54 protein-coding genes (2 of these 54 cut by a window edge) are annotated in these 57262 nt (G+C 55.4%); 33 read left to right on the forward strand and 21 right to left on the reverse strand.

Going from position 1 to position 57262, the window contains the following annotated elements; translation table 11 throughout:
- The 4 genes from LA5095_RS20270 to LA5095_RS20285 form a co-directional block, all read left to right on the forward strand.
- Nucleotides 1-1331, forward strand: partial view of an autotransporter assembly complex protein TamA gene (locus LA5095_RS20270; protein WP_082442843.1) — the 3' portion only. The gene continues 598 nt to the left of window position 1, outside the view; 1331 of the gene's 1929 nt are visible here — the last part of the coding sequence; its start codon lies off the left edge, out of view; the stop codon is at nt 1329-1331.
- Between the two features lie 151 nt (nt 1332-1482).
- Nucleotides 1483-5832, forward strand: coding sequence for a translocation/assembly module TamB domain-containing protein (locus LA5095_RS20275; RefSeq protein ID WP_055118259.1), 4350 nt, complete (start codon nt 1483-1485; stop codon nt 5830-5832).
- A gap of 218 nt (nt 5833-6050) precedes the next feature.
- Nucleotides 6051-6401: a helix-turn-helix domain-containing protein gene (locus tag LA5095_RS20280; RefSeq protein ID WP_029065052.1), complete on the forward strand. Its 351-nt coding sequence runs from the start codon at nt 6051-6053 to the stop codon at nt 6399-6401.
- A gap of 259 nt (nt 6402-6660) precedes the next feature.
- On the forward strand, nt 6661-8118 hold the full coding sequence (locus tag LA5095_RS20285; protein ID WP_055118261.1) for an NAD-dependent succinate-semialdehyde dehydrogenase: 1458 nt from the start codon (nt 6661-6663) through the stop codon (nt 8116-8118).
- 51 nt (nt 8119-8169) lie between these two features.
- Here LA5095_RS20285 and LA5095_RS20290 read toward each other — a convergent pair whose 3' ends face one another.
- Both LA5095_RS20290 and LA5095_RS20295 read right to left on the reverse strand, forming a co-directional pair.
- A complete protein-coding gene (locus LA5095_RS20290; RefSeq protein WP_208992787.1) occupies nt 8170-10941 on the reverse strand; it encodes an EAL domain-containing protein in 2772 nt (923 codons plus the stop codon).
- Nucleotides 10942-11002: 61 nt separating this feature from the next.
- Complete coding sequence (locus LA5095_RS20295; RefSeq protein ID WP_208992789.1) at nt 11003-11755, reverse strand: FecR domain-containing protein; 753 nt, start codon at nt 11753-11755, stop codon at nt 11003-11005.
- A gap of 700 nt (nt 11756-12455) precedes the next feature.
- Here LA5095_RS20295 and LA5095_RS20300 point away from each other — a divergent pair.
- The 6 genes from LA5095_RS20300 to LA5095_RS20325 all read left to right on the forward strand — a co-directional run bounded on the left by LA5095_RS20300 (nt 12456) and on the right by LA5095_RS20325 (nt 18790).
- On the forward strand, nt 12456-13040 hold the full coding sequence (locus LA5095_RS20300; protein WP_055118265.1) for a YceI family protein: 585 nt from the start codon (nt 12456-12458) through the stop codon (nt 13038-13040).
- A gap of 52 nt (nt 13041-13092) precedes the next feature.
- Nucleotides 13093-13677, forward strand: a complete 585-nt coding sequence (locus tag LA5095_RS20305; RefSeq protein WP_055118267.1) for a cytochrome b — start codon at nt 13093-13095, stop codon at nt 13675-13677.
- Nucleotides 13678-13701: 24 nt separating this feature from the next.
- Complete coding sequence (locus tag LA5095_RS20310) at nt 13702-14259, forward strand: YceI family protein (protein ID WP_055118269.1); 558 nt, start codon at nt 13702-13704, stop codon at nt 14257-14259.
- Between the two features lie 142 nt (nt 14260-14401).
- Nucleotides 14402-16039: a fumarate hydratase gene (locus LA5095_RS20315; protein WP_055118952.1), complete on the forward strand. Its 1638-nt coding sequence runs from the start codon at nt 14402-14404 to the stop codon at nt 16037-16039.
- Nucleotides 16040-16182: 143 nt separating this feature from the next.
- Nucleotides 16183-17844, forward strand: coding sequence for a DUF1963 domain-containing protein (locus LA5095_RS20320; protein WP_055118271.1), 1662 nt, complete (start codon nt 16183-16185; stop codon nt 17842-17844).
- Between the two features lie 352 nt (nt 17845-18196).
- Nucleotides 18197-18790, forward strand: a complete 594-nt coding sequence (locus tag LA5095_RS20325; RefSeq protein ID WP_055118273.1) for a L,D-transpeptidase — start codon at nt 18197-18199, stop codon at nt 18788-18790.
- Nucleotides 18791-18895: 105 nt separating this feature from the next.
- On the opposite strand, the gene LA5095_RS20330 is transcribed toward LA5095_RS20325, so the two are convergent.
- Nucleotides 18896-19462 carry a TetR/AcrR family transcriptional regulator gene (locus LA5095_RS20330; RefSeq protein ID WP_055118275.1) on the reverse strand — a complete coding sequence of 189 codons (567 nt, stop codon included), beginning with the start codon at nt 19460-19462 and terminating at the stop codon, nt 18896-18898.
- 210 nt (nt 19463-19672) lie between these two features.
- On the opposite strand from LA5095_RS20330, the gene LA5095_RS32800 reads away from it, so the two are divergent.
- The 3 genes from LA5095_RS32800 to LA5095_RS20340 are packed head-to-tail and all read left to right on the forward strand — an operon-like array spanning nt 19673 to nt 20983.
- Entirely contained in the window at nt 19673-19846 is a 174-nt protein-coding gene (locus LA5095_RS32800) for a hypothetical protein (RefSeq protein WP_158510419.1), read from the forward strand.
- Complete coding sequence (locus LA5095_RS20335; RefSeq protein WP_055118277.1) at nt 19843-20313, forward strand: nuclear transport factor 2 family protein; 471 nt, start codon at nt 19843-19845, stop codon at nt 20311-20313. Before LA5095_RS32800 ends, LA5095_RS20335 begins: the two co-directional genes overlap by 4 nt.
- 40 nt (nt 20314-20353) lie before the next feature.
- Nucleotides 20354-20983, forward strand: coding sequence for a pyridoxamine 5'-phosphate oxidase family protein (locus LA5095_RS20340; RefSeq protein ID WP_055118279.1), 630 nt, complete (start codon nt 20354-20356; stop codon nt 20981-20983).
- A gap of 82 nt (nt 20984-21065) precedes the next feature.
- Here LA5095_RS20340 and LA5095_RS20345 read toward each other — a convergent pair whose 3' ends face one another.
- The 6 genes from LA5095_RS20345 to LA5095_RS20370 form a co-directional block, all read right to left on the reverse strand.
- Complete coding sequence (locus tag LA5095_RS20345) at nt 21066-21773, reverse strand: DNA helicase (protein ID WP_055118281.1); 708 nt, start codon at nt 21771-21773, stop codon at nt 21066-21068.
- Nucleotides 21774-21955: 182 nt separating this feature from the next.
- On the reverse strand, nt 21956-22324 hold the full coding sequence (locus tag LA5095_RS20350) for a gamma-butyrobetaine hydroxylase family protein (protein WP_055118282.1): 369 nt from the start codon (nt 22322-22324) through the stop codon (nt 21956-21958).
- 66 nt (nt 22325-22390) lie between these two features.
- Nucleotides 22391-23827: a cryptochrome/photolyase family protein gene (locus LA5095_RS20355; protein ID WP_055118284.1), complete on the reverse strand. Its 1437-nt coding sequence runs from the start codon at nt 23825-23827 to the stop codon at nt 22391-22393.
- Nucleotides 23828-23932: 105 nt separating this feature from the next.
- On the reverse strand, nt 23933-24367 hold the full coding sequence (locus LA5095_RS20360; protein WP_055118286.1) for an SRPBCC family protein: 435 nt from the start codon (nt 24365-24367) through the stop codon (nt 23933-23935).
- Nucleotides 24364-24705 carry an ArsR/SmtB family transcription factor gene (locus LA5095_RS20365; protein WP_055118288.1) on the reverse strand — a complete coding sequence of 114 codons (342 nt, stop codon included), beginning with the start codon at nt 24703-24705 and terminating at the stop codon, nt 24364-24366. Before LA5095_RS20365 ends, LA5095_RS20360 begins: the two co-directional genes overlap by 4 nt.
- Nucleotides 24702-25148, reverse strand: coding sequence for a cupin domain-containing protein (locus tag LA5095_RS20370; protein ID WP_055118290.1), 447 nt, complete (start codon nt 25146-25148; stop codon nt 24702-24704). The genes LA5095_RS20365 and LA5095_RS20370 overlap by 4 nt, the downstream gene beginning before the upstream one ends.
- Nucleotides 25149-25299: 151 nt before the next feature.
- Here LA5095_RS20370 and LA5095_RS20375 point away from each other — a divergent pair, with 151 nt between their 5' ends.
- From LA5095_RS20375 to moaA, 3 genes are all read left to right on the forward strand, one after another.
- Nucleotides 25300-26406, forward strand: coding sequence for an Acg family FMN-binding oxidoreductase (locus LA5095_RS20375; RefSeq protein WP_055118954.1), 1107 nt, complete (start codon nt 25300-25302; stop codon nt 26404-26406).
- Nucleotides 26399-26845 carry a MarR family winged helix-turn-helix transcriptional regulator gene (locus tag LA5095_RS20380; RefSeq protein ID WP_055118292.1) on the forward strand — a complete coding sequence of 149 codons (447 nt, stop codon included), beginning with the start codon at nt 26399-26401 and terminating at the stop codon, nt 26843-26845. Before LA5095_RS20375 ends, LA5095_RS20380 begins: the two co-directional genes overlap by 8 nt.
- A 212-nt stretch (nt 26846-27057) precedes the next feature.
- Complete coding sequence (gene moaA / locus LA5095_RS20385; protein ID WP_055118956.1) at nt 27058-28047, forward strand: GTP 3',8-cyclase MoaA; 990 nt, start codon at nt 27058-27060, stop codon at nt 28045-28047.
- Nucleotides 28048-28087: 40 nt separating this feature from the next.
- Here the strand turns inward: moaA and LA5095_RS20390 are convergent, their stop codons facing one another.
- Nucleotides 28088-29326: a multidrug effflux MFS transporter gene (locus LA5095_RS20390; protein WP_055118293.1), complete on the reverse strand. Its 1239-nt coding sequence runs from the start codon at nt 29324-29326 to the stop codon at nt 28088-28090.
- A 265-nt stretch (nt 29327-29591) separates the two neighbouring features.
- A complete protein-coding gene (locus LA5095_RS20395) occupies nt 29592-30734 on the reverse strand; it encodes an Mrp/NBP35 family ATP-binding protein (protein ID WP_055118295.1) in 1143 nt (380 codons plus the stop codon).
- Between the two features lie 252 nt (nt 30735-30986).
- On the opposite strand from LA5095_RS20395, the gene LA5095_RS20400 reads away from it, so the two are divergent.
- The 7 genes from LA5095_RS20400 to LA5095_RS20430 all read left to right on the forward strand — a co-directional run bounded on the left by LA5095_RS20400 (nt 30987) and on the right by LA5095_RS20430 (nt 36538).
- Nucleotides 30987-31673, forward strand: a complete 687-nt coding sequence (locus tag LA5095_RS20400; protein WP_055118958.1) for an SDR family oxidoreductase — start codon at nt 30987-30989, stop codon at nt 31671-31673.
- A gap of 32 nt (nt 31674-31705) precedes the next feature.
- Nucleotides 31706-32296, forward strand: a complete 591-nt coding sequence (locus LA5095_RS20405) for a GNAT family N-acetyltransferase (protein ID WP_055118960.1) — start codon at nt 31706-31708, stop codon at nt 32294-32296.
- Between the two features lie 206 nt (nt 32297-32502).
- Nucleotides 32503-32961 carry a BLUF domain-containing protein gene (locus LA5095_RS20410; RefSeq protein WP_055118962.1) on the forward strand — a complete coding sequence of 153 codons (459 nt, stop codon included), beginning with the start codon at nt 32503-32505 and terminating at the stop codon, nt 32959-32961.
- A gap of 256 nt (nt 32962-33217) precedes the next feature.
- Complete coding sequence (fdhD, locus tag LA5095_RS20415) at nt 33218-34096, forward strand: formate dehydrogenase accessory sulfurtransferase FdhD (RefSeq protein WP_082442839.1); 879 nt, start codon at nt 33218-33220, stop codon at nt 34094-34096.
- Nucleotides 34093-34746, forward strand: a complete 654-nt coding sequence (gene mobA, locus LA5095_RS20420; protein WP_196879283.1) for a molybdenum cofactor guanylyltransferase MobA — start codon at nt 34093-34095, stop codon at nt 34744-34746. The genes fdhD and mobA overlap by 4 nt, the downstream gene beginning before the upstream one ends.
- Nucleotides 34743-35264 carry a molybdopterin-guanine dinucleotide biosynthesis protein B gene (gene mobB / locus LA5095_RS20425; RefSeq protein WP_055118298.1) on the forward strand — a complete coding sequence of 174 codons (522 nt, stop codon included), beginning with the start codon at nt 34743-34745 and terminating at the stop codon, nt 35262-35264. The genes mobA and mobB overlap by 4 nt, the downstream gene beginning before the upstream one ends.
- Complete coding sequence (locus tag LA5095_RS20430; RefSeq protein WP_055118300.1) at nt 35261-36538, forward strand: molybdopterin molybdotransferase MoeA; 1278 nt, start codon at nt 35261-35263, stop codon at nt 36536-36538. Before mobB ends, LA5095_RS20430 begins: the two co-directional genes overlap by 4 nt.
- Before the next feature lie 39 nt (nt 36539-36577).
- Here LA5095_RS20430 and LA5095_RS20435 read toward each other — a convergent pair whose 3' ends face one another.
- Complete coding sequence (locus LA5095_RS20435; RefSeq protein WP_055118302.1) at nt 36578-37573, reverse strand: MBL fold metallo-hydrolase; 996 nt, start codon at nt 37571-37573, stop codon at nt 36578-36580.
- Between the two features lie 181 nt (nt 37574-37754).
- Between LA5095_RS20435 and LA5095_RS20440 the strand changes: the two genes are divergently transcribed.
- Complete coding sequence (locus tag LA5095_RS20440) at nt 37755-38681, forward strand: LysR family transcriptional regulator (RefSeq protein ID WP_055118966.1); 927 nt, start codon at nt 37755-37757, stop codon at nt 38679-38681.
- Nucleotides 38682-38726: 45 nt separating this feature from the next.
- Here LA5095_RS20440 and LA5095_RS20445 read toward each other — a convergent pair whose 3' ends face one another.
- Nucleotides 38727-39374 carry a glutathione S-transferase family protein gene (locus LA5095_RS20445; RefSeq protein WP_055118304.1) on the reverse strand — a complete coding sequence of 216 codons (648 nt, stop codon included), beginning with the start codon at nt 39372-39374 and terminating at the stop codon, nt 38727-38729.
- 408 nt (nt 39375-39782) lie between these two features.
- Here LA5095_RS20445 and LA5095_RS20455 point away from each other — a divergent pair, with 408 nt between their 5' ends.
- From LA5095_RS20455 to LA5095_RS20470, 4 genes are all read left to right on the forward strand, one after another.
- Nucleotides 39783-40559: an ABC transporter substrate-binding protein gene (locus LA5095_RS20455; protein ID WP_055118308.1), complete on the forward strand. Its 777-nt coding sequence runs from the start codon at nt 39783-39785 to the stop codon at nt 40557-40559.
- A 134-nt stretch (nt 40560-40693) separates the two neighbouring features.
- On the forward strand, nt 40694-41407 hold the full coding sequence (locus LA5095_RS20460) for an ABC transporter permease (protein ID WP_055118968.1): 714 nt from the start codon (nt 40694-40696) through the stop codon (nt 41405-41407).
- On the forward strand, nt 41404-42231 hold the full coding sequence (locus LA5095_RS20465; protein WP_055118310.1) for an ABC transporter permease: 828 nt from the start codon (nt 41404-41406) through the stop codon (nt 42229-42231). Before LA5095_RS20460 ends, LA5095_RS20465 begins: the two co-directional genes overlap by 4 nt.
- Nucleotides 42232-42362: 131 nt before the next feature.
- On the forward strand, nt 42363-43529 hold the full coding sequence (locus LA5095_RS20470) for a trans-sulfuration enzyme family protein (RefSeq protein WP_055118312.1): 1167 nt from the start codon (nt 42363-42365) through the stop codon (nt 43527-43529).
- A gap of 1 nt (nt 43530) precedes the next feature.
- Here the strand turns inward: LA5095_RS20470 and LA5095_RS20475 are convergent, their stop codons facing one another.
- On the reverse strand, nt 43531-44427 hold the full coding sequence (locus LA5095_RS20475) for a LysR family transcriptional regulator (RefSeq protein WP_055118313.1): 897 nt from the start codon (nt 44425-44427) through the stop codon (nt 43531-43533).
- Nucleotides 44428-44525: 98 nt separating this feature from the next.
- Between LA5095_RS20475 and LA5095_RS32805 the strand changes: the two genes are divergently transcribed.
- The 3 genes from LA5095_RS32805 (at nt 44526) to LA5095_RS20485 (ending at nt 46439) form a co-directional block, all read left to right on the forward strand.
- Nucleotides 44526-44678: a hypothetical protein gene (locus tag LA5095_RS32805; protein WP_158510420.1), complete on the forward strand. Its 153-nt coding sequence runs from the start codon at nt 44526-44528 to the stop codon at nt 44676-44678.
- A gap of 166 nt (nt 44679-44844) precedes the next feature.
- A complete protein-coding gene (locus LA5095_RS20480; RefSeq protein WP_055118315.1) occupies nt 44845-45726 on the forward strand; it encodes an NAD(P)-dependent oxidoreductase in 882 nt (293 codons plus the stop codon).
- Nucleotides 45727-45737: 11 nt separating this feature from the next.
- Entirely contained in the window at nt 45738-46439 is a 702-nt protein-coding gene (locus tag LA5095_RS20485) for a DNA alkylation repair protein (RefSeq protein ID WP_055118317.1), read from the forward strand.
- 7 nt (nt 46440-46446) lie between these two features.
- Here LA5095_RS20485 and LA5095_RS20490 read toward each other — a convergent pair whose 3' ends face one another.
- The 3 genes from LA5095_RS20490 to LA5095_RS20500 form a co-directional block, all read right to left on the reverse strand.
- A complete protein-coding gene (locus LA5095_RS20490; protein WP_055118319.1) occupies nt 46447-47520 on the reverse strand; it encodes an FAD-binding oxidoreductase in 1074 nt (357 codons plus the stop codon).
- Between the two features lie 4 nt (nt 47521-47524).
- The gene (locus tag LA5095_RS20495) at nt 47525-48760 is read right to left on the reverse strand and encodes an aromatic ring-hydroxylating oxygenase subunit alpha (protein WP_055118321.1); all 1236 of its coding nucleotides are present in this window, start codon (nt 48758-48760) and stop codon (nt 47525-47527) included.
- A gap of 143 nt (nt 48761-48903) precedes the next feature.
- Nucleotides 48904-50940, reverse strand: a complete 2037-nt coding sequence (locus LA5095_RS20500) for an NADH:flavin oxidoreductase (protein WP_055118323.1) — start codon at nt 50938-50940, stop codon at nt 48904-48906.
- A 167-nt stretch (nt 50941-51107) separates the two neighbouring features.
- Between LA5095_RS20500 and LA5095_RS20505 the strand changes: the two genes are divergently transcribed.
- Nucleotides 51108-51752 carry a TetR/AcrR family transcriptional regulator gene (locus tag LA5095_RS20505; RefSeq protein ID WP_055118325.1) on the forward strand — a complete coding sequence of 215 codons (645 nt, stop codon included), beginning with the start codon at nt 51108-51110 and terminating at the stop codon, nt 51750-51752.
- A gap of 12 nt (nt 51753-51764) precedes the next feature.
- Here the strand turns inward: LA5095_RS20505 and LA5095_RS20510 are convergent, their stop codons facing one another.
- The 3 genes from LA5095_RS20510 to LA5095_RS20520 all read right to left on the reverse strand — a co-directional run bounded on the left by LA5095_RS20510 (nt 51765) and on the right by LA5095_RS20520 (nt 54560).
- Complete coding sequence (locus LA5095_RS20510) at nt 51765-53096, reverse strand: glycosyltransferase family 87 protein (protein WP_055118327.1); 1332 nt, start codon at nt 53094-53096, stop codon at nt 51765-51767.
- A 165-nt stretch (nt 53097-53261) separates the two neighbouring features.
- On the reverse strand, nt 53262-53747 hold the full coding sequence (locus tag LA5095_RS20515; protein WP_173937391.1) for an Lrp/AsnC family transcriptional regulator: 486 nt from the start codon (nt 53745-53747) through the stop codon (nt 53262-53264).
- Nucleotides 53748-53921: 174 nt separating this feature from the next.
- On the reverse strand, nt 53922-54560 hold the full coding sequence (locus LA5095_RS20520) for a uracil-DNA glycosylase family protein (protein ID WP_082442838.1): 639 nt from the start codon (nt 54558-54560) through the stop codon (nt 53922-53924).
- Nucleotides 54561-54692: 132 nt separating this feature from the next.
- Here LA5095_RS20520 and LA5095_RS20525 point away from each other — a divergent pair, with 132 nt between their 5' ends.
- Entirely contained in the window at nt 54693-56243 is a 1551-nt protein-coding gene (locus LA5095_RS20525; RefSeq protein WP_055118329.1) for a sensor histidine kinase, read from the forward strand.
- Between the two features lie 2 nt (nt 56244-56245).
- Here the strand turns inward: LA5095_RS20525 and cobT are convergent, their stop codons facing one another.
- Nucleotides 56246-57262 carry the 3' portion of a nicotinate-nucleotide--dimethylbenzimidazole phosphoribosyltransferase gene (cobT, locus tag LA5095_RS20530; RefSeq protein ID WP_055118974.1) on the reverse strand. It continues 6 nt past the right edge of the window, so the window shows 1017 of its 1023 coding nt (coding positions 7-1023); its start codon lies beyond the right edge, outside the window — the gene reads right to left on this strand; it ends in the stop codon at nt 56246-56248.

The raw sequence follows: 57262 nt of genomic DNA on the forward strand, positions 1-57262 counted from the left end.
AAGGCAGAATAGTTTCGATACTGCGTGGTCGCGGATACCCGAAGGCGAAAATCACGGAGCGGCGAATTACTGCAGACCACAGCACCAACAAACTCGATGTCGCCCTCGTGGCCGACGCCGGGCCGCAGGCCAGGTTCGGCGCGGTCTCTGTCAGCGGTACGGAAGTCACTGATCCGGGTTTCGTGAAGCAGCAAGCGATGTTGCCGCAAGGTGGCATCTATTCTCCCGAAGACATCGCACGCGCCCGCAAACGCCTGAATGATCTCGGTATCTTTTCATCCATCCGGTTCGTTGAAGGTGACATTGCCGGACCCGACGGAACGCTTCCTATCGCAATCGAGGTCAGTGAACGCAAACGCCACGTAATCGGCGCCGGTGCTTCCTGGTCGAGCACCGAGGGGTTTGGTGTGGAGGCATACTGGCGCCGGAGGAACCTCTTTGGCCGCGGCGAATTGCTTTCCGTTGAAGGATCCGTCGGCCGGATCGGCACCGAGAGTTTTGCAAATCAGGAATACTCGGCCCGAATAGCGTTCGAAAAACCTGGCGTTTTCGGTCCCCTCACCAGCTTCTCCACCAGCCTGGAGGCACGGCAGGAAAATCCTGACGCTTACAAAAGCAGAACAGTCACGTACAACGCCTTTCTCAATCGCGAGTTTTCTGAAAAGCTGAAGGGCCGTGCCGGAGCCGAAGTGTTCTTTGCGGACGAGGAAGACGCTTTCGGGGAAGATGAATATCTCCTGGTCGGATTGCCGGCAGACCTGACTTTCGACAACAGGGACGACAAGCTCAACCCTTCCAAGGGGGTGTTCGCGGCACTGTTCGCAGAACCTGCCTATGACACGCTCAACTCCAACGCCATGGGCTTCATGAAAGGAACGGTGTCCAGCTACTATGCGCTGGACGAGGCGAAGCGTTTCATCCTGGCGGGCAAGGTGACGGTCGGATCGATCCTGGCGCCATCGGTTGAATCTGTTCCGGCCAGCCGCCGTTTCATAGCCGGCGGTGGCGGCTCCATAAGGGGTTACGCCTATCGCAATGTAGGTCCGCGGGTCGGTGATGAGGTCGTGGGAGGACGCTCCCTGGTCGAATTGTCCGGAGAGATCCGGATGCGAGTGACGGAGACGATCGGTATCGTCGGGTTTGTCGATGCCGGAAATGCGTACGAAGACAGCGTCCCCGATTTTTCCGAGGAATTGAAGGTGGGTGTTGGCGCCGGTCTCAGATATTTCACGCCAATCGGTCCGTTGCGCGTAGATGCGGCGATACCACTTGATCCAGGCAAGGATGACCCAGATTTTGCTCTTTATGTCGGATTGAGCCAGGCGTTTTGAGTACAACCTCGGCCAATGTCAGACCGAATTGCCCTCCTTTCAGCCGTGAAACGGATAAACAGTGTCTAACTGACGCCAAAAAGGCCTGATAAAATCTGGCGAATCCTGTTTTTCCTTTGCATTGACCCCAAATTTGCAGATTCTGTTCTAGATGCGTTTTTTAAGCCTTGCCCTGCGAATCTTCGGATTCCTGATCGTTGTGGCGATCGCAATACCGGTGCTCGTGATCGCAGCGCTGCAGGTTCCTTCCGGCCGCACCCTGGTGTCCGGCGTCGTGAGCTCGCTCGCGTCGAACGACACTCAGACAATATCGGTTGAAGGCATCTACCTGAGCTTCGGACTGAATGCGACCGTCGAGGACATCAGTCTTGCCGACAAGGACGGTGTCTGGCTTAACGCTGAAAGGCTCAGCCTGAATTGGAACCCATTGCAGCTCCTGACCGGCGATCTCGACATATCCTCCATTTCAGCCGGCAGGATTGACTTGAATCGGCTTCCAGCGAGCGAACCGGTTGCTCAAGTCGAGGCAGGGGACGTTGAAAATGAACCTTCAGGCGGAGTTTCGCTGCCGTTTAACGTCTCGCTCGAGAGCCTCGTATTTGACGAGATCAATCTCGGAAATTCCCTGATTGGAGAACCCGTCTCGCTCAAGGTCAGCGGTTCGGGTGCATTCGCACTTGATCCTGCTGTCGTTACTGCGGCCCTCGATGTTCACCGCGTTGACGGAATTGACGCCGGTCTGACCGCAAATGCCGAATTCGAACCAGCCGCCGAAACGCTCGCGTTCGATCTTGTTCTTTCAGAGCCGCGCGGTGGACTGGCCGCGCGTCTGTTGGATGTTCCAGACTTGCCAGCCGTAAAGCTTGCCCTGAATGGCAGCGGTCCCCTGACAGACTGGGCCGCCAATCTGGATGTGGCGCTTGACGGAAGGTCAACTGTCAAAGGCTCCGCGAAACTTTCAGAGCAACCGCAAGGAAGGCAACTGACTTTTGATCTTGATGGTGACCTGGAACCGCTTGCCCCTCCGACGGCGAAGGCCTTCCTCACAGGTACGACACATGCCACCGGCAATGCGCGCTTTTCATCCGATTTTGCACCGCTTTCCGCGGACATTGAACTGACCACGCAGACTGTCAATTTGAATGCCAATGCAAATCTTGACAACGCGGCGGTCAACGCGACCGGATCCGTAACGATCAACGCGGGAGACAATGCTCTCATCGCTGTCGACATGTCGGACAGACGTATTGCGTTCGGTGCGCTCGATGCCAGGTTTTCCGTGACCGGCAGCGAGGCGGCGGCCGACTGGTCGCTCACGCTCGACCTGGCCTCCTTCCAGACCAACGAGGTCAAGAGCGGCAAGATCTTGCTGGAAACGGCAGGGAACGGCGCTGACCTGCAGCCTGACGCATTGTCTTCGCCATTTTCTCTTTCGATTTCAGTTGCGAAACTTGAGGGACTGACACCTCAGGCCGAGCCGCTTTCGGGAGCTGTGTCTCTCAAGTCGGAAGGCGTTCTCAACGGCGCTGACAAGTCCGTCACGTTCTCGAAACTGGCTTTCACTTCCACTGCGGCGGCGCTGACACTGTCGGACACACTGGTATCGCTAAACAAGGTCTCCGGTCAGGGCCGCCTTTCTGTTGCTGACCTTGCCGTCTTCTCGGCGCTGGCACAAAGGGAACTCGGTGGCAGTGTTTCTACATCCTTTTCCGCCGACCTCGATCCGTCGACCGTCAACGGATCGGCAACCGCTGCCATCTCCACGCGCGATCTGGCCACGGGTGTTGCTCAGGCTGATACGTTGCTGGCAGGCGACACGCAGATCGATGCGGCCCTTGCCTTCGCTGGCTCTGAAGACGTGACGGTGAAAAGCCTGTCGCTCAAGAACGCAGCGATCAACATTGATGGCAATGCCCATTATCAGGAGGCTTCACTTGCGTCCGAATTTTCCATCGCTCTCGAGGACCTGAGTAAGGTTGACTCTCAACTGGCGGGTTCCCTGGACGTAACCGCAAAGACAACCGGGCCGATCGATGCGCTGAACGTTGAGGCGGACGCGGCATCAAAGCAGATCATGCTCGCAGGCACCCCTCTTGACAATCTTTCCTTTTCAGCAACAGCCATCGCGGACACCGCGGCTCCGAGCGCGACAATCAAATCCTCCGCCAGCCTGAACGGTCAACCGATTGCGATTGACGTCGAACTCAAAAGCGAAGACGGCGGTGCGGATATCAATCCGCTGTCGGTCAAACTCGCAGGCAACACCGTGACCGGTGCACTCGCCGTTGCCGACCTGAACAATCCTGTTGAAACACTCAAGGGAAATCTCAAGATCGACGCCCCTGATCTTGCGTCACTCTCGCCTCTGCTGCTCACCGAAATCGGTGGACGTTTGCAAGGTACGGTTCTGGCAGATCCGGACAGCAAGAAACTGGCGCTCGATGTTGTCGGCTCGGATATCGACGTTCCTTCTCTCAGCATCGGCAGTGTCAAGCTGAAAGCGGACATTGCCGCGCCCTACACGCCCCAATCAGCTTCCGCGGATATCGAGCTGTCAGACCTTGTTACGGACGCGACACCTGTTCACGCCGTCAAACTGCTGGCTGAGCCGGACAATGGAGGCACATCCGTGACGGCGGATGTGAAGGTCGACCAGGGAAGCGACGATGGCCTTTCACTGGCAGCGCAGATATCGCAACCGGAGACAAATGCCTACGATATCGCCCTGTCAGAACTTACGATGCGCTATCAGGGTCTTTCAAGCCAGTTGCAGCAGCCGACAACAATCTCCTATGCAAACGGCAACACGAGCATACAACCCCTCGAACTGAAACTCGGCAACGGCTCCCTTGCACTTTCAGGAACGGCAGGGCAGTCACTGGATCTCGCCGCCGAGCTGAATTCCATCCCGCTAAATCTCGCGAATGCCTTTGTCCCTTCTCTCGGACTTGGAGGAACCTTGTCGGGATCGGTCAAGGCGCAGGGAAGTTCGACCGCGCCTGAGGCCAGTTGGACGATATCCGGCCAAGGACTGACGGCAAATGAACTGAAGAACAACGGACTTGCCGCCCTCGGATTGCAGACTTCGGGGACACTCAAGGACAACCGGATTTCGCAGAATACGACAGTGAGCGATCCCAACGGCCTAAAGCTCAACGCGTCTGGTGAAATTGGCCTTGACCTACCCAATACGCTCGCCGTTACGCTCGACGGATCGGTCCCTGTCACCGCCTTGAAACGCCCTTTGCTCGAAGCGGGGATCCGAGGTGAAGGCACGATCGCACTGAAAGGCAATGTCGGCGGATCGGCCGCTTCGCCGACCTACCAGATCACCGCAACACCAACAGGTCTGAAGATCACAAGTCTTTCAACGGGGCTGACCGTCCAAAATATTGGCGGCAATGCAGCGGTCACACAGGATCAAGCATCGCTGAACGGCATCACCGGCGAGCTGGCAACCGGCGGCTCGCTGTCGGCCTCCGGCACTGTCGGGATGAAAGACGGTTTTCCCGCAAATCTTGCCTTGAAACTGAACCAGGGCCGTTATGTCGACCCGGGTCTGGTCACTGCTGAAGTCGATGCCGACATCAAGATTACAGGTCCGCTTGCATCACCATCCAGTTCCGCCCTGATCGGCGGATCGATTACGATCAACAAGGCTGACATCTCGATACCGGAGTATCTGCCTGGCGCAATTCCTCCCGTTGAAGTCAGGCACATAAACGCATCGAAAGCGATCCGGCAACAGATTGCGGACCTTGGCGGTGAGCCGAAACAGAGCAGCGCGGAGCAAAAGTCGGTCCCCCCTCGTCTCGACATCGTCCTCAACGCGCCTGGTCGAATATTCATTCGCGGCCGGGGTCTCGACGCCGAACTTCAGGGCAACCTGAAGGTCGTCGGCACAACTGCGGACCCGCAAGCGATCGGGGCTTTTTCGCTCAAGCGCGGCCAACTGGATATCTTGACCAGGCGGCTGACATTTTCCCGCGGAAGCGCGACGTTCGACGGGTCTCTCACTCCCTTGATCGATTTTGCTGCAACGACAACCGTCAACGATACCACGATCACGGTCACCGTCAGCGGACAGGCCGATGATCCGGAGATCGCCTTCAGCTCGTCGCCTGATCTGCCACAGGACGAGGTCCTCGCACTGCTGCTGTTCGGCAAAAGTGTCGGGAACCTGTCAGCGACGCAGATAGCGAGTCTTGCAGCCGCCATTGCGACACTTACCGGAGGCAGCGACAGCGGACCGCTGGCAACCCTCCGCAAGTCGCTCGGGCTTGATGCGATTGACATAAACACGGATGGTGAAGACGGACCATCGGTGGCGGTCGGCAAGTACATCAATGACAATATCTATCTCGGCGTTGAACAGGGAACAGGATCCGGTTCGAGCCGTGTCAAGGTCGATATCGATCTTGACCGAGGTCTGAAAGTACGTGGAGAAGTTGGTGCCGACGGGTCCTCGAAGGCTGGAATTTTCTTCGAACGAGAGTACTGATCTAAACAGTGCCGCCGTCATTATTACCGAGCAATTTGCTCATTCCCGCCGTGGCACACTCTCAATGCGACAAATTGCCTGGCAGCTGTTGCACTGCACAGGCGGTTCATGCAAGTGTGCGCGCCATGACCCATCCATATAGAAAAAATTCCCCGTTCCTGCCTGACGAAACCGTTCATTTGGTAACGGGAAGAACCGGTCATGACGGGAGTTCTGTAATGACGACACGCAGCAGCGAGTACACCCTGGGTGAACGTATCTGCAAGGCACGAGACGCCTCAAGCCTGTCGACTGCGCAGCTGGCCCGCCGCCTGGGGATCAAGACGTCAACACTTCAAAGCTGGGAAAGTGACCGGTCCGAACCACGCTCCAACAAGCTGGTTCTGCTTGCAGGTGTCCTCAATGTGAGCCCGACCTGGCTGCTTGTCGGACGGGGTACGCCACCTTTCGCCGAAGAACCGGCCTCTGCAGATCTGGACAGCATGAAAGTTGCGCTTGACCGCATTCAAAAGCAGGCACAAGCACTTGCAGACGAAATCGCCGGTTTGCAGGAACGGCTGGACGGCTGAACCTCTCCAGGTCCTGCACTGATGCGGCGACCCTTCTCCCAAAACCATATATTGCCTGACCAAATCGCGACCTCCGAACAGGTATGCGCAGAAGTCAGGCATGTCACCTGACTGGACGAACGGACTGTTCAGGTCACGCACGTACTGGATTGAACGCAAAAGCGCTTGCCAGACCGTTCAGACGCACTCTATCTGTTGATCAAACGGGGCCGGACAATCCTCCGGCCGATCCTATTTCCCAGACATCAGGGAGTGCTCCATGTCTTTGAACTCGGCACTAGTCAAACAACAGGTCTATATCAACGGTGCGTGGGCCGATGCAGATAGCGGCCAGACAATCGCTGTCTCCAATCCCGCGACCGGCGAGAGTATCGGGACCATTCCTTACTGCGGCCGTTCCGAAACGGCTCGGGCAATCGCGGCTGCAGAAGCTGCATTCCCGGCCTGGAAAGCCCTGACCGCCGAGGCACGCGCCGACTTTATGCACAAGTTGTGCGATGCCGTCATGGATCAGCTGGAGGACCTCGCGGTGTTGCTGACCACAGAAATGGGCAAGCCGCTCGCGGAGGCCAAGGGCGAAATCACGCTTGGGGTGAAATATATCCGTTTCTTCGCTGAAGAAGGCAAACGCATATATGGCGACACGATCCCCTCGCCCTGGGCAGACCGGCGGATCCTCGTCACCAAGGAACCAGTCGGCGTTGTTGCTTCCATCACGCCGTGGAACTTCCCGAACTCCATGATTGCACGCAAACTGGGTGCAGCCCTGGCGTCCGGTTGCACAATGGTCATGAAACCGGCCGAGTTCACGCCCTATTCAGCGCTGATCTACGGTCTCGTGGCGGACAAGATCGGTCTTCCTGCCGGTGTCCTCAACATCGTTACCGGAGACGCGCCGGCGATCGGCGAGGAAATGTGCGAAAATCCGGCGGTCCGCAAGATCACATTCACCGGCTCGACCCGGGTGGGGAAACTGCTGGCCGCAAATGCCGGCAAGAACATGAAGAAGATTTCGATGGAACTTGGTGGAAATGCGCCGTTCATCGTCTTCGACGACGCCGATCTCGACAGGGCGGCAAACGGCGCCATTGCCAGCAAGTTCCGCAATTCCGGCCAGACCTGCGTCTGCGCCAACAGGTTCTATGTACAGGCCGGCGTGTACGACGCGTTTGCAGAAAAGCTCAAATCCGCTATGGCGGAACAACTGACCGTGGGCAACGGTCTGGAAGACGGTGTTACACAGGGTCCCCTGATCAACGAAGCTGCGGTTGAAAAAGTCGCCGCACACGTTCAGGACGCGCTGGACAAGGGCGGTACGCTGGTGACCGGTGGCCACCGGCCCGACCGAACCGGCACCTATTTTGAGCCGACGCTTGTTACCGGAGCCAGCCAGGACATGAAGGTGGCGCATGACGAAACCTTCGGCCCGCTTGCCGCCCTGTTCAAATTCGACACGGAAGACGAAGCCATCAAGCTGGCCAACGACACCGAATACGGCCTTGCCTGCTATTTCTATGCACAGGATCTTGGCCGCTGTTTCCGGGTGATGGAGGCGCTCCAATATGGTCTTGTCGGTGTCAATGAAGGTGTCATAACGACCGAAGTCGCACCATTCGGAGGGTTCAAGGAGAGCGGCATCGGCAACGAGGGTTCCAAGTACGGGCTCGATGACTATCTCAACATCAAGTACAGCTGCCTTGGTGGCCTGGGAATGTAGGATATTTCAGCGGCGCGCCCTGCCCGCCGCGCTTCCCGAAATGAGCATGGCTCACGCAGCCTTGGCAAGAAGTGCGGCTATACCAGAGGTACTTGTCGGACGGCTGAAATAGTATCCTTGCCCGTATTTGCATCCCAGAGACTGCAATCTCTGCGACTGCTCGAACGTCTCAATGCCCTCGACGATCACCGACATGCCATACCCCTCGGCGAGGAGAAGCACTGCTTCAATGACAGCCATGTCCTCTTCCCTGTCGAGGGTGTCCCTGACAAAGGACTTGTCGAGTTTGATTTTGGAAAACGGATACTTGGTTATGTATCCCAGCGAAGAGTAGCCCGTACCAAAATCGTCCATTGAGAATTTGCATCCGAGCTCTCTCAACTCTTCCATGCGAAACTTCAGGTCCGTGCTTTCATCGATAAAGAGGGATTCGGTAACTTCGAGATCCAGGCGTTCCGCCGGGAAACTGGCGCGATCCAAAGCTTCCGAAACAGTCTGGACGAGGTTGCCCCTGAAGAACTGTGCAGGAGACACGTTGACGGACAGCCTCAACGACGCATCCCACGTCAGCGCCTCCTTCATCGCCCGGTTCAACACCCAGGATCCGATTTCCTGAATGTAACCGTTTTCCTCGGCGATCGGAATGAACTCCATGGGGGAGACAGCACCGAATTCACGGCTGTCCCAACGAAGCAATGCCTCGACACCAAAAACGCTATTGTCCCTGAGATTGACCAGTGGCTGATAATCCAGCCGCAGTTCGTCCCGTACAATCGCCTTGAACAATTCGGTTTCCAGCTTACGGCGCCTTTGCAAGGCCGTGTCCATCTCCGACTGGAAGCGAACGGTCAGGTTCTTGTTGTCACGCCTGGCCTTGGACAACGCGTTTCCGGCTCTCATCAGGAGTGTGTCTGGTGTCTGCTCGCTACCTGAAACCACGTAACCGAAATTCAGCTGCATCGAAATACGCGCACCGTCGATCGAGTAGTCTTCACCGATAACGCGCTGAATTTCGTCCACGATTTCAAGTTCCCGGTCGTCACCAGACCTGGAAACGTACACTCCGGCAAAAACATCTGCGGTAATCGCCGACCATGTGATCCCCTGGGAAAGGTGACTTTTCAATCTGGATGCAATCGATTGACGCACTCGATCGCCATAGGAAAACCCGAGGGTGGCAACAATCTGATCCAGGTTGGTGACCGCGAACTGGATTACGCACACAGTCTCGTTCTTGTTGCAGGCACCATCTGCCTGACGTGAGATTTCACGCTCGAAACCGCTTCGGTTCAGGAGGTCGGTGATCGGATCAAATCTTGCCAGATATTCCAGCCGTGAAGCCGACTCGCGCTCGTCGGTCACATCACGACAGGTCATGCAGGCAAGTGTCCTGATTTCCGTCTTGTCATGCCCCTTCCTTGCCGCGAGTGTCTTTTCGGCTTTCGTCACGACATATTCTATGAACCGACGCCTGGTACCATCCTGGGCCAACACGAGAATTTGCGGAACCGGGATACGGCTGTCGGGAGCCTGAAGCACGGCGATGACTTCTTCAACAAGTGCATTTGGCAGAACGGAGCGAGCTGGGCTGCCAGCCAGTGCCTCGCTTGAAAACAAGGTACGTGCGGTCTGGTTGGCAGCTGTGATGACACAATCGCTGTCGAGAACAAGGATTGCATCGAAACTGTCATCAAAGACCTGGCCGAGCATACGTTCGCTGTTACGCTGCTTGATGTCTGCCACACGCGCGAGCAGCTTGTGCAGGCCCAGCTCGCGCAGAACAACAATCACGCCCGCAAACATGAGCAACAGATAGGCACTTGCAGTCGGCACAAGCACAGGCATCGACTTTTGAAAACTGATTGCAACGATCTCAATCGCCAGTGCCGACAGAACAAGAATTCCAAGCTTGACTGCCCAGCCTTCGATCTTGGTCATCAGCAAGAGGATGAGTACCAAAGCTGCGACCAGAAGGACAAGATATTGACCTTGTTGTACAAGCGCCCGTTTCTGAAGAAGCGTTTCTGCGCCAAGAGCCTGGATCACTGCGCCAGGCAGGATTCCATAAACCGGGACTGCAAAGAGATCCCTGAGTTCCTGGGCGCTCGCTCCAACAATCACCTTCTTGCCTGCGAACCGGTCAGGGTCGACGGCGCCGTTCAAAACATCGACAAGTGGAACGCGGGGCACTTCATCAATCGCGATACCGAAGTCCAGGAAAAACGAACCGCTGGTCTCGCCGGTGTGTTCTCCCATGAAAGCGGCTGCAGAAACTTCCGTCGTCCCGTCAATTTCAAATCCATAAAGATTTCGCCAGATCCGGCTGTCGCTTTCCATCGGCACCATGACAACCACCGGCCAGGCATGATCGAGAAACGGATCTATGGGCAAATTGATTATTTCGGCATCAACGGAACCCGCTGATGCTGCCTGCCGAAAAGCAGCCAGACTTACATTTCCAGCACGCTCAATTGAAGCAGCGAACAACGCGTCGTCTTCAGGGTTCGACACCGCACTGAAGTCGATATCATAGACAAGATCAAGGGCTCCGGCTGCCGCCAGCTTATCCGTCAGATCTGCGTATATCCGGCGCGGAAACGGCCACTGCCCTATCTTGTCAATGCTACCGGCATCGATGTCGACGAAAACTATCTTGTCCGAAACCGGGCGTTTGTCGAGGCTGAACCGAACTTCCCAAAGGAACCTGTCTACCGTTGCCGGAAGACCAGTAACCCGCAGAACGAGAATGGCCGCGGTCAGGAGAACCGCGACCAGGACAGCGCTGATAAAACGCCTTCCGAAATTCTCCAACCGAAGTTGCACCCACCTCACCCGTTCAATTTAGTGGCAGCCGGCACTCGACCGAACGTCGACACACCCATGCCTAGTTTCCATTGCTGTTGCCATTCGAATTGCCGTTGCCGTTGCCGTTCGAATTTCCGTTGCCGTTGCCGTTCGAATTTCCGTTGCTATTCCCGTTCGAATTGCCATTGCCGTTGCCGTTACTGCCGAACAAGCCGCCAAACAGTCCCTTCCCGTTGTTGCCGGACGCATTACTGGCCGTTTCAGGATCAACCTCGGCGACATTGTCCAACAACCCGACCATCGGACTCCTTTTGGCGCCCTTGCTAATACTTGGTTTGGTTGGTCCGCCGACGCTGAGGCCCTGAGAACCGGACCGAGAACTCGAGGCATTCTGCCCCGTGGTCAGATCGGCTCGATCTCCTGAAGAAAAGTCCTGAACTCCAACAACACCACGTTCGACGGATACGCGGGTTCGACCTGAATCCACCTGCACATCAAAGCGTGTTCCCTTGACGACTGCGGCCAAAAAGGGCGTTTCGACGAAAAAGTGAGGTCTTGAACGTTTCGCAACGTCCACGGTTACCTTGCCCTTGCGCTGAAGCAAAGTCGTCTTCGAATTGTTGCTCTGATATTTGGAGATTGCGAATGTCGTATTGGGGCCTACCGATATGGTCTCCTCGCCCCTGGCGATCAGCACCCTGCCACCGGCCCTTGTGCCGAGGGTGAAGCCTTTTTCAAAGACCATGCCTTTCTTTGCCCGAAATGCCTCGACACCGGGTGCAACGAAATAGACGATCCCTGAAACACGTTTGACGGTCCAATCCGCCGCCAAAACTCCAAAGCCGGAACCTGCAAGGATAATCGGTATTAAAAAAATGGCAGCAAAAAACCTAATCCATTTTTTATCCAAACAGTATTTCTTGTGAGAATTATTAGCGCGATCCAACAACCTCAAGTTGTTTTTAAATATATTATCAATCATAGCTAAATCACCTCACAGCTAAACTTAGAGTTCTTTCTTATATTTTCTTGCTTAACTCAAGGTGAACCACCCTTTACATTGACAACTTTAACAAACTAGGGTTTCCAAGGTGTAAATTCGGTCAAAGAAAGTCTCATGTCGCCCGGCGGACAACCTCGTCGGAAGCTCGAATTCAAGTTCGACACCCCGAAACAGGGCAAAGATATCGATATTCTTCAGATCGGCATCCCTGCGCGTCGCCTTCACAAAATACGAACGATCATTTCCGGCCAAATCATCCAGGCAACAAAGTGCGCCGCTGCTGCTTCGGTAGTCAGACATGCCTTGAGATTGTCTTCGTGCACATCAAGAAAACGCACATTTCAAGCTGACTTGATTCCACTTCGGTGCCGAAATACCGCACTGTCAATGTCAACCGGACATGCCACCTGAACATTGTTCAGTCACACCGAACGGTCAGTCAAATTGCACAGCGGGATTTCGTACCTATCTTCCAGCCTGCAGCGTTCATGAGCGAACGCTTTTTGACCACACGAAACAAGGCTTTCTCATGATCCGTCTAGCAACTTCCGCACTGGCGCTTTCCCTGCTTGCAGCACCAGCATTGGCCGAGCCTGTCGCATATGAATTCGACAAGTCTCACGCCAACCTGTCCTTCACCTACAATCATCTCGGCTATTCCACCACGGACGGCCGTTTTGGCGACTGGGATGGCAAATTGCTGATCGATCAGGACACACCCGCCAATTCCACCGTTGAATTCACGGTCAATATCGACAGCCTCGACACGTTCTGGGCGGATCGTGACACTCACCTGAAGAGCCCGGACTTCTTCGACGCCGCAAAGTATCCGCAGGCAGCCTTCAAGAGCACCAAAGTTGAGCAGACCGGCGAAAACCAACTTGAAGTGACCGGGGACCTCACGCTGAAAGGCGTAACCAAGCCAGTTACCCTTACAGTCGACGTTACCGCTATGGGCGAGCATCCCATGGCCAAAAAGGCGGCTGCCGGATTTGCAGTGTCGACAGTCCTCAAGCGCTCCGATTTCGGCATGGACATGTTTGTGCCCTATGTGGGAGATGAGGTGACCGTTACGTTCCATGCCGAAACGCTGAAGGCGGACGCGACCAACTGATTCAGTCTTGTGGAGGCCGGTTCGACCGGCCTCTCTTCCAAAGGAGAGGACCGTGCTGCGCAACACCTCGTCAGGCTATGGACGCATAGCAATCGCGTTCCATTGGACAATGGCAGTCCTGATTGTCGGCATGCTTGCCTTCGGTCTCTACATGACAACGCTGCCACCCACGGCCGCGGAAACCTTCCAGTTGTATCAACTGCACAAATCGGTTGGTTTCGTGGTGCTGACCCTTGCGGTGTTTCGCCTGGGCTGGAGACTGGTGAACCCCTCGCCAAAATTGCCGGAAGGCATGCACCCGCTTGAGAAACTTGCCGCCCATCTGGGACATGCCGGGCTCTACGCGCTTATCTTCGCGATGCCCATTACCGGTTGGTTCATGGCCTCTGCGTCACCATGGGGCATTCCGACGGTTCTCTTCAACGTTCAGCCGGTTCCCCATCTTCCTGTGCCGGATGCGCTCGGGACAAAGGAACAGGCAGAGGCTTTCTTCAAAATTCTGCACAAGTATGGCGCGTTCCTGCTCATAGCGCTTGTCGTGGTTCATGTTGCTGCGGCACTCAAACATCATTTCATCGCCCGGGACGATACACTTAAGCGCATGGTATCGACTGCCCCAGCCAAAGGTGACTCTTAATTCTCAACATCAGAGTATCGTTTCATGATCATGAAAAATATCGTCTATTCTCTTTCACTCTCTGCTGCCCTATGCATCGCGGCGCCCGCATTCAGTGAAACCTGGACCGTCGATCCAGCGCAAAGCAAACTCGGCTTCGAAGTCCAGCAGGGCTCCGGGGCACTGACGGGAACCTTTGCATCCTGGGATGCCAGCATCGATTTTGATGTCAACTCGCCGGAATCTGCGAAAATTTCAGCGCAAATCAAACCTGCAAGTGCTGCCACGGGCAATCCTCAGTTCGACACGACAATGCCGGCCGAAGACTGGTTCAACGTCGCCGGGTTTCCGGTCGCCGAATTCCAGGCAGACGGAGCGTCCCTTGTCGAAGGCAACAGCTATCAGGCCAGCGGCACGCTGACCATCAAGGGTGTTTCACATCCCGTGCAACTGGATTTCACGCTGAATATTGACGGCGACACGGCAAATGCGAAGGGAACCGCTAAACTCAACAGGCTTGACTACATGCTCGGAGCCGGTGTTGGAACCGATACGGTCGGAGATACCGTTACGGTGACCCTGGACCTGACAGCCACCCGATAGTCCGGCCAGTTCCGGATGCAACCAAATGAGCAGGCCGCGGGACTTGGCGTCCCCGGCCTTTTTGCCGTATGAGAATGGCAACCAAGTTCCAGCACTTTCGGCAAGCACCCCGCTGAAACAGCCAGATCAGGAAAACCGCCTCATGAACGCTTCCCTCACGCCCCCGGAATACCTGCATAGTGCCCTTTTTCCGCATGGCGAAGACAAGACGCCGTACCGCAAGCTGTCTTCTGATCACGTAAGTACCACGGAGTTTCAGGGGGAAGAGGTCCTGATGGTGGCCGCGGAAGGGCTAAGGCTGCTGGCTGAAGAGGCTTTCAAGGACATCAATCACTATCTGCGACCGGGACATCTGGAGCAGCTCCAGAAGATCCTCGATGATCCGGAAGCAACTGCCAACGACAAGTTCGTGGCCTTTGACCTACTGAAGAATGCCAACATCGCTTCACACGGCGTCTTGCCAATGTGCCAGGATACCGGCACGGCGATCATTATGGGCAAAAAAGGCCGAAGGGTCTGGACCGACGGCTCCGATGAAGCCGCTCTCGGTGAAGGTTCGCGTGACGCCTACTTCAAAAAGAACCTGCGGTATTCGCAGCTTGCGCCTCTTTCCATGTTTGAGGAAACGAACACCAAGAGCAACATGCCGGCACAGATAGAGCTCTACGCCGACGGTGAAGATGCCTACAAGTTCCTTTTCATGGCGAAGGGCGGCGGCTCGGCGAACAAGACATTCCTGTTTCAGGGAACACCGTCGCTGCTCACTCATGACAGGATGATCGAATTCCTGAAAGAGAAAATTCTGACGCTCGGAACTGCTGCCTGTCCGCCGTACCACCTGGCCATCGTTATTGGTGGCACGTCGGCGGAAATGAACCTGAAAACCGCAAAACTTGCATCGGCAAGATATCTGGACGGCCTGCCGACGGAAGGGTCTGAAAGCGGCCATGCCTTCCGGGACCTGGCGATGGAAGAAGAAATCCACAAGCTGACCCAGGCAACGGGTGTCGGTGCCCAGTTCGGCGGCAAGTACTTCTGCCACGATGTTCGCGTCATCCGCCTTCCCCGCCACGGTGCGTCGCTGCCGATCGGCCTTGCGGTTTCGTGTTCTGCCGACCGTCAGGCAGTCGGCAAGATAACAAGAGACGGGATCTTCCTTGAGCAACTGGAGATGCATCCGGAGAAATATCTGCCGGAAATCACCGACGATTCCCTTTCCGACAATGTTGTGAATGTCGATCTGACGCGGCCAATGTCAGAAATCCTGGGTGAATTGACCAAACATCCGATCAAAACACGATTGTCGCTGACAGGTCCTCTGATCGTTGCCCGGGATCTGGCGCATTCCAAGTTGCGCGACCGACTTGAGAGCGGGGAGCCCCTCCCCGACTATTTCAAGAACCACCCGATTTACTACGCGGGGCCGGCAAAAACTCCGGAAGGCATGCCGTCGGGATCCTTCGGGCCGACCACCGCCGGAAGGATGGATGCCTATGTCGACCAGTTTCAGGCGGCAGGCGGTTCCATGGTGATGCTGGCAAAGGGTAATCGCTCTGCGCAAGTCCGCAGAGCCTGTCAGGCTCATGGCGGATTTTATCTCGGCTCCATCGGTGGTCCCGCCGCCCGCCTTGCACAGGACTGTATCAAGAAGGTCGAAGTGGTCGAATTCGAAGAACTCGGCATGGAAGCCATCTGGAAAATCGAAGTCGTTGATTTCCCGGCTTTCATCGTTGTGGATGACAAGGGCAACGACTTCTTCAAGGAGCTGCACCTCAGCTAATCAGCCGGTGCAACGAAAGATAAAGGCGGCTTCGGCTGCCTTTTTTGTGCCCACCAGTTTGTATTTGTCTTAAAAACTTTACCGGATCTTTATTCCATGCAGGCAACAAATGTGAGTGAAATCTCAACATCATAGATGTTTACATGGTAAAATTCGCACTATACCTGCTGGTTCTTGTCATTCTTGCGTATGGTAGTCAGAAGCTCGGCTTTTCTGGTCTGCATTTTCTGTTTCTGGTTGCGATTCTGGGCAGCGTTGCCTGCATGGTACTCTGGCCACTGTTCCGGCAGATCTTTGAAGCGACTGCTTCGGTGCTGCCGACCAAGTCCAACCGGGAGCAGCACGCGGAACCCCATGATATCAACGACGAACGTGTTCAGCAGGTCCTGACGAAAGAGCAATCCAGGGTCAGCACCGTATGCGAGGAACCTGCCTCCGCCGTCAGAAAAGACATCGTTCCGGAGCTGGTGTCTGTTTCAGAAGGCGACCCGGACGCGTCCTTTGACAGCCTGCGGGAGCATTTTGCCCGCAACGCGGTTTATGCCTTTCGTCCTTACCCGCCGCATCGCGAGAAACACGGTCGCAGCAAGGTTGGCGGCTTACCGAGTCTTCCCAAAAATGTCCCTTGGCCAAAAGCGCCCGGAGCCGCTGGTCACGTGAAGGCCGGCCTGCCGCTGCATTTCCTTGCTCAGATAGATCTTGCAGACCTTCCCTGGCGCCCGGAAGGTATTCCAGAAACGGGATTGTTGCTCTTTTTTGGCCGGTTCGATGAGAGCCTCACATGGGCTGAACCGGATGTCGCCCCCCAAAACGACATGCAAGTTCTTTATGATGCAGAGTACTCCGGCACTGCGACAGCCTTCCCGAAAAACCTGCCGCCCATTAAGGACGGCAACTATCATTTCGACCTGCTTTTCGGCCTCCCGGGCGATGAGAAGACCAGGGTATTTCCGGAATGGCCGCTGAATTTTGCGAAAGTCGAAACCATGCCGGAGAGCGCAGCTCTGCCTTTTGCCTCCCCAGAGGGATATGATTCGGCTCACAAACACCATCTTACGGCACAGCTGACAGCGGCCTTCGCCACAATGGAAACAGACAATGCCGACATTTGCGAATTTCATCTGTTTCAGCCCAGAACAGAAGAGGAGCGTGCCGAAGGCAAGCCCCTTGTCCTGAGGCCGCATTCCGAAACGGGCTTTCCCTTTGCACCAAGGGGAATGTCACTCATTTGCCGAATTCTGCGGAATCGGCACGGAGCAAAACTGGAAGAAACCGGATTTGAAACCTGTTTCGAAGACTGGCAGATGCAAGCCGAGACGTTAAAGGAAAGCAAGTTCGAACAGCGAATGGTCAATGCGTTCATTGAAGATCTGAACGACTTTCTGGAACAAGCCGCCGACAAACGCTACAGCGCCTATCTGAAGGCCGACATAGAGCGAGCCCTGCACAGACTGGTCACCGAAACCGGTGGAAGTCCGAACCTGTCAAAGCTCGTTCCCGAAGCGGTGTATGCCGCTGCTTCAGACAGACACCCCGTTTTTCTGAAAGACGAAAATGGCATCAAGTGCCCGGAATTTCCCGGTGCCCGCTCAGGCAACTGTTACCATCAGATGTTCGGACACCTGTCTTCGGTGCAATTCAACCTGCCGCATGACAGCGCCGAACAGTTACTGCTGCAGTTGTTCAACGACTGGGGTGCGGAAATGAGCATCCGCGATGGCGGTGAGTTCGATTTCATGATCGAGGAAAGCGATCTGCATGACCATGAATTCGACAGGGTCAAGGCAGCGTGCGGCGGTCACTGAGCACACATACATTTGCGCTTCAGCGCCTGATTCCCGAGCCAGTAGCGTCTTCTGATTCTTCGATCCGACCTTCGGCTGTTCCAAAATTTCACGAATGCCTAACGGTCTGTTCCAAAAACGACGATATTCCAGCAATCTCTGATTGAAAAATTTTTCCAAACGCCTTTAAGGCGCTATTCGCGTTGCAAATGCGGCACAATTGATCGAAGTCCAATCCGCTCACATCAACGTGAGATTCCCTTCCAATCATTTTTAGGCCATGATTGTTAATAGTGCAGCAAGGAGATTTTCCTAACGTAACCTTCGATGTGTAGCGCGCCTTGAACTGGGCAGGCGCTGAAGGGGGATAGAAATGAAGACCTATTTTTATGCGATGATTGCAATTCTGGCAGGATCGTTCCTGCTACCGGCCGAAGTATCAGCGCGAGCCGGATATTTCGACCACAGCACCAATACCTGGGTGACACCCAAGTATCATCCAGGTGGCAAGTCACCTGTACGGCGCAAGAAAGTCAGCTACAAGGGTCCCTATACGCCGGGCACCATTGTTATCGATACTTCGGAGCGCCGCCTTTATCACGTCCTGCCGAATGGCAAGGCAATGAAATACGGTGTGGGTGTCGGCAAGACTGGTTTCCAGTGGGCCGGAACGCACCGCGTGACTCGCAAGGCCGAATGGCCGAGCTGGACACCGCCGGCGCAGATGCGCGCACGCGAACGCAGGAAGGGCCGCATCTTGCCGAGCTACATGCCTGGTGGCCCGAACAATCCGATGGGCGCACGTGCACTCTATATCGGTTCGACCCTCTACCGCATTCACGGTACGACCGAACCGTGGACGATTGGCTCGGAAGTGTCGTCTGGATGTATTCGGATGGCAAACGAAGACGTCATCCACCTTTACAAGAGTGTCACTGTCGGCGCCAAGATCGTCGTCAAGCGCTGAACAGAACACCTCCTCGCTTCTAGAAAGACCGGGTCAATTGATCCGGTCTTTTTCTTTTTTGTTCCAGGGACCATCCAGCGGCCTGGTTCGCTTTGTTATTCCAAATCACACATCGATCTGATTGGCGATCAGCTGTTCAGCTGTTGCTTTGGCAATCGCCGCGGGTTCTGGATCAAACCCCATGTGCGCTGCAACGATCGCGCCTTCCTTCAGGATCAGCAATTGTCTGGCGAGCAGATCAGGATCATGCGCACCGGCGTCCGCACAAATTGATCTGAATGCCGTTTGCAACAGTCTCTTGTGCTCGGCTGACTGTGCATATGCCGGATGATCAGGATCCTGAAACTCGCTTGACGCCTTGATGAACATGCAACCCTTGAATGCGGGTTCCTCGAACCATTCCTCCAGAATGTCGAATATGGCTGCGAGGCGATCTTTCGGCGGCAAGGCTGTATCGTCAAGCTTGCGGAAAAACCAGTTCCGGAACGTTTCATCGCGGTATCGAAGCACTGCCAGTATCAGCTCATCTTTCGTTCGGAAGTGCTTGAACATTGTCGTTTTGGAAATGCCTGTTTCGGCAACCAGTGCGTCCATGCCCGTGGCATGAAATCCTTCCCGATAAAATATCGGCAGGGCTTTTCTGACCAGTTCGTCGCGTTTGCTCGGGCGCATCACGATCCTTTCTGTACTGATTTGTACATAGTTCAATACGAGTACTCGTTCAAGTCACAAGGTGCGAGATTCATAGGGAAATGCGTAGTTTTCATCGCGTGAACGATCTGGCGATCAATCAAACTTCACTTGACTTAATGAACTGATCGGTACATATGTAAAGTGTACAGATCAGTACATAATGGAACTTTTCACCAGAGGAGAGTTTGCATGTTCACACTTAGACCCGCATTTCCGAGTGGTTTTTATGTCGTGGGTGCCGCAACGACCGCGGCTCTGCTGGTGATAGCTGCCTTGAGCGCCGATCCCGCCGAGACGCAGCATATGAAGGCGTCGACGCCTACGCCTTCACCGCAAATCCTAGCCATGGAATTGAACCAATGACCGAACAAAGACCTCCCTTGCCACCTTTCACACGCGACACGGCAATTCAGAAGGTACGCGCAGCCGAAGATGGCTGGAACGGACAGAATCCCACAAAGGTCGCCCAGGCCTACACATCCGATACCATCTGGAGAAACCGCGCCGAGTTTCCGGTCGGCCGGCTCGAGGTCATCGAATTTCTGACACGCAAATGGCAAAGGGAGCACGAGTACCGCCTGATTAAAGAACTCTGGACGTTTGAGGACACCAGAATCGCGGTTCGTTTTGCATATGAATGGCATGATAGCGACAAGAACTGGTTTCGCTCCTATGGCAACGAAAACTGGGAATTCGCTGCCAACGGTCTGATGCACCGGCGCTATGCAAGCATCAATGACCTGGCAATTTCCGGGAGTGAGCGAAAATTTCACTGGCCAATTGGCCCGCGTCCCGTTGACCATCCCGGGCTCAGTGAGCTTGGGCTTTGAAAGACGAGAGTGGCAACCCGCTTCAAAAGGAACGTGTGCGATGACCCGTGCATTCACTGAAATTGCCTTCACCAAGGGTGTCAGGGAAAGACAAAGCGAACAAGGTTCGCGTGAGAGTTATGCGGCGCTCGATGATGAGACGGCCGATCGCGGTGACCGGTTGACCGCGGCCGAGGCGCAGTTCATCCGGGCTCGGGACGGCTTTTATCAGGCGACAGTTTCTGAAAGCGGATGGCCCTATGTTCAATTCAGAGGCGGACCTGTCGGCTTTTTGAAAGTACTTGACGACAAGACCCTCGCCTATGCGGACTTTCGTGGAAACCGGCAATATATCAGTCACGGCAACTTGGGTTCGGACAGTCGCGTTTCGATTATCCTGATGGATTACCCGAACCGCGCCCGCTTGAAAATCTGGGCGCAAGCTCAGCAGAAAACGATTGCCGGAAACGAAACACTTGCCGCCTCTGTAACTGAAAAGGGGTACAGGGGCCTTCCCGAGCGCGTCATTTTGCTCACAGTTGAAGCCTTTGACTGGAATTGTCCGCAACATATTCCACAGCGCTTCACGCTTGCCGAACTTGCCCCTGACCTGAACGTTATGCGCAACCGCATTCGGGCGCTGGAAGAAGAAAACGCTGAACTCAAGGCGTTTTTGAAATCCTCGACGTGACGCCAATCGTTCCCCACGAACGGCGTTGCACTGACCGGACCATCCGCTTCCGCAGCAGTCGTTTCGCTACCTGTCACCTTGCTCAAAGCGAGCAAAGGGTCATTTCACCGTTGTGCAAGAAGCACCCCTTGTCAAAGACCGAAAGATCGACCGGATTCGGCAACCGAATGTCCGACACGTCCGGCAAGGACTTTTTCGACGGATCATAGGACCGGTGGATCTGCGACAAAAACACCAAACGGACATGGCTGGTGTCCGCAAGTTTTCTCAAGGCAGCAACCTGGTCCGCAAGTTCGGGCGCTACACGACGCTGATCCAGGATCTGCAAGTAATCGACGACCGCAATCGTTTCTTCCGACGTTCCCGACAGGCGTTCAATGATCACTTCTGCGCACAAGTTGTCCGACAGCTCGATGTCAATCGCGGCGCTGCGTTGCCGACCAACACCGGTCTGCACCAGGGTCTCCTGGACATCGTCATGGGAAAACTCTGAAGACAAAAAAACGGAATTGAAGCCTTGCGCGGACGCTTGTGACAGCAACTGAAGTCCCAGAACCGTTTTGCCCTGGCCCGGTCTGGCAGCCAGAAGCAGCATTTCGCCCGGCTTGAGGCTGGAGAAAATCGCAGCCTCCGGGCGCGACCGATGATGGAAACTCGCCAATTGCCCCCAACTTTGGAACCCCTCGGTTGAGGCAATACGATCCAGAGCCCGGCTAAGCGCAATGTTTTCGCGGCGTGCAAGAAGTCTTGCCTTGCGTTTCAGACGGAAAATTGGAGCTGACAGATGCATTTGCGACCTCCTGAGCCACATGCGAAACGCGCAGTCCCTCCTTATGCGAACGCATGATCAGGCAGTTCAAACATCAAGCACCCTGCAGGTCAGCTGCTGCTCCGTTTGGAGGGAGAAGGCGTGGGTCGAGCCTAAGCTGATGCTAACTGATTCTGGCAGATGATTTCCAGAAACACCGTCACTTAGATATCGCGGCTCAAGCCTTTTTGATGCAACTCCTCAAGATAGACACCCCAGTGTTTTTCCGGTTGTTGACCCAAATCCAGAAAGTACCGCCAGGAAAAAATGCCGGAATTGTGCATGTCGTCAAAATGAATGCGGACCGCGTAGTTTCCCACGGGCTCGACCTTCATGATTTCAACATTCCTCTTGCCCGGGATTGTCTTCTTTTGAGAGGGTGCGTGTCCCTTGACCTCGGCAGACGGTGAGCAAACCCTCAGATATTCCGCAGACAGCTCATGCCGCTCGCCATTATCAAAGGCGATCGACAGGGATTTCCTGTCATTGGAGACACGCAATTCGGTTGGCCAGGGAGTGCTCTCTTTGGTCATCAAGGTCCCGTCCGGGTGTCTGTTGATCGTTGCATGACGGCGACGATACGTTTTCTTGTTTGCCCGTCAAGCGGCGTTTTGACCCGCCGCTTTCACGCTTGCATAACCGTCGAGCGCGGCCTGCCTTGCAGCAGCATGATCAACGATCGGCAACGGATAGGTCTTCCCAAGAACGACCCCTGCCCGCTCCAGTGCAGCTTGCGGCGCGTTAAAGGGTTCAAACAGATGGGGGGCTTCAAGATTCTTCAGTGCCGGTACCCATCGTCTGACATAGTGCCCTTCGGGATCGAATTTCCGCGCTTGCGTGATCGGATTGAAAATACGGAAATAAGGTGCCGCATCTGCTCCGGACCCGGTCACCCATTGCCAGCTTGCAGAGTTGTTGGCGAGGTCGGCATCCAAAAGGGTGTCTCGAAACCAGGCCTCGCCATGATGCCAATGGATACGCAAGTGCTTTACCAGAAAGCTCGCAACGATCATGCGCACCCTGTTGTGCATGTATCCGGTCTGCCAAAGCTCCCGCATGCCGGCATCAACAATCGGATAACCCGTTTCACCCCGTTGCCAGCGTTTCAGGTCATCTGCCTCCTCGCGCCATGGATAGGCATCAAATGTCGATCGCCAGTTGGAACTTGGCAAGTCGGGGAAATGATAGAGCAGATGATGCGCAAACTCTCTCCAGGCGATTTCGGACAGGAATTTATGGCCATCGTTGCCGGTTTCGGCATTGGAAAGCATACGCTTTCGCGTTTCGTGCCAGACCTGGCGCGGCGACACTTCGCCGAAATGAATATGAGGTGACAAACGCGATACGTTCTGCAGGTCGGGGCGATTTCTCAGTTCGCCATATCCGGGCAAACCTGTTGTCAAAAATGAGTTCAGACGCTTCAAAGCCCCGTCTTCACCCGGTTTCCAGATGTCCTCCCAGCCGGCCGCCCAGTCGGGACTGGAAGGCAGCAGGTCAAAATCTTCCAACCGGCCGCTCAGCGGACATTCCACAAACCTGATCTCCTCAGGCGCCGGCAGCGCATCAGGTACTTCCAAATTCTGCGCTGTCTTCCAGAACGGAGAATAGACCTTGAACGGTCCGCCCGTCCTGGTTTTCAGTTCCCAGGGTTCGAAGAGCAAAGATGCCTTGAAGCTTTTTCCATTGAAGCCCTCTTCCTTCAAGACGGCCTTGATTTCCGTGTCCCGCTCCATCGCGTGCGGTTCGTAGCGCCTGTTCCAGAAAACGTTCGACACTTCAGCGTCCCTGGCAAGTTTCGGGATCAGGTGTCGCGCGTCACCTTTCAGAAATACAAGGCCGGGCAGCTTTTGTTTCAAGGCTGTAAGGCTTTGATGGAGCCACCACTTGCTCGCTCCACCCATGGGATGGGTGTCGCCTGTCTGTTGAGGATCTTCATGGATATAGACGGGCAACACAGATCCACTATCCGCGGCTGCAAAAAGCGCCGGATTGTCCGTTGTCCTCAGGTCCTGCCGGAACCAAACCAGTGTTGTCATGCTGCCTCAAAATGTTGTTCCACAAAGGAATACGTCGGAGTCAGCGGATGGATCAGCAAAACAACCGGTGCCGGTGGCACCGGTTTCCGCTTTCCTGCAGCTGATCTATGCGGCTACAGGTATCTTGGCTGCCTCGCGGAACTTGCCGAAGTGTACGTCCCAACCTGCATCCAGCGCGCTGAGCATCATGAATGCGGCTTCTCCGGCGGCCTGTTCAATGCCCTCATGCGTTAGCGTCAATCTGGTTCCTCCCGCTGCGTCTTCGAGCGTCCATCGCACGGTGGTCATGGCGCCTTTCAGGGGTTTTACTGTGAACGTGTAAACCAGGCTGTCGTAAGGGCGCATCTCCAACACCTTGCCCCAACAGATCCGGGACATGTCGCCGTGATGGTCAAGCAGCGTGTAGTCTGCTCCCTCCTTGAGATCGTGTTCTGCCGGATGAAACCAGCGTGCCAGTTTTTCCTTCTCGGTCAGGAACGTCCACACGACCGCGCGAGGCGCTTCCAGAAAAATGGTCTTTGTGATCGTTGTTGTACTCATTTTCCCGATTCCTTCTTTTCTTTCATGTCCCTGGAAATCTCACGCTGCAAATCGGCAAGCTTGATATCCCAGAATTGTTCGAAATACCCTAGCCACTCAAATGCCGACTTCAGTGATTTGGGCGCGAGGCTCTTTCGACGCTCCCGTCCGCTTACCTCGCTATTGATGAGCCCTCCTTCCTCGAGGATGGCCAAGTGCTTGTTGATCGCTGTCCGGGTGATATCAAAGCGTTCGGCGATATCGGAAATCGCCAGATCCTCCTGTGCCAGAAACAAGAGAATCTGACGTCTGGTCGGGTCTGACAATGCACGGAAAACCTCCTGAGGACCGGTATTCATTTGCGATCCTCAACGATCGGCAGAAAATCAAAAGGCCCGTCCTGGTAAAGAAATGTCACACATTCCACCGCAGAGACACATTTGCTCACATGTGCCACTCCCGCCGGTATCTCATAATAGTCGCCGGCCCCTAGAACTGTTTCTGCACCATCCGGAGCGCTACCGGACAAGTGGACCATTTGTCCGGAAACGACGAGGCCATACATCCCTGCGCTTTTCATGTGAACCGGACTGACAAGACCTGCCGGCAAACGCACCATCGCCATGTAACTTTCTTTGAAGCGATTGCCTTTCAATGGTGCGAAGGCCACACCCTCAACAGTTGTTTCCCAGGACAGCGCCTGTTGAATCGACAACCTGATTTCCGAAGCCACCACTTCTGACGCAGTTGATCCCAGCACAATGGCGGCTGCAATTGCCTGAAACATTTTGCCAATTTTCATCGAACTCTCCTTACAACACCTTTTGGTGTCATAATATATAACACCATTTAGTGTTATTTCAAGCATCGTGCGCTTTTAATATTCAAAGAAGAAATTGCTTTTAGTTCGAAATCGTATTAACTTGTACGAAATCGTACTAATGGAGTCTTCAATGACACTTTCCCGCAGAAAAACCCTGGCACTTCTTGGTGGCGGACTTATCGTCGCAACAGGCGCAGCGGCCGGAGCATTTGCGATGACCAGGACGCCTTCCAAGGCGCTCGCCCCTTGGAATGCTGCAGGGGACTATGAAGACCCCCGACTTTTCGCGCTCTCATACGCGCTACTTGCCCCCAATCCCCATAACAGGCAACCGTGGCTGATCGATCTGGAAAAGGACAATCAGTTCACACTCTATCGGGACAAGACCCGGGACCTTCCCCATACCGACCCGTATCACCGACAGATCTTTGTCGGCCTCGGTTGTTTTCTCGAATTGATGACGATTGCCGCTACCCTGCGAAACAGGACTGCAAAAATTGAGCTGTTTCCGGAAAGCCCAGCTGACCCGATTGCGCGGGTTCAGTTGGCAGAAGGTGGTGATGTTGACCCATTGGCTGATCACATTCTTGCGCGTCGATCCTGCAAGGAACCGTATCTGGACAAACCGGTTCCAGAGAAAATCGCAATCGAACTCGGCAGGTACGGTACGGTTTTCACCAAAAATGGGGAGGTGGACCGCATAAAGGCACTCACCTGGGAGGCATGGCTGACGGAAATGCACACCCATCGCACGCTGAAGGAAAGCGTGGACCTGATGCGCTTCGGCAAAACCGAAATCAACGCCGATCCCGACGGTATCGATCTGGGCGGACCCTTTTTGGAAAGCCTCATGCTTGCAGGGATTTTGACCCGTGAAAACCAGCTGGACCCGACGACAACCGGTTTCCAGGAAGGGATAAAGCTCTACCGGAAAATGCTGGCGGCCACACCGGCCTATATTGCGCTGACAACATCAGAAAACAACCGGAAAGATCAGATCGACGCAGGCCGGCGCTGGCTTCGATTGAATCTGGAAACGACGCGGCTTGGCCTGGCCCTGCATCCGGTCAGTCAGGCCCTGCAGGAGTTTGATGAGATGGAACCGCACTACCGTCAGGCGCACGAGTTACTTGCCAATCCCGGAGAAACTGTTCAGATGCTGGGTAGATTGGGATACGGCCCAATGACGCCCCCTACTCCCCGGTGGCCACTTGCGACACGGATCATGAATGAATAACGAAACACGAACCCTTTTCTTCAGCTTTTTCAATGAAATCGGCATCATAGCGCAGTTGAGCCGTACCGCACTCGAAGCACGACTGCCAAAGGGGCTGACCTTGCCCCACTTCAGCGTGATCAACCATCTGATCCGGGTCAGAGACGGGCAAACGCCACTTGCCATTGCCAGAGCGTTCCAGGTGCCCAAGACAACTATGACCCACACCCTGAACGGGTTGGCGGAAAACGGGTTTGTTGAAATTCGTCCGAACCCCGAGGACGGTCGGAGCAAAACTGTCTGGCTGACGGATGCGGGCCGCCGGTTCAGAGACGAGGCGATCAGATCGATTGACCCCGATATCGAGGCCTTTCGCGCGCGCTACCCCGAAGACAAGATCCGGGCTCTCGTTCCTGATCTTGCAGACATTCGGGCTGTTCTTGACGCCAATCGGGACTAAAGGACAATTTCGGCCGGATTGACAAAAATACACTGCCAAGTTTACCTGTTGGCTGAATGCAGATAACGAATGTCCGGAACAAATTGATATTGTTTCCGGTCGCGCCATATGATGTGGTCAATAAAGAAGAAATTGTGGGAGAGCAGAGCGTGACAGACGGTAAGATTGTTATTCCTTCAGAAGGTTCGGACGCTGCAGGTCTACCGTCACCGATGATCGACCCCTTCGGCCGTTCCGTTACATATTTAAGGGTATCCGTTACGGACCGCTGTGATTTTCGCTGTGTCTATTGCATGGCGGAAGACATGACATTTCTCCCGAAGCGGGAGGTTCTCAGTCTTGAAGAGCTGGACCGTCTCTGCACTGCATTTGTCGAAAAAGGTGTCCGTAAGCTCCGCCTGACCGGTGGTGAGCCACTGGTGCGCAAGAACATCATGAGCCTGATCCGGAGCCTCGGACGACATCTTGAGAGTGGTGCTCTCGAAGAATTGACCATTACGACGAACGGCTCGCAGCTCGCCCGTTATGCGAACGAGCTTTACGAATGCGGGATCCGGCGGATCAATGTTTCCATCGACACGCTTGATGCCCAGAAATTCAAGGCCGTCACCCGTTGGGGCAATCTTGGCAAGGTCATGGACGGCATTCGTGCCGCAACCGATGCCGGGCTGAAGGTCAAGATCAACATGGTTGCGCTCAAGGATGTGAACGAACACGAGATCGTCCCGATGCTGCAATGGTGCCACGAACAGGGACATGACCTGACCCTTATCGAAACCATGCCGCTTGGCGAAATCGATGGGGACCGCACAGACCAGTATCTCCCATTGTCCACTGTAAGGGCCGGGCTCGCCGAAAAATTCACGCTTACGGACATCCCGTACAAGACAGGAGGTCCGGCGCGATATGTCACGATCGAGGAAACAGGCGGCCGGTTGGGCTTTATCACGCCTTTGACACATAATTTCTGTGAAAGTTGCAATCGTGTCCGCATCACCTGCACCGGACAGCTCTATATGTGCCTGGGTCAGGACGATATGGCAGACCTTCGCGAACCGCTGCGTGCTTCAGAGGGCAACGATCTTCTGAACAATGCCATCGACGAGGCTATCGGTCGCAAACCGAAGGGGCATGACTTCGTGATTGACAGGAAATCCAGACAACCTGCCGTTGCACGTCACATGAGCGTCACCGGCGGCTAGCACCCGGGTTTCTCCGCCCCTCGGTCCTTGAAAGCGCAGCCTACTCTGCAGGTATCAGTTCTCGCATTGTGGCTGCGCGTTTGATGGATAGTGCGGCCAGCAGGCTCATGACGATTCCCATCGCCATAACCCAAATCATGCTCCAGGGCGAACCTGCAAGGAAACTGTCGGCAAACAACCAGGCGACCAGCGAGCCTGCAATTGCCCCCATGCCGACCTGCATGGAGGCAACAAGTCCGGAAGCCGCACCTGCAAGTTCGGGCCGAACACTGACAGCACCCGAAATCGCGCTCGGCAGGCAGACGCCGTTGCCAAGACCAAGAACGAACATCGGCAGAAACAAGCTTGCAGCGGTTACGATTCCGCATGCGGCGAACCCGGCGATAAGCGCGACGGACAGCGCGGCGATAAGAGTGCCTGCGAGGATCATTGGATAGAGCCCGATCCGTTCGGCAAACCTGCCGGAAATATAGTTTCCGACGATGTATCCGAGCGCGACGAACATGAAATAGAAGCCCATTTCGGCAGCGCTCAACGAGAGGAGTTGCGCTGCTATGAACGGAGCGCCGCCAAGATAGGCGAAATAGGTCAGTGCGGAAAACGCTGCCGTAAGTGCGTAGCTCCAGTATAGCGGCTCTTTCATGAGGAGCCGGTATGAGCGAAGGACCTGACCCGGACCGATAGTGGTGCGTGTCTTGTTGGTTTCCGGCAAATACAGAACACTTGCCACCAGCACGACAATTCCAATTATCAGCAAGAGAAAAAACCCGCCCTGCCAGCCGTAGAACTGGTCCAGAATGCCACCGATCGCGGGGGCTATGGTCGGTATGACAGCCATTCCCATCGTCACATAGCCGATCATGCTTGCCGATTGCCGCGGCCCGTATAGATCTCTGACGATCGCGCGACCAAGCACCAATCCCGTACAGCCTCCTGCGGCCTGAAGAACACGTGCTGCTATCAGGGCTTCAATCGTGGAGGCGATCAGGCAGAGGATACTTCCGACAACGAACAGAAACATTCCAATGATGATGACGGGACGGCGCCCGAACTGGTCCGACAAGGGCCCCCAGAACAATAGCGAGACCGCAACCGCAATGAAAAACGCCGACATGGAAAGCTGGATTTCACCTGATGAAGCTGAAAAGACAACCATCATCCCGGCCAATGACGGCAGATAAATCTGCATCGCCAACGGGCTCATTGTCGAAATCGCAATCAGCATGCCGAGAGAGGGTCTTCCCTCAACACTCTTTTGCTCTGCCTGGCGGGAATCCATGCGCGGAGACACACCCTCTACATAGGATTGAAATTATACGAAGACTCAACGAGAGGTAACTTACAGACAAGGCGTGATCCGCGCGTGAAACTGGTACCAACGCGGGCAAAAACAAGAAACTCATGGATTTTCCGGCACGGCCTCAGTCAATATCAAGGTCTGATCCGTCCCGGTGAAAACAGGTCTGAAAACAGGGAAATAGCTTGATCAAACAACGGAGCGTGGCCGGTTTTCAATCCGGCCACCGCAACTGAGTTCTCAATTCTCAATCAAATACGATCTGCGGTGCAGCCCTTCCTGCCGCGCCTTCCGGATTGTCGATCGTCGACATGACCTTGCTTGCGATGTCCTTGTAGATGGCGGCCATCGGTCCTTCCGGATCGGATACGACAATGGGTGTTCCCGCATCCGACGTTTCCCTGATCTTCATCGTCAACGGAACCTCGCCCAAAAACGGTACCCTGAGCCGTTCTGCTTCCGCGCGCGCACCTCCGTGGCCGAAGATATCGTGACGTCCGCCGCAGTCCGGGCAAAGGAAGTAGCTCATGTTCTCGACAATGCCAAGAACCGGCACATCAACCCGTTTGAACATGTTCAAGCCCTTGCGCGCATCGATCAGCGCAAGGTCTTGCGGCGTCGAAACGATGACGGCACCTGCCAGAGGAACCTGTTGCGCCATCGTCAGCTGCGCATCGCCGGTTCCCGGAGGCATGTCGACCACGAGGACATCGAGATCACCCCAGGCAACTTCCCGCAGCATCTGTGTCAACGCCGATATGACCATCGGCCCGCGCCAGATCATGGGTGTTTCCTCTTCAACCATGAACCCCATCGACATCACCTTGATGCCGTATCCTTCCAACGGCTTCAATACACGTCCGGAGGCAGTTTCCGGTCTTCCGGAAACGTTGAAGAGCCGCGGAACGGAAGGCCCGTAAATGTCGGCGTCCAGAACACCTACCTTCAGCCCGTTCGACGCCATCCCCAGTGCGAGATTTGCAGTTGTCGTCGATTTTCCGACGCCACCCTTGCCCGAGGCCACCGCAATGATGTGCCTGATACCGGGCACACCAGGTTTCGGGGCAGCCTGCTCGTCGGGTCCACGTTGCGATTGACGCGGTGCCGGCTTCGGCGGGGTGCTGCGGTCTCCACCGGGAGCGCGTTCCGCGGTGAGTGCCACCATCGCATTTTCCACGCCCTCAACTTCCTTGACCACCTTTTCGGCAGCCTGTCGCAAAGGTTCCAGTTCCTGTGCCCGCGCGGCCGGAACAGTGATCGAAAATGCAACGCGGCCGTCGGAAACAAAAACGTCCGACACAAGGCCGAGCGAAACAATGTCACCTTCCAGATCCGGGCCCTTTATCTGCCGCAGTTGTTCGATGACGGCGCTTTTTATTGTGTCGCTCATTGCCTCGTCCTGTGTTGCCGCCAGCCCAAATTCACAGGGCCGACTATTTCGACGGAAATCTAATTTCCTTGGCAGCAAAAACAACCTGCCAAAATGCTGCACGCGTTCGTGCACGCCCGAAATATCCTTGAACCTGCGCAAATGCTACAAAATACACTCGATCGGGTTGCACCCTTGATCACGACAGATAATCTTTTTCAGTCAGATTCTCGCCAGTTTCTGCATCCAGGCTTCAAACCTTCAGGAAAACAAATGCCAACATGCCTTATCACCGCGACCAATCGCGGGATCGGTTTCGAACTTGCCAGAGCAGCTCTTTCCGATGGTTGGAAGGTCTATGGCTCAGTCAGATCCGAGAGTGCCGCTCGCCAATCCGCGGAACAGCTGGGCATCAATAAAGACTATGTACCCGTTGTTTTTGACGTGACGGACCATTCCGCGTTGCACGCGGCGGCACGCAAGCTTGACGACCGTCTCGAGCTTTTGATCAATAACGCGGGTATCATCACACCCGAGCGACAGACCCCGCTCGACATGGATTTCGCAGGATTTTTGCGAACACTGGAAGTTAACACTCTCGCGCCGCTCGCAGTCTCGCAAGCGTTTCTACCTCACCTTCGCAGATCAGACGCGGCCAGAATACTGACAATATCGAGCCAGATGTCATGGATGGGATATCGAAAGGCGGACACGCTCGCCTACCGTGCCTCAAAAGCAGCCGTGAACAAGGTCATGCAAGGATTGGCGACCGACCTCGAGCGAGAAGGCATTCCGGTAGCACTGATCGATCCGGGCTGGGTGCGTACATCAATGGGCGGGCCTGCTGCCGACAACTGTCCAAGCGAGGTTGCGGCGGGAATCCTGAACGTTGCACGATCACTCGAACTCGCAGACACGGGCAAGTTCTTCAAATGGACAGGCGAAGAGCGTCCCTTCTGAACCAACCACGCGAAAAAACCTGGAGCATCGACATGAGCTGGCCCCACCCTCTCACCCTCACCGGGACGCACGTGACGCTTGCACCCCTAGCCCATTGTCATGCTGACGACCTCGCGGAAGCGGCAGCCGAGGGAGATCTCTGGAAAGCCTGGTACACATCAGTGCCCAGGCCGGACCTTGTGCGCGAGGAGATCGATCGGCGACTTTCGCTCCAGCATATCGGGTCCATGCTGCCGTTTTCGGTACTCACCCCCGACGGCAAGGCAGTCGGAATGACGACTTACATGAACATCGATCCCGTGCACAAAAGAGTTGAAATCGGTTCAACCTGGTACTGCAAGGCCGTTCAGCGCACGCCGGTCAACACCGAATGCAAACGCATGCTGCTGGCCCATGCGTTTGAAGAACTTGACTGCATCGCGGTAGAGTTTCGCACCCATTTCATGAACAGGCAAAGCCGAGCGGCAATCGAACGTCTGGGCGCCAAGCTGGATGGCGTCCTGAGATCGCATCAACGCACGTCTGACGGCTCATTGCGAGATACCGCAGTCTATTCGATTCTGTCTCATGAATGGCCAGCGGTAAGAACGGGGCTGGATTTCAAGCTTGCAGAAGAACGGTGACGCTCTTATCCACATAAAGATTAGCGGTCGAAATTATCCAAAGCTTTCTTTAACCAAGAATACATCTGTGAAGCACACTTTTCCCCATAACTTTGCAGCCAAAGTGTAATTTCCCACTCTCTTCTTTGAGTTTGACTAACATTTTAAGCAAATGTGAGGAATTGAGGCGCAGGCTGGTTCCATCGGCAAAAAAGATTGGACATGCAATGGAGCTCTACCGCGCCTGCTATCGCAGCAAAATCAAATGGGACAACATGCGCTTGCCCCTTCCCGACGAGATCGATCGCACATTGCTCAGGATCCGTCGGATCAATCGCAAGGCTGGTGTTACCGGAGCGCTTCTGCTGGTGGATCAACACGTCATTCAGGTTCTGGAAGGCCAAACCGGCCAAGTTCTGGACACGGTCTACTGTGTCATGAACGATCCGCGCATGAATGATATCGAAGGCATCATCCACGAGCCGGTCGATTTTCGCCTGTTTCCAAATTCACTTATGTTCTTCCGGGATCTGACTGACGGCATCGCGGCATCCAACCATCCGGTATTGCGTCCGCTGCTGGATCACCCGGGCGACGTTACGAGGGACGAGGCCTATCTGGCCTTCAGCCATTTTGCGACTGAACTTCAGGCAGGCAGGCTGACGAACGACATGCTCATGATCTGAAGGCCGGGCGCCGACAGGCACCTGACGAGGAATGCCTGCTTCGGCTTGTCGAGCACTTTATGCGATCAATGCTGCAAGGAGCCGGTCTCAGCACCCTGCTCTTTCCTCGATCGACACGATCCGCGTGTTGCTCATCGCAGCAACAATGCCCGTGAGCGGTGAGCCGATCACCGCATTTTCAGCCTTTAAGACCTTGCCCTCCTGCTTTACCCTCCCATAGTGTTTCTAAAACAAACACATATGGAGTCGCGCGCTGTTGTCAGGCCCTTACGTGCTGAAACCCAATCCGCTGGATCCAAGGCTTTCGACCTCTGTCAGCGGCATCGACCAGAATGGCCAGACGGTTGATACCAGGGTTGTTACCGAAAAACCTCTGACGCTCTACCTGAATTCGCAGGAAGTCGTCACGATGATGACCATTGGCGATCATCCGGATCTGCTTGCCGTCGGGTACCTGAAAAATCAGAACATGCTTGCCGAGGACGATGTCATCACCGGCATTGACCATGACGACGATATCGACGTGGTCATCGTGCGGACCGAGCGGGAAACCAACTTCGAGGAGAAGCTCAAAAAGAAGGTGCGCACGTCCGGTTGCGCGCAGGGAACAGTTTTCGGCGATGTCATGGAAGGTTTCGATACGGTCGCGCTGCCACAAGAGGCCAATCTCAAGACGTCCTGGCTTTACGCACTTACCAAATCCATCAACACGACACCGTCGCTCTACCTGGAAGCCGGTGCGATCCACGGATGCGTGCTGTGCCGGGGAGACAGACCACTTGTCTACATGGAAGATGTCGGGCGGCACAACGCCGTCGACAAGATCGCCGGCTGGATGGTGCTGAACAACATTCCGGCGAGCGACAAGATTTTTTATACCACCGGCCGGCTGACCTCCGAGATGGTCATCAAGACGGTGATGATGGGCATTCCAATACTTGTCTCCCGGTCCGGTTTCACTGCCTGGGGCGTTGAACTTGCGCGCCAGTCCGGACTGACACTGATCGGCCGGGCGCGCGGCAAGCGTTTCGTTGCGCTTGCAGGGGCAGAGCGAATTGAGTTTGACATGGACCCGGAGGTGGCAGAAGACGAGCCAGCCAAGGTGAAACGCAAAGGGAGCATGACTGCACGATGATGGCGAAGCGCACTGCCTTGACCGTCGACAAGGTTCTCGGCTGCATTCTGGCGGGCGGACAGTCCAGGCGCATGGGGGGCGGTGACAAAAGTCTGTTGGATGTTGGTGGCAAATCCATGCTCGACGTGATCCTGGATAGACTATCTGCACAGGTGTCCGAGATCGTCCTGAACGCCAACGGTGATCCGGACCGCTTTGCGAAATTCCACCTTCCGGTCATCCCGGACCCAGTCGGAGACTATGCAGGGCCTCTCGCCGGTGTTCTTGCCGGACTGACGCATGCGAAGGCACAAAGACCCGATGTCAGCCACGTGGTTTCCATCGCCGGTGACACACCGTTTTTCCCGACGAACCTGGTGGACCGCTTGTGTTCCTCGGTTCCTGCCGACAAGCCGGTGATCGCGCTGGCGTCGTCATCGAGCAAGCTTCACCCTGTCTTCGGTCTGTGGCCGGTCGCTCTCAAGGATGATCTCCACACCTGGCTTGAAACCGGTCAAAGCGGAAAAGTTCTCGCATTCGTCGACCGGCACGACAGTGTGGAAGTTTCCTTCGATCCTGATCCGGCAACAGGCCTAGATCCTTTCTTCAATGCAAACAAACCCGACGATCTGGCGACCGTTCGCGATACCCTGAGCTCCCGCATCTCATGACAGCAACACCCGTCTTTGGCATCACCGGCTGGAAGAACTCCGGCAAGACACAGCTCGTTACCCGGCTTGTTGCGGAATTCACCGCCCGAAACTTCAAGGTCTCGACCGTCAAGCACGCGCACCACAATTTCGATATCGACAGGCCCGGTGCCGACAGCTATCGCCACAGGGAGGCAGGTGCGAGCGAAGTCGCCCTGGTTTCCGGGCGCCGTTGGGCGCTCATGCACGAGCTCAGGAACGAAGATGAACCGACGCTGAAGGATATACTGTCCCGCCTTGCACCCTGCGATCTCATTCTGATTGAAGGCTACAAGCGTGAAGACCATCCGAAAATAGAAGCCCGACGAACAGAAACGCTGGACCGCGGACCGCTGGCACCTCAGGATCCGAACATACTGGCCATCGCAGCCGACCACCAGCTGCCTGATGAAAGCTTGCCGGTGTTCGACCTCGATGACATTTCGGCAATGGCGGATTTCATTCAACACCACCTGGATCTCAAAAGGTCGCGGCTATGACTGGCAAGCCCCTGCTTGACGACTGCTTTTTGCACGACAAGGACAGGTTACGGCACCACGAGGCCCTGGCGATCCTGAAAAGCAGGCTCACCGCGATCGCAGGGACCGAACTTGTCAAACTGGAGTATGCACTTGAACGGATTCTTGCCGAAGACATAACCGCTTCGCGCAACATCCCGCTCGCAGATAACTCCGCCGTTGACGGCTATGCCTTCCGGCATGCTGACTTTGATGAATCCGGAGGGTTTTTCAGACTTCAGCAACGGATTGCAGCCGGTCACGCAAGTGCCGAAACGCTTGGCCCCTGGGCAGCTGCGCGGATTTTCACCGGCGCCGTCATGCCGCCTGGAGCAGATACTGTCGCGATGCAGGAAGACTGCGAAACGCACAGCCAGGACGGAGAAGAATTTGTCATAGTACCGCAGGGCTTGAAGTGGAGCGCAAATTGCCGGAAAGCCGGAGAGGATGTCGCAGATGGCACGTCCATTCTGACCGCTGGCCAAAAGTTGCGTCCGCAGGATCTTGCCGCCATTGCTTCAACCGGACAGGCAGAAGTGTGTGTCTACAGGAAACTCAAGGTCGCGTTGATATCAACCGGCGACGAGTTGCGGCGCCCGGGTAACCTGATCACTGTTGGTGACGTGTACGATTCCAACCACTATCTGTTGCGCGGTCTGGCATCCACCGTCCCCGTGGAAATTGAAGATCTCGGTATCCTGAAGGATGATATGGCTACTGTCGAGGCTGCTCTAAGAGACGCTGCCGACAGGTTTGATGTCATTCTGACAACCGGAGGCGCCAGCCGAGGTGAGGAAGACCACATCCTCAATGTTCTTGACGTGCTTGGGAACCGGCACATGTGGCAACTTGCCATCAAGCCCGGCAGGCCGATGATGTTCGGAAACATCGGGGCCTGTGTGTTCCTGGGGCTTCCCGGCAATCCGGTCGCTGCGATGGTTTGTTTCCTCCTATATGCGCAACCGGTCATAAACCTACTGTCGGGGGGGGCTTTCAGGGAGCCACAAGCCTTTCAGATGCCTTCCGCATTTGAAATTTCCAGGAAGAAACCGGACAGACGCGAGTTTTACCGTGGATACCTGGACACAGACGACGAAGGCCGCACGGTGGCGCAGAAGTTCATTCGCGATGGGTCGGGTCTGATCACCGGTTTGCGTGAGGCGGACGGATTAATAGAGATCCCGGAAAAGGTCACGGCAATCGGCAAGGGTGACATGGTTACGTTTCTGCCGTTTTCCGGCTTCGGCATCAGATAAACCCGGCAGTTTCCCGCCGGGTTTCTGGATGGTCTTAGATCAGTAGGCGTAAGGCCAACTGGCCGGAACAAACCGGTAGCTGTCCCCTGCCTTGGAAACGCGTCCCATCCCCGGAAACGGGATATGCGCGCCTGCAAAGAAGAGTTTGTCGGTAGCGGCCTGATCAAAAAACTTCTTTCTGGTCTCAGCGGCCTGTCCTGAATCAATATCGAACCCGATACCCCATCCTGGCTTGTCGAACTGGTAGACCGTCATGTGAATGATATCGCCGGCAACTACCAGCGTTTCGCCGTTGCTGTCGAAAACATATCCGGTGTGTCCCGGCGTGTGCCCGGGCAATGCCATTGCCTGAACGCCCGGCATCAGTTCCTTGTCGCCAGAGAACAGGGTCTGATTGCCTTTGTAGGCTTCCGCAGCGCGGCGTGCGCCAAGAAAGAATGGCTTGAACTGCTCGGGAGCACCGTTCATTGCGGCATCGTCAAACCAAAAGGCGTTGTCGACTTCCGGCAGGATCAGTTCCGCGTTGGCAAAGACCCTGTTGCCATCGCCATCGATCGCGCCGAACAGGTGATCGGGATGCATGTGCGTGATCAGGATGGCATCGATCTGGTCGGGTGATACGCCTGCAGCTTTCAGGGCTGAGGGCAGACGTCCCATAGTCGGACCGAGTGCATCTGACGTGCCTGCGTCGACAAGAACGAGACGGTCACCGGTATTGACGAGATACGCATTTACCGGGATACGCAGAGCGTCTCCTTCAATGAATGCCTCGTCGCGGAGCCTTTCACCTTCTGCGGCATCGTAGCCGACGACAACTTCCGGTGTCACATCAAGGTAACCGTCCAGAAGCGCGGTGACTTCCATGTCGCCTACCTTGTAGCGAAGCGCCCCCGCCATCGGTTCGCCAGCTTTGGGAGCGGCTGCATTTGCAACACCGGAAACAAGGGTGACACCGCCGGCAGCTGCAAGAGCCCCTGCCCCGGCGGCTGCGCCCAGCATGGTTCGTCTGGAAAGAGAAATGTCGGATTTGGTCATGAACTGCCTCCCGGCTTGACCTGATAAAGATATTACTGAGAAGCCCCGATCGTGACTCCGATGGGGCTCTTTTATAGGTGTTTCATTCAATTTGATTTTGAAGAGCGGTAAACCTTATAAAACTCATAAGTACCATTTATATATAGCTGCAACGATGTGCGTTTTCGATGCAAAGGCCAATATGGACAAGCTCAGTGCACTTTCAGGTTTCGTACAGTCCGTGAATCTGGGAAGTTTTTCAGCCGCCGCCAAACACCTTGGCGTTTCGCAGCCCGCAATCAGCCAGCAGATTCGCGGTCTGGAGGACCAGTTGGGGACACGATTGCTGAACCGTACGACACGGCAGCTTCGCCTCACGGAAGCCGGAGAGCGATATTATGTCTATGCGCGTGACATCCTCGACCGGCTGGTGGAGGCCGACCGGGCCGTTCAAAGTGACGAAACACAGATGTCCGGTCCGCTTTCGATCGGTCTGCCGCTTGGCTTTGCTGAAAGCGTGCTCGCCGATTTCCTGATCCGCTTCAAGAAAGAACATCCCTGCTTGCTGCTGGACGTGTCCCTGTCTGACCAGTTCGTGGACATCATCCAGGAACGCCTGGACGTCGCCATCCGGATGGGAGAGATCAAGGACGAACGCCTGATCGTGCGAAGACTTGGTGTCGCCCGGCGATGTCTGGTCGCTTCGCCTGACTACCTCGAGCGGAACGGCCAGCCCGTTCATCCGGCAGAGCTGAAGGATCACGACTACCTGCTCTACAAGAACATCTCGACCGGAGACCACGTACCTTTCATCAGCACACTCGGAGAGAAACTTTCGATCAAGATCAATCCGACAATGATCGTGAACAACTCTTCCACATTGCGTCAGGCGGCGCTGGCAGGTCTCGGCATAACCATAGCCAATCGCTGGATGATCGAACCCTACCTGAAAACAGGAGAGCTGAAACTGGTCCTGCCCGAATGGCAATACCCGCCTCACCCGATCCACGCGGTCTATCCCTCCAACCGGTTCATACCATTCAAGGTACGCCGGTTCGTCGACCGGTTGCAGGACTACTTCAAGGATATGGGAGCTTTGGATGGCTCGGCCGGCCATCTCTATGACTGAAAGTCCTTGCCGTGGTGTTGCTTGTCCCTGAAGCGATAAAGAGACCTAGATTTCGTCCACGGCCACGTACCAAGTTTCCTTCAAAGCATCGGCTTCCCATGTCTGCCAGGCAGCTGTTTCGGTCATTGCAGCACGATACTGCTCGAAGACAGGCGACTGCGTCAGCGTATAGGTCACGAACCGGCTGACAACAGGTGCGTACATGGCATCGGCGATGGTGAAATCTCCGAAGAGGAATGGCCCTCCGGACTTTTCCAGACACTCGCTCCAGATCTCGACAATCCGGCTGACGTCGGCCTTGACAGCCTCGTCGACGGCAAGCATTTCCACCGGGCGGCGCATGTTCATCGGACAAGCTCCACGTAACGCGCTGAAGCCAGAGTGCATTTCGGAAGCAATCGCTCTTGCCCGGGCACGCATTGCCTTGTCGGCCGGCCAAAGACCCTTTTCAGGGTAACAATCGGCCGCATATTCAAGGATCGCCAAACTGTCCCAGACCGTCAGGTCGCCATCTTGCAGAACGGGCACCTTCATGCTGGGAGAAAAGGCACGGAACTTCGGATTGCCATTTTCAAAATCAAATGGAACCAGTGATTCCTCAAACGGAATCTCCTTGTGCTTCAATGCAATCCACGGCCGGAATGACCAGGAGGAATAATTTTTGTTTCCGATGAAGAGTTCGAAAGATGTCATCCTGTCCCCCAGTTATCGGCAGTGAAAAATTATCGGCTGCGCGATCAAGTTGGAAATTAACATGTGAAATTGCTTAAAGCGTCCGGGCGTGCGACACAAATTCAAGTGTTTCATGGTTTTGATGAACAAGTTTGATCCTTCGTTCTTGCCGGAAGCAAACGAGGTGAGTGTCATGAGCAGATCGTTCAACAGTTTGCCGACCTGCACCGATTATCGAAGCCTGTTTCGCAGCCTGTCGATGCTTTCCCCAAAGATACACACCTATAAATTGCATAAAACCATGCGCTGCACTGTGTTTTTTTCGCAGGAACGGTTGAAATTTGGTTCGAAGTGTATGGAATAGAGCCATCGAGCAAAAAGGCGGGACGAACCCGTCTGCGCTGCGAAAAAATAATAGGGGAATATAATATGCGTGTTTTGCGTATGGCTGCAGCAGCTGTTGCTGTTCTGGCTGCCGTTGGTGCGGCCGAGGCGAAAGACTGGTCGAAGGTACGTATCGGGACAGAAGGCGCCTATCCTCCATTCAACTCGCTGACATCCGACGGCAAGCTTGTCGGTTTCGACGTCGACATCGCCAAAGCGCTTTGCGAAGAAATGAAAGTTGAATGCGAATTTGTCGTGCAGGACTGGGACGGCATGATCCCTGCTCTGCAGGCGGGCAAGTTTGACGCGGTGATCGCTTCCATGTCTATAACCGAAGAGCGTCTGCAAAAAGTCGACTTCTCCAACAAGTACTACAATACGCCGCCTGCGATTGCCGTACCGAAGGACTCCAAGATCGCCGGTACGGGCGACGAGCACCTCAAGGGCGTTGCTCTCGGTGCCCAATCTTCGACAACCCACTCCAACTATGCCGAAGAAAAGCTGCCGTCTGCCGACCTGAAGCTCTACCCGACCCCGGACGAGTACAAGCTCGACGTCGCCAGTGGCCGTGTCGATGCCGTGATCGATGACGTTGTTGTTCTGTCCGAGTGGCTCGACACCGATGACGGTTCCTGCTGCAAGATCCTCGGAACACTTACTCCGGATCCGGTCATCAACGGTGAAGGTGCAGGTATTGCGATCCGCAAGGGTGAAGATGAGCTGAAAGACAAACTCAACGCAGCCATCGAAGCCATTCTGGCGAACGGAAAGTACAAGGAAATCAACGACAAGTACTTTACATTCGACGTTTACGGCGGCTGATTTTCAAGTCAGTTCAACACCATTGAAACGCGGCGCCACAAGCGTGCCGCGTTTTGCCGGAGGGGCAAACCCGCGGCGCCGGCCTGAGGGGTGGCCGGAACCACAACAACAAGAAAAGAAAGAAGCGCCGGCTTATGGAAGAAGCTCTGACGCTGCTGTCCTTTGGGGAAAATGGCTGGGGAGACACCATCGCTGCAGGTGTCATGGTTACGGTTCTCCTGGCGATCGCTACATTGCCATTCGGACTTGTCCTCGGTTTCCTGATCGCTTTGGCGAAAAATTCGAGCGAACCCAGCCTCAAGCTGGCGGCAAACATCTACACAACGATTTTTCGAGGCCTGCCGGAACTCCTGACCTTGTTCCTGGTCTATTTCGGCGTACAGATCGGGATCCAGCAAGGCCTGAAGCTGATGGGTTTCGATGCCTTTATCGAGGTCAATTCCTTCGTCGCGGGCATGGTCGCGCTTTCCCTGGTGTTTTCGTCCTATGCATCGGAGGCATTTCTGTCGGCTTTCAGGGGCATTCCTCAAGGCCAGTATGAAGGTGGAAACGCACTCGGACTTTCGCGATATCAAACCATGACGCTTGTGATCCTGCCGCAACTCATTCGCCTTGCTCTACCTGCGCTCGGGAATCTCTGGCTGATTCTTTTGAAGGAAACGTCCTTGGTTTCTGTGATCGGTCTTCCAGATCTCGTTCGTGAGGCCGGAATAGCCGCCCGTGTCACCAAGGAACCCTTTCTCTTTTTCGGCATCGCCTGCCTGGTCTACCTGTTGCTTGCAATGATCTCTTCAACGGGCCTTTCACGCATCGAGCGCTGGACCAAGAAGGGAGAGGTTGCAAGATGATCGCGGCCAATCCTGAAACCGGGCAAATTCGCCCACCCGCACCGCCTCGCGCGTGGACAAACATTCGTATTTTCGGCCATGTTCTCATGGCTCTCTGGATCATATCCGGTGCTTCTCTTTTGTATTTTCTGGGCAGCAACGTCGCGAGCACGTTTGTAGAAAAGTACTGGCTGAAATATGTCGACGGCTTTCTCGTAACACTTCAGATTGTCGGACTTTCCCTGCTTGTCGGCGCGTTGCTCAGTATTCCTGTCGCGCTCGCGCGCAACTCGAAATGGAAGATTTTTTCTTGGCCAGCCTATGGCTATGTCTATTTCTTCCGCGGGACGCCGCTGCTCGCCCAGACTTTTCTGATCTATTACGGCGCCGGTACCTTCCGGCCAGAACTGGAAGCTGTCGGGCTTTGGGGGTTTTTCCGGGAAGCCTGGTATTGCGTGATTTTCGCGTTTTCACTCAACACGGCCGCCTATCAGGCCGAAATACTACGCGGTGCCATACTGAACGTGCCGAAAGGCCAATGGGAAGGTGCTGAGGCACTCGGAATTTCAACGCCGGTCACCTTCTTCAAGATCATCCTGCCTCAGGCTCTGATGGTGGCGCTGCGCCCCTATGGCAACGAAATCATCCTCATGATTAAGGGCTCGGCAATTGCCTCCATCATCACGATCTACGACCTGATGGGCGAAACAAGGCGTGCATATTCCAGATCCTACGACTTCCAGGCCTATATCTGGGCCGCGGTGGCCTATCTTTTGATCGTCGAAACCCTGCGCCGTATCTGGGACAAGATCGAAGCCCGGCTCACGCGCCACCTGAAGCGGTGATATCGGGTCCATAAAATTGATCTCAGCCGGGCGTGGCCCGGCATTCATCTCTTTGCCAAACCTGATATCAGGGGTATCAGCCTGCGGCACAGATCCGCGTCAACTGAACACGCATTGCCTGGAAGTTTCTCATGTCCAATTCGCTTTCCGATTCCGATGGTCTCCACCCGGACAGTCTGCTTGCCCACGCAGGTGGCGGGTTCGACGCGGCGACCGGTGCCGTCGTACCGCCGATCCAGACAGCGACAACCTTTGTCCGGGATGAGGACTATGAGCCGGTCCTTCCCGGTCACATCTACAGCCGCGACAGCAATGCGCTCTACCGGAAGACTGAAAAGCTTCTCGCTGCCCTTGAGGGCGGGGAAGACAGCCGTCTGTTTGCATCGGGGATGGCAGCAATCGCCGCAATTGTGCGCAGCGTCAAACCTGGCGGGACCCTGCTCGCGCAGTCCGGCATCTACTGGGGCACTACCTTGTTCCTCAGAAAACACTGCGCACGCAACAACATTGCCCTCGTGGAAGCCGATGCCAGTGATCTGTCGGCTTTTCAAGACGAGTTTTCCGTCACACAGCCGGATTTGGTCTGGCTTGAAGTCCCGAGCAATCCATTCCTCAAGGTCGCAGACATTCGCAAGATTGCAGAGCTGTGTAATGGAACTTCGGCGGTTCTATGCGTTGACGCGACCGCGGCAACGCCGCTGATCCTGAAGCCGCTCTCTTTCGGTGCTGACCTGGTCATGCATTCAGCAACAAAGGCGCTCAACGGGCATTCCGACCTGCTTGGCGGTGTCGTATCCACCAGCAATGCCTCCAGTGAGGTCTGGACGTTCATCAGTGAAGAACGCCAAAATGCAGGTGCAGTGCTCGGGTCCTTCGAAACCTGGCTTCTTCTGCGTGGGCTCAGAACCCTTGCACTCAGGGTCGAGCGGATGAACACAAATGCGATTGATCTCGCCCGCAGTCTGGAAGCTCACCCCAAGGTCAAATCCGTTCTATATCCCGGATTGAAAAGCCATCCCCAGCACAGCCTTGCCAAGTCCCAGATGACAAACGGGTTCGGGTCTTTGATGTCCATAATGATCGACGGAGGCAAGGACGAATCCCTGAAAGTTGCCGGTGCCCTGGATATCTTTCAGCGGGCCACATCGCTTGGAGGGACTGAAAGCCTTGTCGAACATCGATTTACAATCGAAGGTGAAGGTTCGGGAATTCCGGAAAACCTCTTGCGACTTTCCATTGGCATAGAACACGGCAATGACCTGATTGCCGATTTCGACCAGGCACTGACAACAATCTGACTCAGATTTTGCCGGCTTTTCTCTCATCTCTCATCGATCGCAACCACGTCATGAGTTTCTTCAGTGGCGGCCGTATCACCCCGGGGCGCGTGAGCATGTAGTATCCGGTACCCAGTCGAACCGTGTCTTCAAACAGGACGCGCAGGCTACCGGAGGCGATATCCGGTTCAATGAACGCCATTGCCGTTGCCGAGATGCCATCACCGCGCCTGAGGCCCTCAAGAACCATGTAGCCCGGCAAGTGGGTTATGTTCAGTTTTCCCTTCGGGACGACACCCTGCTCTTCCATCCACATGGCAAGCTCGTTTGTCCCGTATTCCTGCAACCAGGGGAATTCGATTATATCCTCAGGAGTTTCGATTACCTTGTCTCCGATCAGGCAGTTTGCTCCGACCACAGCAAAATTGGTCGGTAACAGGAGTTCGGACTCCAGCCCAGGCCAGTTGCCGCCGCCGAAGCGGATCGCAAGGTCCACGCCGCCCGGCTTCAGCTCGATAACTTCGGCAGTCGGGTTGAGCATCAGTTCGATGTCGGGATACTGCAGGCGAAAGTCGTTGATACGCGGCATCAGCCAGCTGACAGCGAATGAAGGCGTCATCGTAATGTTCAGCGGCCTTGCGGTATCGTCCTTCAAAAGCGCGTCTACCGCTTCGCGTATCGTTTCGAATCCACCACTCAATCCGCTGTAGAGCTGTTCGCCTTCCGGTGTCAGCGCAACACCGCGGCCTTCCCGTGCCACCAGTTGCAGTCCCATGAAATTTTCCAGGCTGCGTACCTGCTGGCTGACGGCTGCATGGGTCACGTTAAGTTCCCGGCCCGCGGCTGACAGACTTCTGGTTTCCGCTACGACCGCAAACACCTTGAGACTGTTCAGGGAGGGTAAAGCTCGCCAATCCATATGTAACTACACCTTACATTATTGAAATCTTCCTGACTCGTTTTTCCGAGCAAAAAAGCACATGTTTGGTTCAGAGACGAAGCGAGGAGTGTAAGACCATGTTAGATATTTATGCCCGCAGCCTTTTGGAAGCAACCCGTTCCTCAAAAAATGATCAGCTGGATCCGCGGACCAAGAAGCGCCTCGCGCAGGAAGCTGCCCAAAAGGAACAGGCTGCGCGTTTGTGGTGGCGCCCACCTTATTGGGTCTGAGTCGGCGGCCGGGTTACAAGCAGGGTGCGCCTGCCCACCTCCCGTCAAGGATCTTTGCAGGAAACCCAGGCTGACAGACGCCGACAAATACCCTAAAACCATGACAAACCAGTTTAGAAAAGGCCCGGCTCGACCGCCGGGCCTTGTTTTGCGAAGGGAGCGCGTCATGGCAAAGGTTGCATTCATCGGTCTGGGTGTCATGGGATACCCGATGGCAGGCTACCTGAAAACAAAGGGCGGTCATGATGTCACGGTCTACAACCGGACCACCGCAAAAGCCGAACGATGGACTGCCGAATTTGGCGGCAGTTTTGCACGAACCCCAAAGGAAACTGCAGCGGGTTGTGATTTCGTCTTTGCCTGTGTTGGCAACGACGAGGACCTGCGCTCGGTGACCACTGGTGAAAACGGAGCCTTTCACGGTTTGAAAGAAGGCGCCATCTTTGTCGACAACACAACGGCGTCCGCCGATGTCGCGCGCGAACTTCATTCCGCGGCAAGGGAAAAAGGCTGCGGCTTTATCGATGCCCCTGTTTCAGGTGGGCAGGCGGGTGCTGAAAACGGTGTTCTCACGGTTATGTGCGGCGGGGATGCTGAAGACTTCGACAAGGCAAAACCTGTTATCGAATGTTTTGCAAAATTCGTCGGGCTGATGGGAGACAGCGGCGCCGGACAGCTGACAAAAATGGTCAATCAGATCTGTATCGCAGGTCTCGTTCAGGGGCTCTCGGAAGCCATTCATTTTGCCAAGAAGGCAGAACTTGACGTTGAAAAGGTCATCTCCGCCGTTCGGGGCGGCGCTGCCCAATCATGGCAAATGGAAAACCGCTGGGAGACCATGCGCGACAGCGAATTCGAATTCGGCTTTGCGGTCGACTGGATGCGCAAGGATCTTGGGATCTGCCTGCAGACCGCCAATGAAACCGGCGCAAGGTTGCCTGTAACGGCCCTGGTCGATCAGTTCTATGCCGAAGTCCAGTCCATGGGCGGAAACCGCTGGGACACATCGAGCCTGATCGCGCGGCTCGAAAATGCTGAAAGAAAGTAGGTAGTCACCTGATGGCCAAGGCCGCCGAGACGAGTTGGACGGTCGCGCACATCCTCAAGCATCTTGAGCAAAGCGGTTCTGAAGAGAACCGCGCCGGGATGGCGCGATTCGGCATCGACATGACCAGGGCCTTTGGCGTTCCCATGTCGGTTTTGCGACCTTTCGCCAGGACGATCCACAAATCGAATGACCTGGCTCTTGACCTCTGGGCCTCGGAAATTCACGAGGCCCGCCTGCTTGCAATCCTGATCACTCCCCCCAAGGAGATGACTGATGAACTGGCAAGATCATGGCTAGATGACACTCACTCCTGGGATCTGTGTGATCAACTCACAAATGTGCTCGCCCGTCGAACGGATTCAGGCAAACTTGTCAGTGAACTGACGAGCGACACGAGAGAATTTGTCAGGCGCGCCGGTTTTGCGCTTATCGCCTGGCGCGCCGTCCACGCCAAATCGTCTCCGGACAGTGAATTCCTCGGCTACCTGGACCTGGTCCGGAAGATGTCGACTGATGACAGGAATTTTGTCTGGAAGGCCGTTCACTGGGCTTTGCGGCAGATCGGCAAACGGTCGATCGAGTTGCACGGACCTGCCCTCGCTCTCGGTGAAGACCTCGCCGCTTCAAGCGACAAGACCGCCCGCAAGGTCGGCCGCGAAACCGTCAAGGAGCTTTCATCGGACAAAGTCCTTGCCCGTCTGGGAACAAAATAGCCCCTCTTCAGACTTCGACCTCAAGTGTGCCGATCGGATTGGAACAGCAGGCAAGTATGTAGCCGGCCTCGACATCGTCCTCGCTTATACCGCCCGAATGCACCATGTGGACGTCCCCGGCCAGTTTTTTGACCTTGCAAGTCCCGCAAACGCCAAATGTGCAGCCCGAGGGAATGTTCAGGCCGGCATCCTTTGCCACGGCAAGAACGGTGTCGGTTTCAGTGCACCAGGCAGAGACACCCGAATTGGCAAAGACGATCTGCGCCTGCGTGTCCTCCTGAGGAACAACATCGTCGAATTCCGTCAATTCCGCCTTGGTTTCGGCAGGCGCCTGGAAGCTTTCCTGATGATAGCGGTCCATGTCGTAGCCAAGCGCATTCAGGATTTCGCGCACAGCATCCATGAACCCTTCCGGACCGCAGCAAAAGACGTCTCGATCAAGGTAGTCATTGCACATCAATCCGAGCATCAGCTGATTGAGTTGGCCCCGATAACCCGTCCACACCTCATACGGGTCGCTTTGCTTGACGACGAAATGCAACTGCAAACCAGTGACACGGCTTGCCATATATTCCAGCTTCTGGCGGAAAATCAGGTCAACGGGCCTGTGAGCGCACTGAATAAAGCAGATATCGGGATCTTCCCCCCGCTCAAAAAGCGTCTGTGCCATCGACATCATCGGCGTCACACCGGACCCGGCCGAGACGAACAGGTACTTGCCATCCGGACTTGGAGGTAGATGGAACAGACCGGCGGGCCCAAAGGCTTTCAGCCGCATGCCGGGTTTCAATTCGTCCAGCATCCATCGCGTACCCTGACTGTCCGGCTGTGCCTTCACGGTGACCGAAATGTAGGCGTTGGAAACCGGAGACGATGACAGGGTATACGTTCGCTGGACATTTCCACCCGGGACCGGCAGGTCCAGTGTAACAAACTGCCCTGCCCGGTAAACGAAGGTTGCGCCAGAAGGCGGCCGGAAGGAAAATGTCTTCACGTTGGGGGCTTCGGGCACCACCATCACGCATTCCAGAAGCTCGCTGTCGTTCCAGACCGGCGTGTCGCGCCCCGGCATCGGTATCATCGATCTACTCCGCCGCTACACGGAAGCGGCCAATCAGGGCCGCTTCGAGGTTTTGCGCGTACCAGTCGATGAACTGGATGACGCCACTTTCCTGGACGGGAGAATAGGGCCCGGGCTCGTAGGCCGGAGACCGGATGCCGATCTGGTTCTCTTCAATGATCTGCCGGTCCTCGTCATTCGTGTGCATCCAGACCTCGGTCAACCGGTCGAGATCATAGTCGACACCCTCTTCGGCATCCTTGTGTACAAGCCAGGTTGTCGTCACCTCGGATTCCATCGGACCGATCGGCAACACCCTGAAGGTCAGCACATGATCCGACAGGAAATGGTTCCAGGTATTTGGATAATGGAAATAGAGGCAGGTTCCGGCGTTGTCGAAGGGAACCGTGCCGATCCGCCTGGACACTGCTGCCTTTCCGTCCATCGTATAGCTTACGGCCTCGCCCAGGAACGGAATACGCACGAAACGCCATTGTTCGTCCGGTGAGATCAGATATTTCGCGGGAAGGCCTGAACCTTCGCAACGATCCACATGGGTTTTACCGACATTCGACGTTGATGCATCGTCTGCACCGACCAGATTCGGATCATCAGGAAAAGTACGGCAAAGCGATGGATGCGACCCGGAGCAGTGATAGCACTCCCGGTTGTTTTCCAGAACCAGCTTCCAGTTACCCTTTTCAACGATCGTTGACTGGTGCGCAACTTTCAGGTTGCCGAGATCGTGAGGACCCAGGTAGCGAGCAGCCTGTTTTTGAAGCCCGCCAAGGTCCGGAGCCCGGTCGGCGAGACAGATGAAAACCATGCCTGAGACATCGGTACAATGAACGGATTTCAGTCCATGCTCCTGCGGATTGAAGTCCGGCCCCATTTCACGCGCCCACAGCAACTTGCCGTCCAGTTCATAAGTCCACTGGTGATAAGGGCAGACAAGCTTGGGTGCGGAGCCCTTGGCGGCCGCACAGATCCGGCTCCCGCGGTGACGGCAGGAATTGTGGAATGCGCGAATCGCGCCGTCGACCCCGCGTACAATGATCACTGAGTACGCTCCGATCTGGAGCGTCACGTAGTTTCCGGACTTCGGCAATTCCGCGCTTGGGACCGCAAAAATCCATTCTTGCTGCCAGATATGCTTCAGATCGGCCTGAAACACATCCTCGTCGCAATAAAAGGCCTGTGGCAGCGAGTACCCTGCCCGGCGTCTCATCAACAGTGAGAGAATGTCCGCGTCGCTGTTCATTTCGGTATGTCCTGATCCTGCCGGTCTGGCCGGCCCGTCGTTGAGATGAAATTAGGCTTGCAGCGGTCACAAGCCGTAGCGCAAAAACGGCATTGTCTTATTCAAGTGAGACGCTGCCCAAGAATTTCACCGGGCAGCTGAACTCAGATGTCCTTCACAAGCCGCAGCGCGTCGTAAATGGCGGCGTGTGTGTTGCGCGCCGAAACAGCGTCGCCGATCCGGTACAGCGCAAATTCACCTTTCGGGTTGGCGTCCAACGGCTGCGGTTGACCGAAAACAAGAGCTTCCTGCTTTACAAACCCAAGATTTTTCGAGCGAGGCTTAAGATCGAAATAGAGTTCATCCAGGGGAATGGTGCCATGGTTGATCACGATCTGATCGAATTCGCGCTCTTCGGTGAAAGCTGAATAGTCTGTCCCGATGACAGCTGTGATCATGTTTCCGGACCGTCTGGCGGCCTTCAGTCGATAGGTCACCGTGAAACGGACGTCCTTGTCCTGAAGGGCGCGCATGTACGGAACCAGATTCATCGCCATGACATCGGGGGCGAAAGACCTGTCCGGCGTCATGATCTCGACATGCGCTCCTGACGCCGCGATCAACTCGGCGGCCTGCAATGCCGCATGGTCGCCCGCATCGTCATAGACAAGGACACGCCTGCCCGATTTCACGTCGCCGGCTATGATATCCCAGGAAGACGCGACAAGATCATTGCCCTCCGACAGCACGTCGGTATGCGGCATGCCGCCGGTCGCAATGATCGCGACGTCAGGACACTCCGCCAAGACATCTTCCGCTTCGGCAAACGTGTTGAAATTGAACTTCACACCACGTGCAAGACACTGCTCCATGCGCCACTCGATGATGGATATCATCTCCCGGCGCCGCTCGGACCGGGCGGTCAGACGGATCTGACCTCCAGCGTCAGGTGCTGCTTCAAAGACGGTCACTTCATGACCGCGCTCTGCAGCAACGCGGGCCGCCTCCATGCCGGCCGGTCCGGCGCCAACCACGACGACTTTCCTGCTCACGTCCGCAGGCGCAATCTCGTGCGGCATTGTCAGTTCCCGGCCGGTCGCAGGATTGTGGATACACAGCGCGTCCCCGGCCTGGTAAATCCTGTCCAGGCAATAGGTTGCGCCAACGCAGGGTCGTATGTCCCCTTCCCGTTTTTCTTTTATCTTCCGCACAATCATCGGATCGGCCATATGGGCCCGGGTCATACCCACCATGTCCAGGAGACCTTCTGCAATCGCATGGCGCGCAGTTGCCACATCCGGGATCTTGGCAGCGTGGAAAGTCGGCAACCCCACTTCCCTGCGCACCCTGCCTGCAAAATCCAGATGGGGCGCATTGCGCATACCCTGAACGGGAATCACGTCTGTCAAACCCGGATCGGTATCAATATGGCCGCGTATCACGTTGAGGAAATCTATCTGACCGGTTTCCTTCAACCGATGTGAAATCTGAAGCCCCTCTTCCGGCGTGATGCCGCCTTGCAGGTCTTCGTCTGCCGTATATCGAATGCCAAGGATGAAATCGTCCCCGACGCGCTTGCGTATCGCGTCTATAACTTCGAACGAGAACCGCATCCGGTTTTCCAGCGATCCACCGTAGGGCTCCTCCAGGGAGTTTGTCACCGGCGACCAGAACTGGTCCATCAAATGCCCGTAGGCCTGCAGTTCGATGCCATCCATACCGCCTTCCTTCATCCGCTCTGCGGCATCGGCATAATCCTGGATTATCCGAACAATGTCCCAGTCCTCGACCTGTTTGGGAAAGGCGCGATGCGCTGCCTCGCGCTCGTGGCTTGGCGCGACCGCGGGGAGCCAGTCACCCTTGTTCCAATGGGTTCGGCGCCCAAGATGGGTGAGTTGGATCATCACGGCACAACCGTGATCGTGGCAGGCATCCGTCAGGCGTCTCACCCAGGGCACGACCTCGTCCTTGTAGGCAAGGATGTTGTTGAACACAGGTGGTGAGTTTCTCGAAACCGCGGCGGAGCCTGCTGTCATGGTCAGCGCAACACCCGCCTTTGCGCGCACTTCATGATAGGCCCGGTAGCGGTCTTTCGGCATGCCGTCTTCAGGATATGCCGGCTCATGCGACGTGATCATGATCCTGTTTTTCAGCGTCAGATTCTTCAGCTGATATGGCTGTAGCAGCGGATCCCTGGACATGTGTTTCCCTCAATTCGCGTCCTGCCGCGACCAAGCCACGACGGCTGGCGAACTTAAATCGCATCGGCTACGGGTGAAAAGGCGTAAAAACGACATCTATGTCGCTTTTAAAGACACTCATGTCAATTTTTGTTGTATCCGGTCATGTCTGCTGTTATCTAACCGCCATGAGCGAACCTTTGATAGAAAAGTCCAGTGGTTGGCGCGGTACGCGCGAGATCTGGATGCTGGCAGCTTACGAGGCATTGCTCGACAACGGCATCGATGCGGTAAAAGTCATGCCTCTGGCTGAACGGCTGGGCCTGTCACGAACAAGTTTCTACGGCCACTTTTCTGACCGGGGCGACCTGCTCGAAGCGCTGATTGGTTTGTGGAAATCCAAGAACACAGGCAACCTGATCAAACGCACCGAGGCATATTCGGAGACAATCACCGAAGCGATATTGAACGTATTCGATCTCTGGCTGATGCCGGACTTGTTTGATTCCCGCCTCGAATTCGCTGTCAGGAACTGGGCGCATTCTGATACCCGGCTTGCGCAGATGCTTGAAGAAGCAGACCAAATTCGTGTCGACGTCTTGCAGGCGATGTTCGAGCGCTTCGGCTTCAACCCCGAACACGCTAGTGTCAGGGCAAATACGGTTTACCAGACACAGATCGGCTACATTTCGATGAAGAAGGACGGCCCGGCAGAACCGCTCGAACCCCGTCGCCAACGCATGCTGCTTTATGCGGAGATCTTCGCCGGGCAGCCGGTTACGGACGCTGAAACAGCACGGTTCTTTGCAAGGCATCCGCTGCCCGAAGTTTAGTCGAAGACAATTTCACGCAGCCGATTGCCCAGACGCGCGCAAGCGGAAATCGTCCTCCGGATCAAAGCCGGATTGAGGCTGTTTGTTTTTCATGAACAGGGCCAGCACCTGGCACAAGACAATAAATGCGACAAGTGGCACGAGGCTTGAAAAGATCATGGAAATCAGCCAGTCCCGGGTCAGAAGCACGTCGTGAACGGTTGGCGATATCCAAAGCAATGCGGCCGATGCCTGGAGCATCAAGGGCCACCTGGGTACTTCTTTCACCACCAAGATCAACGCGACGGAATAAAAGAGCCAGTCGTAGAACATGAATGATGGCGCGGCCAGGGCAATGGCGAACAGTGAAACGGCAACGGCTCTTTGCCGCGGAAGCAACCGAACGGAGAACCAGACCGTAAAGGCCGCCAACACGATCGACAGGACTTGCGTTGCCATTCGTATTTCAGCAGAAGCCCCCCACTTGCCGAAGGAACTGCCGATCGTCGACATCATGCCGTGGTTTGCCGAAAACTGGAAGGAATGCGCCCCGTCCCGCATCGACGCCAAGAAAGTTTCCCAGAGCCCCAAGCCGTAGACGCCGACAGAAAGACTGGTCAGTGTTGCGGTTCCAAGAGCAGCATAAAAAATCGTGCGCCAGTCACGATTGGCCGCAAGGAACACAGGAAGCAACAGGCCATATTGCGGTTTGATTGTCACCAGCGCGAGTGCCAGGCCGCTCAGGACCGGTCGATCACGGCTGTGCAACATCGCAAACAACAACAGGAACGTTATCAACGGCGATAGCTGCAGAAGCTGAAACGCGTAATAGGCTCCCGGAGACAACAACATGAAGACGTAGGGCCATGCCGCAAGACCTGGTCTGACGAGATGGATCATCCCGAAAAAGCAGGCGGAAAAGACCGCCATCCCGATCAACTTTGCAACGGGATAACTGAAATAGGCCAGTGGCTCAAACAAGAGCAATGCATGGGGTGGATTCAAGAAAAGAAGATTTTCGTTCTTTTCCGAAAATCTCTCGCTGAAGATGGCCGGATCATAGGCATCGGCAGCCTGACCACTCAGGGCGAGCTCACCTGCCCGGTAAAACGCAACGAAATCCTCGCGCTGTACAAGCGACAAATCCGCGTGGAAGTCAAAAAGCCCACCAAAGTCGGTCTGAACCCAGGAAGATGCCAGAAACACCGAGGCTGCTATCAGCATGAAGGCAAAAAACGGACCTCCAAATCTGGCGTTCAGATCGTCAGCTTTCAGAAGGTCAAGCACCCTTGCACGCAGTTTCAAAACCCGCGCGAAACCCGCTGCAAATGCCTCATGCCCGTCGGAAACCAATTCCAGCCTCATCCTTGTGAATGTTTGCTGGTTCCGTAGTACGCAGGCGAAATGAAATTGCCGTTAATCCGCGTGCTTAATGCCCCGTTCACACCGTACGACCGGCAGGTTTCTTTTGGAAATCGCGGTAAAGCTGTGAGCCAGAATTCACTTGTGTTCCGAAGACGGAATACAATCTCACGACCCTGTGCGGGGTTTTTCCGTAGCCACGTAGGACAATGGCAGCGCAGTTGTGTTCTTGATCTGCTCCATGGCGAATGTCGTTGAGACATCCGAAATATCAATCTTTGAAACAAGCTTCTTGTAGAACGCGTCGTAGGCTTCGATATCGGGAACCGCGACCCGCAACAGGTAGTCGACCTGCCCGGCCATCCGGTAGAACTCGACGACTTCGGGAAACTCCCGAATGACGTCGGCAAATTTCTTCAACCAGTCTTCGGAATGCTGGCTCGTCGTGATTGCCACAAATGCCGTCACCTTCGCATTCACCTTGGCGGGCTCCAGCAGCGCGACACGTGCGGTTATGACGCCATCTTCTTCCATCTTCTGGATCCGGCGCCAGCAAGGTGTCGTCGACAAGCCGACCCGTCGCCCGATTTCCGCAACAGGTACGGTGCAGTCTTCCTGGAGGATGGACAGTATTCGTCGGTCGATGCGATCAATCATGGTTTCTGCTTCCAGCGTCGCGAGTGATATTTCCAGAATGAGATCAAACCACTCGGCAGGAAAAAATTTCAATTCACAGGCTGAACTCGTAACGGTTTTTCAACTTACCTGTCAATTCCTCCTCAAATGAGAATTTTTTTCGAAAATCTCACTTTCGCAACCGCAACGATTTCAAGTCAACCGCGAAACCTCTTCTTGCAGCACAGGAAGCAGATCGCTTTCAAACCATGGATTTTTCCTCAGCCAGCCATTGTTGCGCCAGGAAGGATGCGGCAACGGGATTACGGCTGGCTTGCCCGGTTGCCGGTTTGCCTCGAAATAAGCCTGCCAATTCACCACGGTTTCCGTAAGGCTTTTCTTGCGCTCACTCCCAAGGTGGTAGGCTTGAGCATATTGCCCGATCACCAGTACCAGTTCGATCTGAGGCATCTCTGCAAAAAGTTCATCGTGCCAGAGCTTCCTGCATTCCCTGCGCGGCGGCAGATCCCCTCCCTTGGAATCCAGGCCCGGGAAGCAGAAACCCATTGGCACGATCGCGAGACGGTCGGGATTGTAGAACGTCTCTTCGCCAATCCCCATCCAGCTGCGCAACCTGTCGCCGGAAGGATCGGTGAATGGTCTGCCGCTTTGATGCACCCGCGTACCCGGTGCCTGACCGCAGATGCACAACCGTGCCGATGAAGATATCTGCAGCACTGGTCGCGGCGCGTGCGGCAGCGGCTTTCCATCCGGATTTTCAATACATTTCCGGCAGGCACGAATGCCTGCGGCGAGCTGGTCCAGTCCTGGCGAATTCTGCTTGGAAGACAAAGAGTTGCACCTTGATACAGCTGATTAACACATTTCTTACCACGATCTTGAGGACGATCTTAAGGAATGATGAGTCAGTCTTGGAAAACAAGCAGTATCACAATAACGAAATCAACACCGTCCGGGCGTCACATGAAGTCCCAAGCGTCAGCAAACGGCAGCGACACGCTGGCTATCAACAGGCAACGCGCTCTCCGGCGACGGGAGATGGCCCGTTCGGTCAGAGATATTCGCAGCCGCCTGGGAGCGCCTGAAAGCCGTCACTCCACATTCGAACACGAGCGCCAGCACCTGTTTGCGGACACACGCATCAATGCGGCTTTTGCTGCGCCCCTGCTGGCATTGATCGTGGCTGCCATATCTTCCCTGTGGGTGAGCCCGCAGTTCATGGGAGCCTGGTTCCTCATTACTATCTGCACCCACTTTCTGATGGTGGTTATCAGTCACTCTTACGAAAAGGCGCCATCTGACCAGAAAGTCCGGATTGTCTGGAGCCGTCGATTTATCATTGGTGACCTGATCTACGGATGCAGCTGGGCCCTTTTCTTCCTGATGCCGGTTGCAAGCGGCGCAGGTGAAGGCCTGGTCATCTTCCATTTCGCGGCTTTGTTGATCGTGATTGCCATGAACACGATGCAATCCGCCAACTTGCCGAAGTGCCTTCTGGCAAGCACGCTGCCGATCACCTTTTTTGTCACTTTCAGCTTTTTGCAGCAATCCAGTGCGGTTCACTACACGTTGGCAGCGATGGCTATTGGTGCACAGGGGTTTTTCCTGATCCTCGGCAATCAGCTTCTCAAGAACGCAAACACGATGCTGGAGTATCGGGCTGACAAGGATCACCTGATTGCCGAACTCGAAACCGCGAATTCAATGTCCGACGAGGCGCGCAGGCGTGCAGAAGCCGCAAACCTTGCCAAATCCCGCTTCCTTGCAACGATGAGCCACGAACTGCGCACTCCGCTCAACGCCATTCTCGGGTTTTCGGAGATCATGAAGGACGAGGTCCTGGGTTCAATGGCAAACAAGACCTACCGCGCCTATGCGGAAGACATCCACGGCTCGGGTGAACATCTGCTCAATCTCATCAACGAAATTCTCGACCTGTCCAGGATCGAGGCGGGACGCCACGAGCTGCATGAAGAACCAATTTTGCTTGAGGACGTGGTTGCCGAGTGCGGCACCATGATGAAGGTTCGCGCCAAAGCAAAGTCGATCGTGCTGCATCACGCGCATCAGTCGGATCTTCCGCGTGTGTGGGCCGATGAACGCGCTCTGCGGCAGGTCGTGCTCAACCTCATGTCCAACGCGGTCAAGTTCACACCAATCGGCGGTGAAGTTCGCGTCAACCTGGGTCCTACAAGCGACGGCGGGCAGTATGTGTCTGTCCGGGACAACGGCCCCGGAATTCCGGAGGAGGAAATTCCCACCGTTCTGGAAGCTTTCGGCCAGGGATCACATGCGATCAAGAGCGCGGAACCTGGTACGGGCCTCGGGCTTTCCATCGTGCAGGCCCTTATCAGCATGCATGACGGCACGTTCAAGATTAAGTCGCAGCTGGGCGAAGGTACAGAGGTAACGGTCTGTCTGCCTCCTTCACGAAACATGAATTACCCAGCAGACGACAAGTCCGTTGCGCCCGGCAGCCTGGACGCACGTCTGAGAACGGCAAATTCTGGTTGAGTTCAGGACTTTGCAGAGACACCTGCGTCTGCAAATGTCGCCATTCCGGAATGCATTTCCGCGGAAGCCTTGACTATTCCTGCCGCAAGCGCCGCACCAGATCCTTCTCCCAGTCGCATGCCGAAATCGAACAGCGCATCCTTTTCCATATGCTCGAGCACCCTGGCATGTGCGTGTTCCGCGGAGACATGCGCAAACACGCAATGATCCAGTCCGGCAGGGTCCATCGCGTACACAACCGCGGCGGCCGCCGTTGTGACGAAGCCGTCGATGATCACCGGTACACGTTGCAAACGCGCAGCGATGATAAGACCGGCCATGGCGGCAATCTCCCGGCCACCAACCCTGCGAAGGATTTCAAGCGGATCTTTTTCGCCATTGAGCCGAACGACGGCCGTTTCTACTGCCGCCCGTTTTCTGGCAAGGCCTTCATCATCGACCCCGGTTCCGCGCCCGATCCAGTCCGAAGCTTCACCACCGAAAAGCCCATGAAAAACGGCTGCTGCAACAGTGGTGTTGCCGATGCCCATTTCTCCGAGACAAATGAGATCAATGCCTCCGGCAAGTGCCTCCATGCCATAAGCCATCGTCGCCGCGCAATTTGCTTCGTCCATTGCATCTTCGCGCGTGATGCTGGGCGTCGGCATGTCTACCGCCAGATCAAAAACCTTCAGGCCGATGTCATTCACGCGGCAAAGCTGATTGATGGCGGCACCCCCGGCAGCAAAATTCTCGACCATCTGCTTGTTGACGGCGCTCGGGAAAGCCGAAACCCCTTCGTCGGCAACTCCATGCGCAGAGGCAAAGATTGCGACCATGGGCCGGGTGACCTTGGGAGGCGCCTTGCCAGACCAGGCCGCCAGCCATTCGGCAAGCTCTTCCAGGCGACCCAGCGAACCGGCAGGTTTTGTCAATTGGCTGTCCCGCTCCCGGACCTTGTGCAGCGCTTCTTCGTCCGGTCCCGGCATGGACTTCACCAGGTTGCGGATATCATCGAAAGGAAGCGCGGTTTCGGAAAG

Origin of the sequence: Roseibium album, assembly GCF_001404515.1 — a bacterium.
Classification (GTDB): Bacteria; Pseudomonadota; Alphaproteobacteria; order Rhizobiales; family Stappiaceae; genus Roseibium; species Roseibium album.

Coding starts and splice junctions, on each gene's coding strand:
- LA5095_RS20275 (WP_055118259.1), top strand. CDS start 1,483: ATGCGTTTTTTAAGCCTTGCCCTGCGAATCTTCGGATTCCTGATCGTT.
- LA5095_RS20280 (WP_029065052.1), top strand. CDS start 6,051: ATGACGACACGCAGCAGCGAGTACACCCTGGGTGAACGTATCTGCAAG.
- LA5095_RS20285 (WP_055118261.1), top strand. CDS start 6,661: ATGTCTTTGAACTCGGCACTAGTCAAACAACAGGTCTATATCAACGGT.
- LA5095_RS20300 (WP_055118265.1), top strand. CDS start 12,456: ATGATCCGTCTAGCAACTTCCGCACTGGCGCTTTCCCTGCTTGCAGCA.
- LA5095_RS20310 (WP_055118269.1), top strand. CDS start 13,702: ATGATCATGAAAAATATCGTCTATTCTCTTTCACTCTCTGCTGCCCTA.
- LA5095_RS20315 (WP_055118952.1), top strand. CDS start 14,402: ATGAACGCTTCCCTCACGCCCCCGGAATACCTGCATAGTGCCCTTTTT.
- LA5095_RS20320 (WP_055118271.1), top strand. CDS start 16,183: ATGGTAAAATTCGCACTATACCTGCTGGTTCTTGTCATTCTTGCGTAT.
- LA5095_RS20325 (WP_055118273.1), top strand. CDS start 18,197: ATGAAGACCTATTTTTATGCGATGATTGCAATTCTGGCAGGATCGTTC.
- LA5095_RS20330 (WP_055118275.1), bottom strand. CDS start 19,462: ATGCGCCCGAGCAAACGCGACGAACTGGTCAGAAAAGCCCTGCCGATA.
- LA5095_RS32800 (WP_158510419.1), top strand. CDS start 19,673: ATGTTCACACTTAGACCCGCATTTCCGAGTGGTTTTTATGTCGTGGGT.
- LA5095_RS20335 (WP_055118277.1), top strand. CDS start 19,843: ATGACCGAACAAAGACCTCCCTTGCCACCTTTCACACGCGACACGGCA.
- LA5095_RS20340 (WP_055118279.1), top strand. CDS start 20,354: ATGACCCGTGCATTCACTGAAATTGCCTTCACCAAGGGTGTCAGGGAA.
- LA5095_RS20345 (WP_055118281.1), bottom strand. CDS start 21,773: ATGCATCTGTCAGCTCCAATTTTCCGTCTGAAACGCAAGGCAAGACTT.
- LA5095_RS20350 (WP_055118282.1), bottom strand. CDS start 22,324: ATGACCAAAGAGAGCACTCCCTGGCCAACCGAATTGCGTGTCTCCAAT.
- LA5095_RS20355 (WP_055118284.1), bottom strand. CDS start 23,827: ATGACAACACTGGTTTGGTTCCGGCAGGACCTGAGGACAACGGACAAT.
- LA5095_RS20360 (WP_055118286.1), bottom strand. CDS start 24,367: ATGAGTACAACAACGATCACAAAGACCATTTTTCTGGAAGCGCCTCGC.
- LA5095_RS20365 (WP_055118288.1), bottom strand. CDS start 24,705: ATGAATACCGGTCCTCAGGAGGTTTTCCGTGCATTGTCAGACCCGACC.
- LA5095_RS20370 (WP_055118290.1), bottom strand. CDS start 25,148: ATGAAAATTGGCAAAATGTTTCAGGCAATTGCAGCCGCCATTGTGCTG.
- LA5095_RS20375 (WP_055118954.1), top strand. CDS start 25,300: ATGACACTTTCCCGCAGAAAAACCCTGGCACTTCTTGGTGGCGGACTT.
- LA5095_RS20380 (WP_055118292.1), top strand. CDS start 26,399: ATGAATAACGAAACACGAACCCTTTTCTTCAGCTTTTTCAATGAAATC.
- moaA (WP_055118956.1), top strand. CDS start 27,058: ATGATCGACCCCTTCGGCCGTTCCGTTACATATTTAAGGGTATCCGTT.
- LA5095_RS20390 (WP_055118293.1), bottom strand. CDS start 29,326: ATGGATTCCCGCCAGGCAGAGCAAAAGAGTGTTGAGGGAAGACCCTCT.
- LA5095_RS20395 (WP_055118295.1), bottom strand. CDS start 30,734: ATGAGCGACACAATAAAAAGCGCCGTCATCGAACAACTGCGGCAGATA.
- LA5095_RS20400 (WP_055118958.1), top strand. CDS start 30,987: ATGCCAACATGCCTTATCACCGCGACCAATCGCGGGATCGGTTTCGAA.
- LA5095_RS20405 (WP_055118960.1), top strand. CDS start 31,706: ATGAGCTGGCCCCACCCTCTCACCCTCACCGGGACGCACGTGACGCTT.
- LA5095_RS20410 (WP_055118962.1), top strand. CDS start 32,503: ATGGAGCTCTACCGCGCCTGCTATCGCAGCAAAATCAAATGGGACAAC.
- mobA (WP_196879283.1), top strand. CDS start 34,093: ATGATGGCGAAGCGCACTGCCTTGACCGTCGACAAGGTTCTCGGCTGC.
- mobB (WP_055118298.1), top strand. CDS start 34,743: ATGACAGCAACACCCGTCTTTGGCATCACCGGCTGGAAGAACTCCGGC.
- LA5095_RS20430 (WP_055118300.1), top strand. CDS start 35,261: ATGACTGGCAAGCCCCTGCTTGACGACTGCTTTTTGCACGACAAGGAC.
- LA5095_RS20435 (WP_055118302.1), bottom strand. CDS start 37,573: ATGACCAAATCCGACATTTCTCTTTCCAGACGAACCATGCTGGGCGCA.
- LA5095_RS20440 (WP_055118966.1), top strand. CDS start 37,755: ATGGACAAGCTCAGTGCACTTTCAGGTTTCGTACAGTCCGTGAATCTG.
- LA5095_RS20445 (WP_055118304.1), bottom strand. CDS start 39,374: ATGACATCTTTCGAACTCTTCATCGGAAACAAAAATTATTCCTCCTGG.
- LA5095_RS20455 (WP_055118308.1), top strand. CDS start 39,783: ATGCGTGTTTTGCGTATGGCTGCAGCAGCTGTTGCTGTTCTGGCTGCC.
- LA5095_RS20460 (WP_055118968.1), top strand. CDS start 40,694: ATGGAAGAAGCTCTGACGCTGCTGTCCTTTGGGGAAAATGGCTGGGGA.
- LA5095_RS20465 (WP_055118310.1), top strand. CDS start 41,404: ATGATCGCGGCCAATCCTGAAACCGGGCAAATTCGCCCACCCGCACCG.
- LA5095_RS20470 (WP_055118312.1), top strand. CDS start 42,363: ATGTCCAATTCGCTTTCCGATTCCGATGGTCTCCACCCGGACAGTCTG.
- LA5095_RS20475 (WP_055118313.1), bottom strand. CDS start 44,427: ATGGATTGGCGAGCTTTACCCTCCCTGAACAGTCTCAAGGTGTTTGCG.
- LA5095_RS32805 (WP_158510420.1), top strand. CDS start 44,526: ATGTTAGATATTTATGCCCGCAGCCTTTTGGAAGCAACCCGTTCCTCA.
- LA5095_RS20480 (WP_055118315.1), top strand. CDS start 44,845: ATGGCAAAGGTTGCATTCATCGGTCTGGGTGTCATGGGATACCCGATG.
- LA5095_RS20485 (WP_055118317.1), top strand. CDS start 45,738: ATGGCCAAGGCCGCCGAGACGAGTTGGACGGTCGCGCACATCCTCAAG.
- LA5095_RS20490 (WP_055118319.1), bottom strand. CDS start 47,520: ATGATACCGATGCCGGGGCGCGACACGCCGGTCTGGAACGACAGCGAG.
- LA5095_RS20495 (WP_055118321.1), bottom strand. CDS start 48,760: ATGAACAGCGACGCGGACATTCTCTCACTGTTGATGAGACGCCGGGCA.
- LA5095_RS20500 (WP_055118323.1), bottom strand. CDS start 50,940: ATGTCCAGGGATCCGCTGCTACAGCCATATCAGCTGAAGAATCTGACG.
- LA5095_RS20505 (WP_055118325.1), top strand. CDS start 51,108: ATGAGCGAACCTTTGATAGAAAAGTCCAGTGGTTGGCGCGGTACGCGC.
- LA5095_RS20510 (WP_055118327.1), bottom strand. CDS start 53,096: ATGAGGCTGGAATTGGTTTCCGACGGGCATGAGGCATTTGCAGCGGGT.
- LA5095_RS20525 (WP_055118329.1), top strand. CDS start 54,693: ATGAAGTCCCAAGCGTCAGCAAACGGCAGCGACACGCTGGCTATCAAC.